Origin of the sequence: Methylobacterium terricola, from assembly GCF_006151805.1 — a bacterium.
Lineage (GTDB): Bacteria > Pseudomonadota > Alphaproteobacteria > Rhizobiales > Beijerinckiaceae > Methylobacterium > Methylobacterium terricola.
Window position 1 is genome coordinate 57008 of record NZ_VDDA01000012.1, and the last position, 56648, is coordinate 113655.

Consider the following 56648-nt stretch of genomic DNA (forward strand, 5'->3'; position numbering starts at 1 on the left):
GGCCGGGGCCTTCGCGCGGGCCCTGCCGGTCGTGCGCCTGCCGGACGGCCTGACCGTGACGGCGGAGCCGGGCCGACCCGACCCGGCGAGCGCCGCCGGCACGATCGCCTCGATCGACGAGGCGGTGCGGCTGGTGCGGGCCGGGCGCGCGCCCGCCCTCGTCACCAACCCGATCGCCAAGCACGTGCTGTACGAGGCGGGCTTCCGCCATCCCGGCCATACCGAGTACCTGGCGGCTCTGGCCATCGAACCCGGCGCGGAACCCCCTACGCCGGTGATGCTGCTGTGGTCCGAGGACCTGGCGGTGGTGCCGGTGACGATCCACGTGCCCTTGCGCCGGGTGCCCGACCTCCTCACCACGGATCTCGTGGTCGAGACCGCCCGCATCGTCGACCGCGACATGCGGACCCGATTCGGCCTCGCGCACCCGCGCCTCGTGCTCGCCGGGCTCAACCCGCATGCCGGCGAGGCCGGCACGATGGGCACCGAGGACCGCGACGTGCTGGCTCCGGCGGTGGAGCGTCTGCGGGCCGAGGGCATCGCCATCACCGGGCCGCACCCGGCCGACACGCTGTTCCACGCCCGCGCCCGGGCCACCTACGACGTGGCTCTGGCCCCGACCCACGACCAGGCGTTGATCCCGATCAAGACGCTCGCCTTCGACGAGGGCGTGAACGTCACCCTCGGGCTGCCCTTCCTGCGCACCTCGCCGGATCACGGCACCGCCTTCGACATCGCCGGCCAGGGTCTGGCAAAGCCCGACAGCCTGGTAGCGGCCCTCAAGCTCGCGGGCCGGCTGACCCACTCCGCGGACGGAGCCTCGGCGTGAGCGCCCCGGATGGATTGCCGCCTTTGCGGGAGGTCGTGCAGGCGCACGACCTGATGCCGCGCCGGTCGCTCGGCCAGAACTTCCTGTTCGACCTCAACCTCACCGGGCGGATCGCCCGTTCGGCCGGGCCACTCGAGGGCGTGACGGTGGTCGAGGTCGGACCCGGCCCCGGCGGCCTGACCCGGGCCCTGCTGATGCACGGAGCGGCACGGGTGATCGCGGTCGAGCGCGACCCCCGCGCGCTGCCGGCCCTGGCCGAGATCGCGGCGCATTATCCCGGCCGGCTGGAGGTGGTGGAGGCCGACGCGCTCGCCTTCGACCCGCGGCCGCTGATCGGCGAAGGGCCGGCCCGCATCGTCGCGAACCTGCCCTACAATGTCGGGACCCAGCTCCTCACCGGCTGGCTCACCGCGGAGGCCTGGCCGCCGTGGTGGGATTCGCTGACCCTGATGTTCCAGCGCGAGGTCGCCGAGCGCATCGTCGCCGACGAGAGCGACCGGGCGAATTACGGCCGGCTCGGCGTCTTGTGCGGCTGGCGCACGGAGGCGAAGCTGCTGTTCGACGTGCCGCCCTCCGCCTTCGTGCCGCCACCGAAGGTGACGTCGAGCGTGGTGCGGCTGGTGCCGCGGCCCGAGCCCCTGCCCTGCCGGGTCAGGGCGCTGGAAGCCGTGACCGGCGCCGCCTTCGGCCAGCGCCGCAAGATGCTGCGCCAGAGCCTGAAGGGCGCGACGCCCGACCCCGCCCGCCTGCTCGCCGCCGCCGGGATCGTCGAGACCGCGCGGGCGGAAGAGGTGCCGGTGGCGGGGTTCGTGGCGATGGCGCGGGTGCTCTAAACCCGCTTCGGCAACGAGGGCTGCCGGTCGCGCGCCGCATCGACACCGCATCGCGTCGTTCCGGGCCTCATCGCATGACCCCGGGACGACGCGGGTGGGTGGCGCCTTCGCTGCCTCTGGGCGGCCAACGACCGGGATGCGTCGCAGGCACAAAAAAACCCCCGATCTGCACGAGACCGAGGGCTTCGGGATGAAAGCGGGGAGCGACGCTCCCCGCATCGACGCCGTTATCGCGTCTGCTGGATGGCCGAGACCACCCACTGGCCGCCGCGCTCGCGCAGGAAGGTCCAGACCTCCGTCGCCTCGGGCGGGTTGGTCTCGACGACCTTGCCGCTGGCGCGCTCGATCACCGCATCGCGCAGGGTGTAGCGCATCGCGACGGTGGCGTAATCGACCGGGCCCTCGCGCCAGGACTCGGCGAGATCGCCCTGCTGCAGCTTCACGTCGGCGATCTTGTTGACGACGCCGCGGGCGGCGTTGGCGCGGATCTCCTCGGCGAAGTAGCCGAACATCTCGGGGGTCGTGAGGCGACGCAGGGTAGGGGCGTCCTCGGCGCCGTAGGCGAGCTGGACCTGGCCCAGGGTGCGCTCGAAGGCGTCGAAATCCTGCGGGCCGATGCCGACCTCGTCGCGCTGGGGCGGACGCGCCTGCGGGGCGGCAGCGCCGCCGCCGAGGCCGGCCCCGAGACCGCCGAGACCCCCACCGAGGCCGCCGAGCGGACCGCCCGGACCGGCCGCCGGGCCGCTGCGCTGATAGGCACCCGCCATGGCGGGCTCGGCCCGACGACGGCGGAAGAAGCGCAGGGCCAGGATCACCACGCCGACCAGGAGGCCGACCTGGAGCAGCAGGCCGAGGAACGAGGCGATGCCGCCGAGGCCGCCGAAGAAGCCGCCGCCGATCAGCGCGCCGAGCAGGCCCGCGCCGAGCAGGCCGGCGAAGAAGCCGCCGCCGAAGCGCCGCTGCGGCGCGGCCGGGGCCCCCATCGGCGAGCCGGGCTGGGTCATCGAGCGCTGCATCGGCGCCGGGGCGCCGGGGGCGGTCGCGGTCGAGGGCGGCGCCGAATAGGTCTTGGAGCCGCGCGAACCCATGGAAGATCCGCTGCCGGGACGCGCCTCGCCGGGCGTCGCCGCCACGGCCATGAGGGCCGCCAGGCCGAAGGCCAGAGCCGTCCGGCGGCCGCGGGTGAAGGGGGTCATCATCGGTTCGTCTCAGCCTCGTGCGATCACCAGTCCGGGGCGTCGATGCCCCCAATCGCACATATGGGGGCGCGGGTGGCGCAGTAGAAGGGAGGCATCGCACCGGATGCCATCGCGGTCGTAACTACACCCGATGAAGATTCGCCGATCGCCGCCAGATCTGCCAAGCGATAAATTTTTGTATCGACCGGGATTATTCCACGGCAGCACTCCGTTGCGGGCGCAACCGGGGTGCCTCCGCGGCCGGGAAGGTCATGCGCACGCAGGTGCCCTCGCCGGGCTGGCTGCGCAGGGCGACGGCCCCGTTCTGGCGCTTGACCACGGCGTTGAGGATGGCGAGCCCGGTGCCGCGGCCGGGCTCGCGGGTGGTGAAGAACGGCTCCAGCGCCCGGCCCAGCACCTCCGGCGCCATGCCGGGGCCGGTATCGGTGAGGCTGAGCGCGACGTGGCGCCCCGCCGCCCCGTCGGCGGCCACGCCGTCGCCGCCGTGGTTGCGGGTCTGGACCGTGACGCACCCACCCGCCGGCATCGCCTCGGCGGCGTTGCTGAGCAGGATCTGCAGGATCAGCTCGGTTTGGACCGGATCGACGCAGGCGACCCACAGGTCCTCGGCGAGGTCGAGTTCGAGGCGGCATCGGGCCCCGAGCAGGCCGGCGGCCCGCTCGCAGCCCTCGCGCAGCAGCCGGTTGAGGTCGACCGCCCGCGGCTCCGGCCGGTGCCGGCGCGAGAAGGCCAGGAGGTGGCGGGTGAGCGACGAGGCACGCTCGGCGGCGTCGGTCGAGCGCGTCAGCGCACGCTGCACGAAGGCGTCCGGATGCTCGCCGAGGCGCCGGCGCAGGCCGTCGATGTAGCCGACCAGGATCTGGAGCAGGTTGTTGAACTCGTGCGCGACGCCGTTGGTGAGCTGGCCGAGCGCCTCCCGCTTCTGCGCCAAGGCGAGGGCCGCCTCGAGATCGCGGCTGCGCGAAGTCTCGACGAGCTGAATCAGCCCGGTCCCGGCCGGATCCCGCACCGGCGAGAGGTGGAGCATCGCCCAGACCAGCGCACCGTCGGGGCGACGCAGGGGCAGTTCGGCGCTGGCCGGGCCGCCGGCGGCGAGGAACGCGCGCAGGGCCGCCTCCCCCTCCGCGCCGGCGCCCAGATCCGCGAGGCACGCCGCCGCGACACCGTCGCCCCTCTGCCCGAGCAGGGTGCAGGCGGCCGGGTTGGCGAACAGCACGGCCCCATCGGGCCCGGGCGCGACCAGGAGGGACGGCAGGGGTGCGGCCGCCAGCACGGCGCGCAATCGCCCGGCCTCCCCCCGCATCTCAGCGGCCGGCACTGGCGCGGGCACATCCGGCACGGGCAGACCTCCGTGGTGGCGCGGGCCGGGGCCGCGCTTCTCGCGGCGAGCGGATCGTCGCCGCTGTCCGGCCCGGTACTGTAGAGCAAGTCCGGGCGGCCTGGAAACCGCGCGCCCCGATGCCGCGAGGCCTAACCCCTCGCATCGTCGTCCACCCAGACCGTCGGCCCGAAGATGTCCTCGAAGCGGCCCCGCAGCACCGCGTCGACCTCCGGCAGGGTGACCGGCCGGCCGAGATCGACCAGGCTGGTGACGCCGTGCTGGCGCACGCCGCACGGCACGATGCCGGAGAAGTGCGACAGGTCCGGCTCGACGTTCAGGCTGATGCCGTGGAAGGTCACCCAGCGCCGCACCCGGATGCCGATCGCCGCGATCTTGTCCTCGACGCCCGGCCCCTTCTCCGGCCGGCGCACCCAGACGCCGACCCGGTCCTCCCGCCGCTCGCCCCGCACCGTGAAGGCGTCGAGGCTGGCGATCAGCCAGGCCTCGAGGGCGGCCACGTAGGCGCGCAGGTCCGGCCGCCGCCGATTGAGGTCGAGCATCACGTAGGCCACCCGCTGCCCGGGGCCGTGATAGGTGTACTGCCCGCCCCGCCCGGTGCGGTGGACCGGAAAGCGCTCCGGCGCGACGAGGTCCTCGGGCTTCGCCGAGGTGCCGGCGGTGTAGAGCGGCGGGTGCTCGACGAGCCAAACGCGCTCGAGGGCGCGACCGTCGGCGATCGCGGCGGCGCGCTCCTCCATCGCCGCCTCGGCCGCGCGGTAATCGAGCAGGGGATCGCGCACCACCCATTCGACGGGGGGGCTGCCGGGGGCGGGCAGGAGGCTGCCGGGGGCGGTTCCGAGCCGGTCGTTTACCAAGGCTTCACCATAAGATCGGATTGTTGGCGCATCGTCTCGTGTCAGGGTGGGTGCGTCCGTTGGCGGTACTGGACATTCTCAAGGTGGACCTCGCGGTCGTGCTCGGGCGGACCCGGATGCCGATCCACATGCTGCTGCGGATGGGCCGCGGCGCGGTGATCGAGCTCGATTCCACCGACAGCGATATGGTCGAGATCCTCGCCAACAACCACCCGATCGCCCGCGGCCAGATCGTGGTCACGGGCAACCGCATCTCCGTGGAGGTGACCGAGCTCATCCGCAAGGCCGAGGTGGTGCAGGAACCCGGCATCCGCATCGGCGACGGCGCCGCCTCGCTGCTGGGTGCCCTGTCGGACGCCCTCTAGGCGAGAATGTTCGCCGGATCCGCATCCGGGCGCTTGCGTCCCCGGGAGGGGACTGGTATTCGCAGCCTCGCTTCGGACGGGTCTCACCCCCGCCCCGCCGCTTTCGGCGAGATGAAGCAATCCGCGGCCGTGGCGGAATTGGTAGACGCGCTAGCTTGAGGTGCTAGTTGGGCAACCAGTGGAGGTTCGAGTCCTCTCGGCCGCACCATTCCTTCCCCTAGGGATCGAATGGAACCTGAATTCGGTGCGATCGGCTCGATCCTCAGCGAGCCGCCCCACTGGATGAGGTTGCCGATGCATGGTACCGCCCAGCGGGTCATGCGGTCGATATTGGTACGCTTGTTTTACAATGACCGGATCGTTTTGACATCCGGAACTCTCCGCGGCCGTGGCGGAATTGGTAGACGCGCTAGCTTGAGGTGCTAGTTGGGCAACCAGTGGAGGTTCGAGTCCTCTCGGCCGCACCATCCCGTCATCGTACGGGATCCCTGTGTCTTCATCTGAAAGGCACAGATTCAGCAATGGTTGTGAGACGAGGCGTTTTATTCGGCTTGTCTGACGGTTGCGAGAGCCGATACACCGCCCCAATCCTATCGTTTTCTTCAAAGCTCTCGACCGTGCCGGCATTCCGCCCGCGATCGCGTTCCACTTCCTAAAAGGCCCTCTCTGTAGAGGCTCAGGGGGCGGCATCCCGTGCGGTATCCCCACTTGTCTGGGATACTGAGGCCCAGGAGCCAAGCTGGATGGTGCCCTGCGGTGACGGATTACGGCTGGCGCATCCCCGCGGCTCTCCGGGATGCGAGTGGAGTCGCTGTTGCCGCTCCGACCGCACCATCCGCAGGACTGCACAATCGGCAGGTGCCCGACCAGGCGGCGCTGGACGTGATCTCCTTCGTGCTCCACGCCGGCTATCCGTGAAATGCCCTCGACAGAGACAGGATCGCACCTCGTTCTCAGCTCATCGCCGCCTCCAGGAGGGGCGAGGGCCGGCAAATTTGCGGTGTTCTGACGTGATGGGCTTTTCGGCCCGATGGTCGTTGGGGATCAACGGCGAGTGGCCGTCTCTCGCAAGGGCGCGAAGCAGTGCACTGCTGGGTGGAGAAGACAACCGGATGGCGGCGCGGAGAAGAGTTCGTCAGAAAAGCGCGATCACGGCAAACGGGCATGGCGAGGCGTCGTAGAGCGCTGCCATTCCTGGGCTCAACCTCATTCGCGCCCTGCTGATCCACCGGTCCACGACGTCAGAGAACACTCTGGCATTCCTTCAACACCCCGTCATCATCGCCTGCCGACAGGCTTCGGTAGGAGATCCTCCAAGCCGCATCATGATTCGCGCTCGACCTGTCGATGTTCCTCTACTCCTGCCGCGCCGGATGAGCGCAGCCCTATTGTCGCATTTTACATGCGAGCCATTCGCACAGCCGAGCGATGCCAGCCAAGGACGCGCCGTACCAGCGCGACCTTGAACATCATTGCGAGGCGGGATGCGACCCACCTGCATCAGTTGAGGAAGCGCGGCACCACGAAGCGGATGCCCAGAAGACCGATCAGTGCCATCGCGCCACTGACCATGAGCACGAACAGGATGTCGGCATCCGCCCCGTAACCCGGGTAGAACGCCGACCGGCACACCTTGACGATGTGCATGAGCGGGTTCCACTGCACGTAATTATAAATGACTGCCGGCATCGACTCGACCACGATGACCGTTCCACTGGTAAAATATATTATGAGTATAGGAACGATGACAATCATTATCCACTGCGGGAGCATTTGCGAGATAAAGACATTAAAAAACCCTGCCCCCATCGCGAAAAACAGCGCAAGCAGCATCGATTCACAAAACGCAAAGGGATCCCTAGGAATGATTTGAGCGCCACAACACGCTGCGATGAAAAATACTATGAAAATACTCAGGCTGCTGGTGCAAATTTCGACGATCGCGCGCGACATCACAACGTCGAAGAATTTGACTTGAGGAAAATAAATGAGCTGCTTGTTTGCCAGCGGCCCCTCCATCATCTTTCTAGACATATAGTTGAGAATGATGTAGGGGGATAGACCGGAGACGGCGAACAGCACGATGCTGTCACCAATCGGCGTCGGCTTTTTCATGACGACGTAGATGGCGGTAATCACGAGGATGTGGGCGCAGGGCCACAAGACCGCGACGGCGTAGCCCCACATCGTGCCGCCGAAGCGGGTGCGGATGTCGCGCAACATGAGCGCGCCGAGGACGTCCAGCTGGATCTCGATCGCCGATTTTGCCTGATACGCCATCCACCGCTCCCGTCGGGCGACCCGCGTGCCTGTCTCGTGGAGGCCTTAGGCCGCCATTGCGGCAACCGGGTGACCGGCCGCGGTCACGCCTCGTCCGGTGCGGGCAGGATCCGGGCCTCGCCGTGGTAGGCACGGTTCGGGCGCATGTCGACGGCCGAGGCCATGCGGTTCGACATGTTGAAGAAGCTCGCCACCGCCGAGATGTCCCACAGGTCGCGCTCCGAGAAGCCGGCATCGCGCAAGGCGTCGCGATCCTCCTCCTCGATCGTCCAGGGCGCCTCGGTGAGGGCGACCGCGAAATCGAGCATGGCACGGTGGCGGGGCGAGAGGTCGGCGGCGCGGTAGTTCATCACCAGCATCTCGGCGAGCACCGGATCGCCCGAGAGGCTGCGCACTGCGGCGCCATGCGCCGTAAGGCAGTAATAGCAGCGGTTCACGCTCGAGACCACGACGGCGATCATCTCGCGCTCCAGCTTCGACAGGCCGGAGGGCGCCAGCATCAGGTCGTTGTAGAGGGCGGCGAAGGCCTCGAGCTTGGCGTTGTCGTGGGCATAGGCGAGCAGCACGTTCGGCACGTAGCCGATCTTCTCGCGGCACTTGTCGAAATAGGCCCGCATCTCCGGCGACAGGTCCGGCGAGGGGGTCAGGTCGAGGGCCATCACGGTGCCCTCCCTCTCCTGCGGCACCGGCCGCTCGCCGATCTCGGGCTTCGCCCCGGCCTTCCTCCTGCCGCCTGTCATGCCCCTGCCCTCCCGGTCATCATGCACGAGCTATAGGCAGTTTGCCCTTGGAGTGCGAGGCCGGGGTTGCGGGGGTCGGTGGGCTGTGCCACCGCTCCGGTCATCAACCTCGGCAGAGGACGTGCAGACGTGGAACCCTCGACCGCGACCGCGACCGCCGAAGCGAAGGCCAGCCGCACCGACCTGATCGCCGCCGCGGCGGCGGTCGCCGAGGACATCGGCGGCCCCGGCGGCTTCGTCCGCGACCTCTTCGGCCGCGTCGCGCCCGAGGATCTGACCGGCTACGCCCCCGAGACTTTGGCCGAGCTGGCCCTCGCCGCCCGCGCCCACCTCGCCGCCGCCCGCCCCCGCCGCACGATCAGCGCCGTGCGCCTCTCCGACATCGAGGCCGACCAGGGCGGGCGCCGTCGCGACCTGACGGTGCTGGAGGCGGTCAACGCCAACCGGCCGTTCCTGCTCGAGTCGACGCTCGCCGAGCTGGTCGGGCGCGGGTACCAACCCCGCCTCGTCGCCCATCCGATCCTCGGGGTCGAGCGCGACGCCGAGGGCACCCTGGTGCGGGTGGTCGGCGAGACCACGGCGCAGGAAGCCGGCGAGACCGACGGCCTCGCCCGCGAGAGCTTCATCCACGTCCATCTCGACCGCATCGACGACGAGGCGGCCCGCGCCGCCCTCGCCGCCAGCCTGGCCCGGGTCTATGCCGACGTCGCGGCCGCCGCAGCCGACCACGCGGCGATGACCGGGCGTTTGGCCGAGGCGGCGGCGTCCTGCGCCGAGGCGCCCTCGTCCCTTGCCCCGGACGAGCGGATGGAGGCCCGGGCCTTCCTCGACTGGCTGCGCGACGGGCATTTCGTGCTGCTGGGCCTGCGCGAGTACCGGACGGAGGGCCACGCCGATCATGCCGGCGTGCCGGGAAGCGGGCTCGGCCTCCTGCGGGACCCCGCCGTCGAGGTCCTGCGCCGGGGCGACGCCATGGTGGCGGTGACGCCGGAGATCCGCGCCTTCCTGGAGGGGCCGGAGGCCCTTCTCGTGACCAAGGCCAGCCTGCGCGCGCGGGTGCGCCGGCAGGCCCATCTCGACATGGTGGCGATCAAGCTGTTCCCGCGGGACGGCGGGCTTCCGGACGAATTGCGCCTCGTCGGCCTGTTCACCGGCAGCGCCTATGCGAGCCGGGCCGAGGAGGTGCCGTATCTGCGCCGCAAGGTGGCGTCCGTGCTGAGCAAAGCCGGCCTCGATCCGACGAGCCATGCCGGGCGCTCCCTCGTCCACGTGCTCGAGACCTATCCGCGCGACGACCTGTTCCAGATCGACGCCGACCTGCTCCTGCGCTTCGCGCTCGCCATCGTGTCGCTCGCCGACCGGCCGCGGGTGCGGGTGCTGGCCCGGCCCGACAAGTTCGGCCGCTTCGTCTCGTTGCTCGCCTACCTGCCGAAGGACCGCACCGACGCTCGCCTCCAGGCCCGGATCGGCGCCTATCTCGCCGAGGAGCTCGGCGGGCGCCTCTCGACCATCGTGCCCGATTATCCCGAGGGGCCGCTCGCCCGCCTCCACGTCATCGTGGCGACGCCGGACGCGCCGCCCGAGGAGATCGATGCCGGCCGGCTCGAGGCCGGCATCGCCGATCTGTCCCGCACCTGGGCCGATGCGCTGCGCGAGGCCTTGGGTCGGGCCCGCGGCGGCGACGCGCGCGGGTTGGCCTCGGTCTATGCCGACGCCTTCCCGGCGGGCTACCGCGAGATGTATGCCGGCGCCCAGGCGCTGCCCGACATCGCCATCCTGGAGCGGATCTCGGAAGGCCAGCCCCGGGCGGTCGACCTGTTTCGCCGGCCCGGCGATCCCGATACCCGGATCGGCCTCAAGGTCTTCTCCCGCGGCGCCGCCCTGCCCTTGTCCGAGCGGGTGCCGGTGCTGGAGAATCTGGGGTTCCGGGTGATCGAGGAGCGCTCGTACCGCCTCAAGCCCGAAGGCGCCGGTGCCCGGGTCTGGCTGCACGACATGGTGCTCGAGCGCGCCGGCGGCGGCGCCATCGACGTCGCGGCGGTCGAGGGCCCGGTCGAGGCGGCCCTGCTGGCGCTGGCCCGCGACCTCGCCGAGTCGGACGCCTATAACCGCCTGGTGCTGGAGGCCGGGCTCGGCTGGCGCGACGTCGCCCTGGTGCGGGCGCTCGGGCGCTACCTGCGCCAGCTACGGATCCGCTACGGCCAGGACTACCTCGCGGCGACGCTGTCGCGCCATCCCGCTCTCGCGCGCCGGCTGGTCGCCCTGTTCTACGCCCGCTTCGACCCCCGCCTCGCCGGAGATCGTGCCGAGCGCCAAGAGACGGTGCGCGCCGAGATCGAGGCGGATCTCGCCGGCGTCACCAGCCTCGACGAGGACCGGATCCTGCGCCGCTTCGTCAACCTGGTCGAGTCGGCGCAGCGCACGAACTTCTTCCAGATCGGCCGCAACGGCCTGCCGCCCGAGACCATCGCGTTCAAGTTCCGCTGCGCCAGGGTCGAGGGCATGCCGCTGCCCCGGCCGCTCTTCGAGATCTTCGTCTACAGCCCCCGCGTCGAGGGCGTGCACCTGCGCTTCGGCTACATCGCCCGGGGCGGCTTGCGCTGGTCGGACAGGCCGGAGGATTTCCGCACCGAGGTGCTGGGCCTCGTCAAGGCGCAGCAGGTCAAGAACGCGGTGATCGTGCCGGTCGGCGCCAAGGGCGGGTTCTTCCCCAAGCGCCTGCCGCCCGCCACCGACCGTCAGGCCTGGATGCAGGAGGGCACCGAGAGCTACCGGATCTTCATCCGCACGCTCCTCTCGCTCACCGACAACATCGTCGACGGCGCCATCGTACCGCCGCCGGAGACGGTGCGGCACGACGAGGACGACGCCTACCTGGTCGTCGCCGCCGACAAGGGCACCGCCACCTTCTCGGACGTCGCCAACGCCCTGTCGCTGGAGGCGCATCACTGGCTCGGCGACGCCTTCGCGTCGGGCGGCAGCCAGGGCTACGACCACAAGCAGATGGGCATCACCGCCCGGGGCGCCTGGGAGGCGGTCAAGCGCCATTTCCGCGAGGTCGACATCGACATCCAGGCCGAGCCGGTGACGGTCGCGGGCGTCGGCGACATGTCGGGCGACGTGTTCGGCAACGGCATGCTGCTGTCGCGCAGCCTGAAGCTAGTGGCGGCCTTCGACCACCGCGACATCTTCCTCGACCCCGATCCCGACCCGGGCCTGGCCTTCGCCGAGCGCCGGCGGCTGTTCGATCTGCCGCGCTCGTCCTGGGCCGATTACGACCGCCAAGCGATCTCGGCCGGCGGCGGGGTCTTCTCGCGGCAGGCCAAGAGCGTGCCGCTGTCCCCGCAGGTCCGTGCCCGCCTCGGGCTCGACCGCGACGAGGCGACCCCGGCCGAGGTGATGCAGGCGATCCTGCGCGCGCCCGTCGACCTGCTGTGGTTCGGCGGCATCGGCACCTACGTGCGCGCGGGTTCCGAGAGCGACGACGAGGCCGGCGACCGGGCGAACGACGCGATCCGCATCACCGGCGCGGAGCTGCGCGCCCGGGTGGTCGGCGAGGGCGCGAATCTCGGCCTCACCCAGCGCGGCCGGATCGAGGCCGCGCGCCGCGGGGTCCGCCTCAACACCGACGCCATCGACAACTCGGCCGGGGTCAACACCTCGGACGTCGAGGTCAACATCAAGATCGCCCTGGCGACGCCGGAGCGCGACGGCCGTCTCAGCCCGGAGAGCCGCAACGCGCTGCTCTCCGGCATGACCGAGGCGGTGGCCGACCTCGTCCTGCGGAACAACCAGCTCCAGACCCTCGCCCTGTCGCTCGCCCAGCGCTCGGCCGCGGCGGAGACGGGCTTCGCCGCGCGGCTGATGCAGACGCTCGAAGGGGATGGCCGCCTCGACCGCAGCGTCGAGTTCCTGCCCTCCGACGCGACCCTCTCCGAGCGGGCGCAAGGGGGCGAGGGCCTGACCCGGCCGGAACTGGCGGTGCTGCTCGCCTACGCCAAGCTCGCCCTCAAGGACGCGCTCCTCGACTCCGCGGTGCCGGACGATCCGTACCTCGCCCGGGAGCTGGAACGCTCGTTCCCACCGGTGCTGGTGGCGCGCTACCCCGACGCGGTGCAGGGCCACCGCCTGCGCCGGGAGATCATCGCCACGAGCCTCGCCAACGCCATCGTCAACCGCGGCGGGCCGACCATCGTCAGCCGGCTCGCCGACGAGACCGGCGCCGAGGCCCCCGCCATCGCCGCCGCCTACGCGGTCACCCGCGACGCCTTCGGGCTGATCGACCTCAACAAGGCGGTGGACGGCCTCGACGGTACGATTTCCGGCGACCAGCAGCTCGCCCTCTATGCCGACTTGCAGGACCTGCTGCGCCAGCGCATGGTCTGGTTCATCCGCAACGGCGAGGCGGCGCCGGGCGGCATCGCGGCGGCGGTCACGCGCTACCGCGACGGCATCGCGGCGGTTGCCCGGGCCTTGCCGGGCGCCCTGCCGCCGGCGGCGGCCGAGGCCCTGGCCCGGCGCATCCGGGCGCTCGCCGATCACGGCGTGCCGGAGGCCCTGGCCTCCCGCCTCGCGTCCTTGGGCGAGCTCGGCGCCGCCCCCGACATCGTCCAGGTCGCCGAGGCGACCGGGCGTCCGCCGGCGGCGATCGCCGCGACCCACTTCGCGCTCGCCGACCTCTTCCGCCTCAACGCGCTCGCGACCGCTGCCCGGGCGGTGCCGGTGACCGACACCTTCGACCGCATCGCGCTGGAACGCGCGGTGGCGGGCATCGCCGCGTCCCACCGGGCGCTCACCGCCGAGGCCGCGGCCTTCAAGTCGCAGGGCGCCGCCGCGGTCGAGGCCTGGAGCGCCGCCCGCGGCGCCTCGCTCGCCCGCATCCGCACCGCGATCGCGGCGATCGCGGCCTCGGGCCTCACGGTGTCGAAGGTCTCGGTCGCGGCGAGCCTGCTCGGGGATCTGGCGCGGCAGGATCCTGCCCGGCCGGATCCGGCGCACTCGTGACCGAGGCGGCCGCCGGCGCGCCGGAATTCGGGCAGGCGTTCCGGGCCCGCTTCGCGGAGCTTCTCGCCTGGCGCCGCGACGTGCGGCGCTTTCGCCCCGATCCGGTGCCGGAGGAGGCGGTGCGGGCCTGCCTCGCCCTCGCCTGCCTCAGCCCGTCGGTCGGCAACAGCCAGCCTTGGCGCTTCGTGCGCGTGACGGATCCTGGCCGGCGTGCGGCGGTGGCGGCGAGCTTCGTCCGCTGCAACGACGCGGCCGCCGCCACTTACGACGACGAGCGTGCCGCCGCCTATCGCCGCCTCAAGCTCGCGGGCCTGCGCGAGGCGCCGGTACACCTGGCGGTGTTCTGCGACGAGGGTACGGCGGCCGGCCACGGCCTCGGCCGCGGCACCATGCCGGAGATGTTGCGCTACTCCGCCGTGACGGCGGTGCACACCTTCTGGCTCGCGGCCCGGGCCCATGGCCTCGGGGTCGGCTGGGTGTCGATCCTGTGCCCCGAGGAGGTGACCGGGGCCCTCGACGTGCCGCAGGCCTGGAGGCTGGTCGCCTATCTCTGCATCGGCTACCCGGCGGAGGAGCATGCCGACCCGGAACTCGTGCGCCATGGCTGGCAGGGGCGGCAGGCGATGGACGCGATGATCCTCGAGCGATGATCCGGGAGCCGTGATCCCGGCGCAGGCCTGGAATGTCCGCGCCACCGTTACGTACATACCAGTAGGTACAGTAAAAGGATCGAGGCTGCTGTCGCAGCCCGGGAGATCCCTCCATGCCCCTGGTGACCATCACCCTGAAGCGCGACCGTTCGCCCGGCGAGCGCCGCGCCATCGCCGACGCCGTCCACGACGCCCTGGTCGACAGCATCGGCATCCCGGCCGACGACCGGTTCCAGGTCGTGTCGAGCCAGTTCGACGACGTGATCTACGATCCCGCCTATCTCGGCATCGCCCGTACCGACGCCCTGGTGATGATCCAGGTCCATCTCTCGACCGGGCGCAGCGTGGCGCAGAAGAAGGCTCTGTTCGCCGGCATCGCCGCCAATCTCGGTGCCCTCGGCATCCGGCCGGAGGACGTGCTGGTCACCCTGGTCGAGATCGCCCGCGAGAACTGGTCCTTCGGCCACGGCCTCGCGACCTACGCCGACGCTGCGCCGCCCCATCTGACCGGGACGGCCTGAGGCCCTGGCCCGCCGGGCCGCGGCGCGGCATACCCGCGTCGACGATGCGAAGCCGTCCGAGGACGAGGATGGCGCGGGAATCCTTTTCTCCCGGCGGGCGGGGAGCGGGCCGTGTCGCCGTTCGGGGGTGGCGGAGGCGGAAGCCGGGGCGGGGGTGAAGGGCTGCCTGTGGATTGAGGCTTCTCCGGCAGCCCCCCTCATCCTCAACCCTCGCCCTGCCGGCTTGCTGGGCTCCGCGAACGGGACCACAGCCCTCTCCCCGCCCCGCGGGGAGAAGAGATGTCTCGCGCCGTCCTGTCCCCGGACAGCTCTGCCGGGAGCAGGAGGGACGGCATTGGCACGGCCGGGATCATCGAAACGCGAGGCGATCGTCGCGGCGGCGAAGACGCTCTTGTGGGAGCGCGGCTACGAGGCGACGAGCCCGCGCGACGTGATGGCGCTGAGCGGGGCCGGCCAGGGCAGCCTCTACCACCACTTCCCCGGGAAAAGAGAGGTGGCGGCGACGGCGCTCGCCGAGATGGCCGCCGAGGAGATCGGGGTCATCGACGCGCTGTTCACGCCCGGCACCCCGCCCCTCGACCGCGTGAGGGCCTATCTCACCCGGGAGCGGCAAGCCCTGCGCGGCTGCCGCCTCGCCCGCCTCGCCAACGAGGCGGCGATGGAGGAGCCGGCCCTGCGGGAGCCGGTCGCGGCCTATCTCGGGCACATCGAGACCTCCTTGCGCGCGAGCCTGGCGGAGGCGAGGGAGGCGGGCCAGCTGGCGCCCGGCCTCGCGCCCGCCGCCCTGGCGGCCGCGCTGCTGGCGATCGTCGAGGGCGGCTACGTGCTCGCCCGGGTGCACTGGGACGAGGCGGCGATGCGGGCGGCGATCGACGGCGGCGTGCAGCTGCTCGCCGCAGCCATGCGTCCTCAGGCGTGAGCCTGCGCCGCCGCCAGAATGCCAACGCCGAGCGCGATCACCCCGATGCCGAGGATCATCAGCGGGCTCACCGGCTCGCCGAACAGAACCGCACCGCCGAGCGCCGCGCCGACCATGCCCACCCCGGCCCAGATCGCGTAGACGATTCCGATCGGCAGCATGTCCATGCTGGTCGACATCAGCCACAGGGCGGTGCCGTAGCCGAGGGCGACGAGGAGCGTCGGACCCGGGCGGGTGAAGCCGTCCGCGGCCTTGAGGGCGAGCGTCGCGGTGATCTCGGCGCCGATCGCCACCGCCAGGGTGAGGAACGGGTTCATGCGCTCGCCGTCCGCGGGAGGGCCGGGCCCGGGGCGGAACTCGGGGCCGGCGCCACGAACATGTCGAGGTCGTCGGCGAACTGCTCGGCGATGTCGGGGGCGTTGGCGAGGCAGACCTTGAGGTAATCGGTGAAAGGCGGCGGCGGCGCCAGCCCCTCGGCGAGGAGCCGGGCGTTCGAGAAGGTCAGGTCGAGGGAGCAGAAGGCGTAGTAGGCCCGCACCGCCCGCAGCATCGCCTGCTTCAGCGACCCGTCGAGGCCGAAGGTCTCGGCGAAACGCCGGCGCAGCAGCACCCGGTCGGCGGCGAGGTCGAAGCGGGCGAAGTCGTCGCGCGGGCCGCCGGCCGGATCGGCGGCCGCGAAGGCCCGCATCAGGTCGGCCCAGCGGGCGCGGGCGCCCTCGCCCGCCGAGAGGTGGTAGAGAGTGTGGGCGAGACTCGGCTTGCGCAGCAGGCCGAGCAGGCTGTCGGCGACCCAGTCGACCGGGACGATGTCGACCGCGCTCTCGGGCGCGCACGGGACCAGCCGCAGGCGGTCGGCGGCACGGATCACCCACAGGATGCTCGAACTCGGCGCCGCGCCGAGCATCGAGTGCCCGACCACGATCGACGGGCGGGCGACCACGATCGGCAGGTCGGCGAAGCTGCCGGCGAGCGAGGTCTCGGCCGCCGCCTTCGAGACCGTGTAGGCGACGAGGTGGCGGGCCTCCCGCGACGGATAGGCCGCCTCCTCGACGAGGGACGGCGCCTCGGCGCCGCAGATCATCGCGGTGCTGACGTGCAGGAAGCGCACGAGGCCCGGCATGCCCCGCGCCCGGCGGGCGAGGGCCAGCGTGCCGTCGTGGTTGGTGCGGCTGACCCGCTCCTCGCCCCACCACGAGGTGTCGGCGGCGAGATGCAGCACGTGGGTGACCGAATCGAGCCGCGGGTCGGCGTCGAGATCGGCGCGGGTGAAATCCCCCGGCACCACCTCGACCGTGCGGGCGAGGCGCTGGGCGGTGAAGGGATCGGTGAAGCGCGACAGCCGGGCGGCGATCCGCTGCCGGCCCTGCTCGGCGGTGGCGCAGCGCACGAGGCAGACCCATTCGGTGCCGTCGCGACGGCTCAGAGCCTGATGCAGGACGGCGCCGCCGAGGAACCCGGTCGCGCCGGTCAGAAGTACTCGTACCACTCGGACCTCCCCACACGCGGAGAGGTGCCATGACAATTCGGCATTTGGTCCGCGCCACTCACCCAACTTGTTGACGGCAAGTATTATGTTGCGCGTGAGTGACCGTCTATTTCCAAGAACGGTTAGGCCATTCTAACAAGATTACAATCAGAAACATTGTACATGCCGAGCGGTATAGGTCGGACGTAGTAAGACCTTGATCGCGCCGGGGTGTCGGGAGAGCCCGGATCGGAGGCGAGCGGTGGTCGGGGTTCCGAGGTCCCGGCGTGCCGTGCTCCAGGCTCACAGGGTCGGGCGCCGCCTCTCCGGCGGAGAAAGCGGCAGCGCTCGTCCGTGTCCCGGAACGCCGTCGCGGCGGGAATCAGCCTCGGGTCAGCAGATGCGCGAGCAAAGCCCGCAGCTGCGCCGGCTTGAGCGGCTTGTGGACGAGCTCGCAGCGGGCCGCCCGCACCCGGGCCTCGACCTCGGAGGAGTGATCGGCGGTGGTGATCACCGCCGGGATGTCGTGGCCATGGACCGAGCGCAGCCAGGCCACGGTGTCGAGGCCGCAGGCGCCGCCGTCGAGGTGGAAATCGGCCACGATCACGTCGGGGCTCCAGGTGGTGCCCAGCAGCCGCACCAGGCTGAGGTGGTCGCGGGCCGCGAAGGCATTGGCATCCCAGCCGTGGAACAGCCGCGCCAGGGCTTCGAGCGCCGCCTTGTCGTTCTCGATCAAGGCGATGCGGGCGCCGGTGAGGCTCGTCGGCGGCACCAGCGAGGGGGCGGGCCGGGGTGCCTCGGGGGCGCAGGGCGGCAGGTGCAGGCTGAAGCGCGAGCCGTGGCCGACCCGGGATTCGAGGCTCAAGGGGTGGCCGAGCGCCTGGGCCGAGCGGCGCACGATCGACAGCCCGAGGCCGAGGGCGATCTCGCCGTCGACGCTCTCGCGCCCGCCGCGGTGGAACTCCTCGAAGATCAGCTCCCGTTCGTCCTCCGGGATGCCGGCGCCGGAATCGACCACGTCGATGCGGATCTCGGGCCCGCGCCGGCGCGCCGCCACCAGCACGCCGCCGGCAGCGGTGTAGCGGATCGCGTTCGAGACCAGGTTCTGCAGGATGCGCTGGAGCAGCACCAGATCGCTCGACACCCAAGAGCGGCCGCCGCGCACCGAGAGGCGCAGGCCCTTGCGGGCGGCGAGCGGCCCGAAGCTCGCCTCGACGCTCTCGAGCACGTCGGCGACGCGCACCGGCCGAACCACCGGCTGGATCAGCCCGGCATCGAGCTTCGAGATGTCGAGCAGCGTCTTGATCAGGTCCTCGATGGTCTGCAGGCCGCGCTCGACCTGGCCGACCACGACGCGGGGCTCCGGCCCCATCCGCATCTCGGCGAGCGCCGAGATCGACAGCCGGGCGGCGTTGAGGGGCTGGAGCAGGTCGTGGCTCGCCGCGGCGAGGAAGCGGGTCTTCGAGCGGTTGGCGCGCTCGGCCTCCTCCTTGGCGGCGGTGAGGGCCTGGTTCGAGCGCTCCAGGCTGCGCATCAGGGCCGTCAGCTCCTCGGTGCGGGCGCGGACCTGGCCTTCGAGGGTGATGGCGGTCTGGAACAGCGAGTAGGCGCTGCCGCGCTGGTCCATCGTGCGCTCGACCTGGGACATCAGGGCGGCGTTGATGCGCTCCAGCTTGGCGATGCGGCGATGCAGGGCGGCGACGTCGTTCTCGGCCGCGCCGCTCTGGCCGGCCGGCGGTTCCTGCGTGCTCACGGGCCGGCGGGCCGGCCGATGGCGATGCCCGTGAAGGTCTGGTTCAGGTGCATCGAGCGGTACTGCTCGCCATAGGTCTCGAAGCCGACGACGTTGTAGTGCCGGTAGAGCTCGGCGATGCTGTGGCGGGCCTGGTGGATCTCGGCATCGAGGCGGCGCAGCACGCATTCGAAGCCGATCACCAGGTCGACGCCGCCGAGCCGGGCGTCGAGCCGGGCCAGCTCCTCGCGGGTCGCCTCGACCAGGTCCTTCTGGCGCGCCAGCGTCAGCACGACGCCGCTCTCGATGGCGCAATGGAAGCTCAGCGACTGGTCCGGGTTGAGGTGGCGGATCGAGCGGCAGAAATAGTCGCCGCCGACCCGCACCACCAGCGGATGTGCCGCGAAGCTCGTCGGGGTGAGCGCGTCGGGCTCGATGCCGAGCGCATTGGCGTACTCGACCGCCGCCGGCTCGGCGTTGAGCTCGCGCACCGTGCGCTGCTCGTCATCGGTGTCGGTGACGACGAACTTGACCCCGGTCGGCTCGAAATTGTCGTTCTTGAAGATCTCGACCGGGAAATCGGATTCGATCAGCAGCAGGATCGCCGCCCGGCGGTGGACCTGCCCGTCATGGATCAGGGCGGTCTCCGAGAAGGTCAGCTCGTCCCCGGCCGAGCCGCCGACGAGGGGCACCCCGTCGAGGCCGTAGCCGATCGCGGCGATCACCGTCTCCTCGGCATTGGCGAGCCCGTCGATGAGCGAGATCGCGAAACGCTGGCCGCCGCGGCCGATCTTCTCCATGGCGCAGCGCAGGGACCGGATCGAGGCCGAGGCGCGCTCGGCGTCGAGGTTGTCGACCGCCTCCAGCACCGTCGAGGCGATGCGGAAGCCGTCATGCGGGAAGGCGATCGCGACGAGGCCGCGGTCGAGCCCGGCCATCGGGCTGATCTCGCCGGAGGAGGTGCAGCCGGCGACCCGCACGCCCGGAAAGGCGCGGCCGAGGGCGGCGTTCAGCGCCTCGACGCCGTAGACCGGCGAGAAGAAGATGACGAGATGGGCGATGCGGGCCACGTCGAGGGAGGCGGCGAGCGCCGCCACGGCGGCCTCCGCCCCGGCCGCCTCGGTCCAGGCCGTCTGTATTCCGCAGCGATGCGAACGCGTGCGCGTGCCCTGCGCCACAGGTCGTCTCCCCCTCGTTGCCGTGTTTGGGCCGCCGTCTCGGTCGCGGCCTTCACCGCATTATGCGGTGGGCAGGAGGGACTGGCAACGCGGCAATCATCCGTCAAGGGCGCGGGTGACCGGGCGCGGGTGACCGCAAGGCACGCAGGCGCGGCCGGTGCGGCGGCCGCGCCTGCGCTTGGAGGACCGGAGGGGCGATCGCCCCCGCGATCGGCCGCCGGCGACGCCCCACGCGCCGCTGACGTCCAGATGCCACGCTCCGCTCCCGCCCGCTCCGCGGCCGGAGGGTCCTTGGAGGAGATCCTTCGCCGCCGAGGTCGCACGACGATAGGACCGGCTCGTCGCCGCCCACCATTGGACCAAGGTGCAGAACGCGGACTCGTCGTCGGGGCTCCATACCAAAGCACTGTGGCTGCTGCCGGCCCCGCATGGTAACTCTTACCTCGACTTTAAGGGTACGGCGGCTCTGCTGCCCCCGATCTACCCGTGCGCTTGCCGTCAGGCTGGCGCGTCTGCCCACTCGCGCGTCGCCCGGCGGCGCGCGGTTGATGAGGATGATCCGCTGCGATGGTGGGATTGACCAGCCCGGCCCCTGGAGTATCTCTTCCGCGGCCGGACGGGACGCCGACGCCCGTCGCGGAGGGGTCGGACATGCACCTGATCATCGTCGACGACCACCCGCTGTTCCGCGATGCCCTGAGCAGCGCGGTGCGCCTCGCCTTCCCGGCCGCCGAGATCGAGGAGGCGGACGGGATCGAGAGCGCCTGCGCGGCCCTGTCCCGCGGCCGCTCGATCGACCTGACCCTGCTCGACCTGACGATGCAGGGCGTCAACGGGTTCGACGGGCTGATCGCGATCCGCACCCGCTTCCCGCGCATCCCGGTGCTGGTCGTCTCGGGGCTCGACGATCCCCGCATCATGCGCGAGGCGCTGGCCCACGGCGCCGCCGGCTTCGTGCCCAAGGCCGCCGGCAAGCCGGTGCTGATCCGCGCCATCACCGACGTGCTCAACGGCGCCGTATTCGTGCCCGAGGGCGTGGCCGGTCCGGCCGAGGCCCCCGGCCGCAAGGCCGGCAAGGCCCCGATCGCCGAGCGCATCGCCGAGCTGACGCCGCAGCAGGTGCGGGTGCTGCTGATGATCCGCCAGGGCAAGCTCAACAAGCAGATCGCCCACGAGCTCGGCGTCGGCGACTCGACCGTCAAGGCCCACGTCTCGGAGATCCTGCGCAAGCTCGGGGTGATCAGCCGGACGCAGATCGTGATCGAGACCGCGAACCTGGACTACGACCACATCCTGGCGGGCCTGCCGTCGAACTGACCGGTCGTCCGCTCGGAGAGGCGCGCCGGCATCGACACCGCTCGACGTCGTCCTTAGGGTCCGGCATGGCCGGGATCCCGGGATCGGTGACCGTCGGGCGTTCAGGAGGGGGCAGGACGCGGCCCGCACCGTAGTTCCGGGTCGGCGGCGATGGATCCCGGGTCGCGCTCGGCGGCCCCAGGATGACCCCGGACGGGGTCGGGTCCTGCCCGCACGATCCTGCGGCGCCGGTCATCCATCCGTACGACGAAAGTCTCATTCTGAGACGATATTCCCGGCTCGCCGCTGCATTGGCAGGCCCCGGCATTTCCATTACCCGAAGGTCGAAGACGCCGCCGAAGCCTTGTCCCGCCCGGCGGCACAGCCGGGAGGAAATGCCCCATGACTGCCGTCCGGAAGCACGGACCCTGGGCCCTCGTGGGCGCGCTCGGAGCCGCCGCCCTCGCCGTGGTGGCGACGCAGCGCGGCGAGAGCGTCAACGCCCTGTGGATCGTCGTTGCGGCGGTGTCGGTCTACCTGATCGCCTACCGCTACTATTCGCTGTTCATCGCCGACCGCATCATGCGGCTCGACCCGACCCGCCAGACCCCGGCTTTGCGCCACAACGACGGGCTCGATTACGTCCCGACCGACAAGTACGTCCTGTTCGGCCACCACTTCGCGGCGATCGCGGGCGCCGGCCCGCTGGTCGGCCCGGTGCTCGCCGCCCAGATGGGCTACCTGCCGGGCCTGCTCTGGATCCTCGCCGGCGTCGTGCTGGCCGGCGCCGTGCAGGACTTCATGGTGCTGTTCGTCTCGATGCGCCGCGACGGCCGCTCGCTCGGCGAGCTGATCCGCTCGGAGCTCGGCACGATTCCCGGCATCGTCGCCTTGTTCGGCGCCTTCCTGATCATGGTCATCATCCTGGCGGTGCTGGCGCTGATCGTCGTCAAGGCTCTGGCCGAGAGCCCGTGGGGCACCTTCACGGTGATGGCGACGATCCCGATCGCGCTGCTGATGGGCGTCTATTCGCGCTGGATCCGCCCGGGCCGCATCGGCGAGGTCTCGATCCTCGGCTTCGTATTGCTGATGGCCGCGATCATCTACGGCCAGACCGTCGCCAACGACCCGACCCTCGCGGCCCTGTTCACCTTCACCGGCACGCAGCTGTGCTGGATGCTGATCGGGTACGGCTTCGTCGCCTCGATCCTGCCGGTCTGGCTGCTGCTGGCGCCGCGCGACTACCTCTCCACCTTCCTCAAGATCGGCACCATCGTCGGCCTGGCGCTCGGCATCCTGGTGCTGGCGCCGCATCTCCAGATGCCGGCGGTGACGAAGTTCGTCGACGGCACCGGGCCGGTCTGGTCCGGCTCGCTGTTCCCGTTCCTGTTCATCACCATCGCCTGCGGCGCGGTATCGGGCTTCCACAGCCTGATCTCGTCCGGCACGACCCCGAAGCTGATCGACAACGAGGTCAATGCCCGCTTCATCGGCTATGGCGGGATGCTGATGGAATCGTTCGTCGCCGTGATGGCGCTGGTCGCCGCCAGCGTCATCGATCCGGGCGTGTACTTCACCATGAACTCGCCCGGCGCCGTGATCGGCACGACGCCCGAGAGCGCGTCGGCGGCGGTCACCGCCATGGGCTTCCCGATCAGCCCTGAGACCATCAAGCAGACGGCGGCGGATGTCGGGGAGCACACCGTGATCTCCCGGGCCGGCGGCGCGCCGACGCTGGCGGTCGGCATGGCCCACATCATCTCGAACGTCATCGGCGGCAAGGCGATGATGGCGTTCTGGTACCACTTCGCCATCCTGTTCGAGGCCCTGTTCATCCTCACCGCCGTCGATGCCGGCACGCGGGCCGGGCGCTTCATGCTCCAGGACCTGATCGGCGTCGCGGTGCCGGCCTTCAAGGACACGTCGTCCTGGGGCCCGAGCATCGTGGCGACGGGCCTGTGCGTCGCGTTCTGGGGCTTCTTCCTGTACCAGGGCGTCACCGATCCGCTGGGCGGCGTGAACACCCTGTGGCCGCTCTTCGGAATCTCGAACCAGATGCTGGCGGCGATCGCGCTCACGCTCTGCACCGTCGTCATCTTCAAGATGAAGCGGGAGCGCTACGCCCTCGTCACCATCGTGCCGACGTTGTGGCTCGTCGCCTGCACCCTCACCGCCGGCCTGCAGAAGGTCTTCTCCGCCGATCCGCGGGTGGGCTTCCTGGCGCATGCCGAGCGCTACGCGACCGCGCTCGCCGAGGGCAAGGTGCTGGCGCCGGCCAAGAGCGCCGACCAGATGCGCCAGATCGTGTTCAACGACCGCATCGACGCGGTGCTGGCGCTGCTCTTCGTCGGCGTCGTGGTGGCGATCATCGCCTTCGGCGTGAAGGCCTGCCTCAAGGCCTACCGCGCCGACCGTTGGACGGCTCTCGAGGCCGATCCGCGGGCGCTGCCGGCGGCGGCGGAGTGAGCTGATGAAGGCTGAATCCCTCCGGGAGCGCTGGACGACCCTGACGCGCTGCGTCTGCGACGGGGCGCGCCTGATGGTCGGCCAGGGCAACTACGACACCTACGTCGCCCATATCCGCAAGACCCACCCCGACCAGCAACCGATGACCGCGACGGAGTTCTTCCGCGAGCGGCAGAACGCCCGGTTCGGCGTCGGCGGCCGCGGCGGCTTCCGCTGCTGCTGACCGCCTCGCCCGCGCAGGATCCTTCACCCTGCGCGGGCAAAACAACACGCAATGCTGAATCTGGTTCCGACAAAGACGACATCTCTTCACGAGTCTTTCAGGAGACAGGTTTAAGGCTTGCGGCAGGATGATGGCGCAGCCACGTGAAGTCGCCGCCGGCCGAACACGATCGGGTAAAGCGTGCCTTAACTAGGGCTGATCCCGCAGCATGGCCGTAGCGCGCAATCGGCACGGCTTCGCCGGCTGGGGCGGTGGTAGGACAGAGGCCCCTCATCCACACCCGCCGTGACACCCGTGGCCTCCCTGACGCTTCCCCTCGCCGCCGCCCCCTCCGCCCGCCCGGCCCTGCCGGCCGTGCTCGGCGACCAGCCCCTGCGCGGCATCGTGCTGGTGGTGATCTCGACCGTCTTCCTGTCGAGTTCCGATGCCACCGCCAAGTTCCTCACCGGGCAGCTCTCCGGCATCGAGGTGGCGTGGCTGCGCTACACCGGCTTCCTGGCGGTGATGCTGATGGCGGCCGTGGTGCGGGCGCAGTTCAAGCGCGGCGCCTCGCCGTTCCGCTCGGCCCGGCCGGGCCTGCAGGTGGTGCGCGGCATCGCGCTCGTCGGCTCCGCCCTGCTGTTCCTCGCCGGCCTGCGCTCCCTGCCGGTGGCCGAGATCACCGCGATCGCGTTCGTGTCGCCGATCTTCGTCACCGCCCTGTCGATCCCGGTCCTCGGCGAGAAGGTCGGCGCCCGGCGCTGGGCCGCCGCGTTCGTGGGCCTCCTCGGCGTCCTCATCATCGTGCGGCCGGGCACCAGCGCCTTCCAGGTCGCCGCCCTGCTCCCGATCGTGTCGGCGTTGTTCTGGGCCGCCGCCCTGGTCACGACCCGCAAGATCAACGGCTACGACGCGCCGCAGACCACCATGACCTGGTCGGCCATCGTCGGCTTCCTGATCCTGTCGGCGATCGTGCCCTTCGTCTGGGAGACCCCGAACCTGACCCAGGTGGCGATCGGCGCCGCGATCGGCTTCATCTCGACCGCCGGGCACTGGATCGTCACCATCGCCTACCGTCACGCCCCGGCCTCGACCCTGGTGCCGTTCTCCTACAGCCAGATCATCTGGGCCGGCCTCCTCGGCTTCCTGTTCTTCGGCACGGTGCCGGACGCGGTGATGGGCCTCGGCGTCCTGGTGATCTGCGGCAGCGGCCTCTACACCGCCCACCGCGAGCGGATGCGCCGGGTCCCGGCCCCGACCGGGGTGCTGCCGGCGGGTGGGGTGCGCTGAGGGGTCTTTCCCGAAGCGGCGACGACATGCGAAGGGGCGGCCGTTCCGCGACGGTCGCCCCTTCCCATGTCCAAACCTCCGGCCCGCCGCCCCTCCTTGACGCAGGGGGAGCGCGGAGTGACACTGGGCGGAAACAAGGGCGATATGCCTGCCGGGGAGCCTGGGATGCCCCGTTTCCTCTCTCTGCTCGCCATGGCCGGCATGTGTGCCGCGCTCTACCACATCATGCGCCTCGCGCTGGTGGGGACGTTGGCTCCGGCCATCGTGCCTCTGGTCGCCGGGCTGGCGGGGTGGTCCCTGGTGGTGGTCGTCATGACGCTACCCTGGGCCGAGCGGCGCTTGCCCGGCGGTCATCGCTTCGGCTGGCTGACAAGCGCACAATTGAGCTTGGTTCTCGGAATCCTCGAAGGCGTGCCCCTCTGGAGCCTGCCCGGAGGGCACAGCCACCTGCTCCTCGGCTTCATCCTGCTTCTTCCGACCATCGCCTTGACCCAGGTCACGTCCCACGCGGTGCTGAGCCAAGCGGAACGCGACGCTTGGTCGAGGCCCTGGCGCGGACTGGCCCCGAAGGCACCCGGCACCCCGCCCGCCTGATCCCTCGCGGCTTCCCCACCCTTCCAACGCGCCCCCAACCCCTCTAAGGACACGCCTCCCCGCCGCGCCGGAATCACGGAGTCGTCATGTCCAGCATCACCCAGCGCATCGCCACGGAGCTCGGCGCGCAGGAATGGCAGGTCAAGGCGGCGGTGGATCTGCTCGACGGCGGGTCGACGGTCCCGTTCATCGCCCGCTACCGCAAGGAGGTGACCGGCACCCTCGACGACGCGCAGTTGCGCAATCTGGAGGAGCGCCTGCGCTACCTGCGCGAGTTGGAGGCCCGCCGCGCCGCGATCCTCGAGAGCGTGCAAAGTCAGGGCAAGCTCGACGACGCCCTGAGGGGCCAGCTCCTCGCCGCCGACACCAAGGCGCGGCTCGAAGACCTCTACCTGCCGTTCAAGCCCAAGCGCCGCACCAAGGCGCAGATCGCCCGCGAGGCCGGCCTGGGACCGCTCGCCGAAGCGCTGCTGACCCGGCCGGAGCAGGTACCGCTGAACGCTGCCGCTCCCTTCGTCGACGAGGCCAAGGGCGTGGCAACGCCGGAAGCCGCGCTGGAAGGGGCCCGTGCCATCCTGGTCGAGCGCTTCGCCGAGAATGCCGAGCTGGTCGGCCAGTTGCGCGAGGCGTTCTGGACCCGCGGCCGGCTCGTCTCCAAGCTGCGCGAGGGCAAGGCGCAGGCCGGCGCCAAGTTCTCCGACTATTTCGACTTCTCCGAGCCTCTGACCCGCCTCCCCTCGCACCGGGTGCTGGCCCTGTTCCGCGGCGAGAAGGAGGAGGCCCTGGACCTGCGCCTCGACGAGGCGCCCGAGGGGGTCGACGCGCAGAGCCTCTATGACGGCCGCATCGCCCTCTCGGTCGGCATCCAGGATCGCGGCCGGCCCGGCGACCGCTGGCTGATGGAGGCGGTACGCTGGGCCTGGCGCACCAAGCTCCGGCTGTCGATCGAGCTCGATCTGCGCGCCCGCCTCTGGGAGGCGGCGGAAGTCGAGGCGGTGCGGGTCTTCGCCGGCAACCTGCGCGACCTGCTGCTGGCCGCCCCCGCCGGTGCGCGGCCGACGCTCGGCCTCGATCCGGGCTACCGCACCGGCGTGAAGGTCGCGGTGGTCGATGCCACCGGCAAGGTCGTGGCGACCGACACGATCTATCCGCACGAGCCGCGGCGCGACTGGAACGGCTCGCTGATGACGCTCGCCAAGCTCTGCCGGGCGCACGGGGTCGAGCTGGTGGCGATCGGCAACGGCACCGCCTCGCGGGAGACCGACAAGCTCGCCGTCGAGCTGATCGCCAAGCAGCCGGAACTGAAGCTCACCAAGGTGATGGTGTCGGAGGCCGGCGCCTCGGTCTACTCGGCCTCGGCCTATGCGAGCGCGGAGCTGCCGGGGCTCGACGTGTCCTTGCGCGGCGCGGTCTCGATCGCCCGGCGTCTCCAGGACCCGCTGGCGGAACTGGTGAAGATCGAGCCGAAGGCGATCGGCGTCGGCCAGTACCAGCACGATCTCGCGGAAGGAAAGCTGTCGCGCTCCCTCGACGCGGTGGTGGAGGATTGCGTGAACGGCGTCGGGGTCGACGTCAACACCGCGTCGGGCCCGCTGCTCGCCCGGGTCTCGGGCCTCACCGAGCGGGTGGCGCAGAACATCGTCACCCACCGCGACACCAACGGGCCGTTCCGCAGCCGCTCGGGCCTGAAGAAGGTCGCGGGGCTCGGGCCGAAGGCGTTCGAATTGTCGGCGGGCTTCCTCCGGATCCAGAACGGCGACGATCCGCTCGACGCGTCTGGCGTCCATCCGGAGGCCTATCCGGTGGTGCGCCGCATCCTCCAGGCGACGAAGAGCGACATCAAGGCGGTGATCGGCAACGGCACGGTGCTCAAGGGCCTCAATCCGAAGACCTTCACCGACGAGACCTTCGGCCTGCCGACCGTCACCGACATCATCGCCGAGTTGGAGAAGCCCGGCCGCGACCCGCGCCCGAGCTTCAAGACCGCGACCTTCCAGGAGGGCGTCGAGAGCATCGGCGATCTCAGGCCCGGCATGGTGCTGGAGGGCGTGGTGACCAACGTCGCGGCCTTCGGCGCCTTCGTCGATATCGGCGTGCACCAGGACGGGCTCGTCCACATCTCGGCTTTGTCGAAGACCTTCGTGAAGGACCCGCGGGCGGTGGTGAAGCCCGGCGACGTGGTGCGGGCGAAGGTGCTGGAGGTCGATGTGCCGCGCAAGCGCATCTCCCTGACCCTGCGCCTCGACGACGAGGTCGGCGCCCGGCCGCCGCGGGAGCAAGGCAACCAGCACCGCGACGCCCCCCGCCGCGACGCGCCGCGCCCGCAAGGGCGCCGGGAGGAGCCGGCCGGCGGCGGAGCGCTGGCGGACGCGTTGCGCAAGGCGGGCCTCGATCGCGGGTCGCGGCGGTGACGGCCCCGCGGCCTGCCGGCACCCGGACGTCGTCAAGAACCCCGCAACCATGGCGAGGCGGGGCTCGGAACGGAACGGCGGAGCCTTGAGTTAAGGCCCGCTGATCCGGGAGCCATCCTTGAGACGACCCTTCCTCGCCCTGCTCGGTCTGCTGCTCGCGGCGTGCCCACACCCGATCCTGGCACAGGACGTCCAGGACGGGCCCGCGGCGTCCCCCGCGGGGAGCGAGACCCGCCGAGGACCAGTTCCGCCCCTCCCGGATGCCTTAGGTCCGGAGGAGCGCACCGGCGAAGCCCCGACCAGGCCCGGCGGGCGATCCGCCATCCCGAAGGCCCTGCGGTCCTCCGGATCGAGGGCCGGCGGACCGGCCAACGACCTCAATCCCGGCGGCCGCGCCGAGGAAGCGGCGCCGCCGCGGGGCGACCTCGGCCGGGTCGTCGCCGGGCAGGAGCTGTTTCACGGCAATTACTGCGGGAAGGGCCAGCGTGGCCAAGGCCTGCCTCCGACCGACGACCTCGATGCCGACTGCATGCGTCACGACGCCTGCTACGATGCGGCCGGCTACAGCTCGTGCGCCTGCGACGCGGCGCTGAAGCGCGAGGCATCGACGGTCTCGGACAGCGAGAGCGCCTCGCTGGAGGTGCGACGCAGGGCCCTGAGCGTGATCGAGGCCACCGCGGCGATGGAGTGCCGCGCGCCTTGAAGGCCGGCCCGCCGGATGGCGGAGCCGCCCGGGCCGGACCTCGAAAGGTCTCTCCATCGGCGGCCTCACGCAGGCCGCCCTGTCCGGCGACTACCGGATCGAACCCGGCTCGACGGACGGTCCCGGGTCGATCCCCTGACCGAGGGCAAGACCGCTCCACCATCGTCCGGGACGCGGGGGCGGAAGCCCGGTCGAGGCTCAGCCCGGGCCAGGTGGCAGACCGGCCCTACTTCCCCGCCGCCGCGTCGCTCGCCGTCACGAACGTCCCCTCGAAGCGGCCGCGCTGGGTGTCGGCCGCGCAGGCGACCGTCGAGCGGCCGGGGGCGGAGGCCGGGAACCGGCAGGAGCCGACGGTCATCAGGGTGTCGCGGGTGATGCCGCCATCCGCCGCCTTGACGGTGAGGATCACGGCGCTGACCGGCTGGAGCGCGTCGACGCCGACCTCCTCCTGGCGGTCCTGCGGCATGCCGGTGCCGCTGAAACTGACCGTGGTGCCGTCGCTCGACGTGAAGTCGAACGACGTGCGCCGGCCCTGGACCATGTTGACGAGGCTGTCGCCGCAGGTCGGGCTGACGTCCTTGCCGGCGATGACGAGCTTCTCGCACGCGCCCTTAAGCACGTTGCGGGTGAGCGGCTGGGCGTGGGCCTCGACCGTGCAGGACAGGCCGAGGAGCAGGAGGACGGTGAGAATGCGCGTGAGCATGGCCGGAATGTAGGGATCCTCCGCGGCATTCCCACTCTGGATTTTAGTGGAGGGCGGCGGCGATCGCATCCGCCGCCCGCTCCCCCTCCGCGAAGGCGCCGCCGGCGGTGCCCCATTGCTCCCGCGACAGGGCCTCCCCCGCGAACCACACCCGGTCGCCCACCGCCTGCTTCAGGAGGTCGCGGGCGCCCGTATGGCCGGGCGGCACCACCGCCCAGGAGCCGCGCGACCAGGGATCGTGGCGCCACTCGGTGACCGCCGGCACGGCAAGGTCGCGCAAGGCGCCGCGGCCGACCTGCTCGGAAAGGGTCTCGCGCACCAGCCGCCGCGCGCCGTCGGCCCCGGCACGGGCCGCGTCGAGGCGCCCGGCCATCGGGACGTCGAGCTCGAAATAGTGGAACGGCGTATCGTCGACCCGGGTCAGCAGGCCCGGCGGCTGGAGCCGGCCGCCGATCAGGCTGGCCAGCCGGTCGCGGCCGTGGAACGGCGAGGACGGCCAGTGCACCACCACGTGCTCGTAGATGCCGGTCCGGAAACCGTCGATCGCGGCGCGGACCGGGTCCGGCAGGCCGGGGGCGAAGCGGAGCGCGGGCGCCGGCTCCTGCATCACCATCATCGGGGCGGTGACGAGGGCGGCGCGCGCGGTCAGGCTGCCCTGCTCCCCGAGATCGAGCCGCACCCCCTCCCCGGCCCAGTCGAGGGTCGTGACGGGCGTGCCGAGCGCCACCGGCAATCCGGCGGCGAGGCGGGCGAGATAGGCGCCGTAGCCGCCGGCGATGAAGAAGTTGTCGCCGTACTCCATGCTCGGGAAGTCGTGCAGGCTGACCTCGGTCAGCGGCCGGCCCGACACGAGGCCGTGAACCAGCGCGACCCGCCGGCCCCAGGGCCCAAGGCCCGGCGGCAGGGCGCTGGCGGCCGCCCTGTCCTCGCCGCGCAGGCGGGCGCCGTCGGTCATCGCCCGGTCGGCGACCGACCAGGCACGGCCGAAGGCGGCGGCTTCCGCCGGACGGCCGGGACGGCGCCCGACCCAGAGGTGGTTCTCCTGCGCCGCCCGGCGCAAGGGTTCGCCGCGCTCGAAGCCCAGGGCGACCAGCGGGTTGATCGGCCCGGCATGGAGCCAGTGGGCGCCGAGATCGACCGGGTGGCCGCGGAGACGCGTGGTGACGGTGCGGCCGCCGAGCCGCGGGCGGGCCTCCAGCACGGCCACCGACAGGCCGCGAGCGATGAGCCGGCGCGCCGCGCCGATCCCGGCGGCACCGGCGCCGATCACCGCGACGTCGGGATGCGGGGGCAGTTCCGCGAGGGGCGGGACGCCGGTGGGGGGCAAATGCTCGTGAGCGGCGCGTGGCATCGCGTTACCCTTGCTTCGCTTCGGTGCCGGCCGCCGCCGCGATCGCGTCGAGCCAGCGCGCCAGCCGCACGCGGCTCGTCGCCGGGACCGGGCAGCCGACCTGGCTGCGGATGTAGAGCGCGAGGCTGGACCGGCCCTCCCCGCGGCCGACGATCTCGACCGTGACGGTGTCCGGGCAGCGCAGCCACGCGGTCCGGGCGACGTAGCGGTCCTGCTCGCCCCAGGCGTCGGTGAACACCAGGGCGGTGCGCGGCTGGCGCTCCGCCACCGCGCGGACGATGTCGCGCAGGCGCGCGCCGGGAACCGGGTAAGTCGGCGGCACCGCATCGGCCTCGGCCCGAGGACAGATGTCGGCGGCGCAGGCAAGGGCGTCGGTGCGGGAGGGCGTGCGGCGCAAGGCGGCGAAATCGACCGGGCCGAGATCCGGCGCCCCGAGCAGGGCGATCCAGACCTCCTCGATGCCGCCGGGCTCCTCGCCGCGGGCGATCGCCAGGGCACCCGCGGCGGCGACGGCCAGGACCAGGCCGAGGAGGACGAGAGCCACGAGCCGCCCGATCACCTGTGCTCCTTCACGGCGCCGGCCGGACGCGCCAGACCCGCAACGGAGTCTCCCGCACCGGGACCGGCTCCAGCCCGGGCGGGGGCCCCTCGCCGCGGCCGAAGCGGAGCCCGGTACTCGGCGCGGGGCCCGGCGCCTCGCCCGCCTTCGCGGGCGGCACGCAGGCCACGATGTAGTCCGCCCCGACCCGCCGCGCCACCGCCGCCGTGGCCGCCTCGTCCCGGAATGCCTCGAGCGCCGCCGCGAGGCCGGGCAGCGCCCGGTGGTAGGGCGCCGCCACGACGGAATGGTGGCTGTGCAGGAGCAGGTCGGGACCGAGATCGATCTCGGCGAGGATCAGCCCCGGCGGTAGGGCGTCGAGTGCGGCGATCGCGCGGCGCTCGCTGCAATCGCGCCACGCGGCGTGCTCGGCCTCGAACGCCGCTCCGCTGCCGGCCGGGCCCGAAAAGGCCTGCGGGACCGAGGCGAGGAGGATCCACAGCTTGCCGCACAGGGCGAGGCTCAGGGCGAGCATGGCGAGGCGCCGCCGCGGCCCGGCCTCGGGCAGGCGCAGGAGCGCGACCGCCCGGTCGAGGACCGGGCCCGCCACCAGGGGCACGAAGGCACCGGCGACGTAGAGGCCCCGGAACTGCGTCGCACCGAGCGCGGTGCCGAGCCAGAGCGCGCCGGCGGTTGCGGCCATCAGGACCCGTTCGGCCGGCACGCGCCCGCGCCAGGCCCAGACGCTCGCCACGACGGCGCCGATCAGCACCGGCAGGTGGCCGGCGAGGACCGCCTCGGGGACCATCCACAGGAGCTGCCAGACCGGGCGCATCTCCCGCACCTTCACCAGCCACTCGTCGTGGACGAGGGCGGGCATGCCGGTGAACGGCCCGGCGGCGCAGGCCGGGAACAGGACGAGGAAGCCCGCGCCCGCGATGCCGCCGCCGGCGGCCAGCACGGCGAGGCGCGCCCGCCGCCCGCCGGTCACGAGGGCGGCGCTGCCGGCCGTGACGGCGGCGGCGGCCGCCAGCCACAACCAGGGCGGCGAGAGGGCGTCGCAGGCGGTGGCCGACCACAGGGCGGGTGCGGTCTGGACCGCGAACAGAACCGGGGCGACGAGGCCCAGGGCGAGGCCGAAGCCGAGGAAGGGCGGCAGAGCGGCGCGCCCGTCGCGCAGCCACCGCAGAGCGAGGACGAGGCCGGCCCCGGCGATGAGGGGCAAGGCCTCGAGCCCGACCGCCAGGGAGAACGCCGCCAGCGCCCCCGCGACGGCGCCGTCCCGCCGCGTCGGGGCCGGCCGGGCGAGGCGGAGGACGAGGGCGAGGACCGCGCAGATCTGGACGTTGTGGTGATCGATCCGCCCGGGGGCGAACAGGCCGGTGACGAACACCGCCTGCCCGACTGCGAACACCGTGAAGGCCGCAGGCCGCCAGCCGAAGGCGCGGCGGATGCCGCGGTACAGGATGGCGGCGTAGAGGCCGAGCAGCAGCAGCGGCCACAGCAGGGCGGCGATCCCCTCCGCCAGGACCGGCCCGGCGAACGGACGGGCCAGCAGGACGAGGCCGGCGATCGGCGCATCGACGAGGCGCGACCAGTGCATCGGCGGAGCGCCCGCGTGGCGATGCTGGGCGAGGTCGAACCAGGGCTGCCCGGCCAGCAGGTCGCGCACCTGCACCATCCGCATGGCGTCGTCGGTATCCGGCAGACGCAAGGACCGCAGCACCGCCAGAAGGTCGGGCCAGGACAGGATCCCGGCGACGCTCGCCAGCACGATGAGCCAGACGACCGCCGGCCGATCGAACGGCGAGCGCTCCGCCCCTCCGGCCTTCGCTCCGGAGCTGGCCTGGGGAAGCGGGGCGGCGAGCATGGTGTCGTCCTGGCTGGCCTCGATCGGCGATCCCGATTCGCATGCCGCCCTTACCCCCCGGTTAGCGCGGGCGGTTGAGCGGTTCTTTACCATCCGGCCGTTAAAGCTCGGGGAGAACCCCTTGTGCGTCGCGGCCGAGCCGCCCCCGGAGTAGCCCGAGCGATGAGCCTTCACACCGAGACGCTGGTGATCGGTGCCGGACCGGCGGGCCTGACCACCGGCTACATGCTGGCCAAGGCCGGCCGCGACGTCGTGGTGCTCGAGCGCGATCCGACCCAGGTCGGCGGCATCAGCCGCACGGTCGCGTACAAGGGCTTCCTGTTCGACATCGGCGGCCACCGCTTCTTCTCGAAGTCGAAGGAGGTGGTCGATCTCTGGAACGAGATCCTGCCCGACGACTTCATCGAGCGGCCGCGGCTGTCGCGGATCTACTACAAGGGCAAGACCTACGCCTACCCACTCAAGGCGTTCGAGGCCCTGCGCAACCTCGGCATCGTCGAGAGCGCGGCCTGCGTCGCCTCCTATCTCTGGGCCCGGGCGCGGCCGATCCGTGACCCGAAGAGCTTCCACGAGTGGGTCCGCAACCAGTTCGGCGAGCGGCTGTTCTCGATCTTCTTCAAGACCTACACCGAGAAGGTGTGGGGCATGTCCTGCGACGACATCTCGGCCGACTGGGCGGCGCAGCGCATCAAGGGGCTCGACCTCGGCGCGGCGATCCGCGACGGGGTCAAGCGCTCGCTCGGGCTGCACCGGCCGGCGACGGCCGGCGACGGCCCAGTCATCAAGACGCTGATCGAGTCGTTCCGCTATCCGCGCCGCGGGCCGGGCATGATGTGGGACGCCGCCGCCGGCGCGATCCGCCGCAACGGCGGCCGGGTCGTCCTCGACCGGCGGGTCGATAGCCTGTCGTACGACGCCGGCACCCAGCTGTGGACGGTGAGCGCCCGGCGCCAGGACGGCAGCCGCGAGACCTACACCGCCCGCAACGTCGTCTCCTCGGCGCCGATCCGCGAGCTCGTCGGGGCGATCCGCCCGGCGCCCCTGAGCACCTTCCAGGCCCGCTCCCTGCGCTACCGCGACTTCGTCACCGTGGCGCTGATCGCACGGGCCAAGGATAGCTTCCCGGACAACTGGATCTACGTCCACGACCCGGCGGTGAAGGTCGGGCGGGTGCAGAACTTCCGCTCGTGGTCGCCCGAGATGGTGCCGGACGAATCCTATACCTGCCTCGGCCTCGAGTATTTCTGCTTCGAGGGCGACGGGCTGTGGAACGCGCCGGATTCCGAGCTGATCGCGCTCGCCCGCCGCGAGATCGGCCAGATCGGCCTCGTCGACCCGGCCAGCGTGGTCGATGCCTGCGTGGTGCGCCAGCCCAAGGCCTACCCGGTCTACGACGACGCCTACCGCGCCCACGTCGCGACGATCCGCCGGGACCTCGAGGGCAGCTTCCCGACCCTCCACCTCGTCGGCCGCAACGGGATGCACAAGTACAACAACCAGGACCACGCGATGATGACCGCGATGCTGACCGCGCGGAACATCCTGCTCGGCGAGCGCCGCTACGACGTGTGGAACGTCAACGAGGACGCCGAATACGCCGAGGCCGGGTTGTCGGGCGTGCAGGAGGCGCTGGGCAGCGAGCGGATGGTGCCGCGCAAGGTGGCGTGACCGCTCACGAGACCGAGGGCCTGGGCCCGCAGCGCAGGCTCAGGAGCTCGTCCAGCGTCGGAGCGTCGCCGGTGAGGAGGCGCCCCCAGGCCGGTGCCGTCGCGGCGGCGAGGGCGAGGGCCAGGAGGACCCACGGCAGGGCGGCGCGGATCATCGCCGCGCCCGCAGCAGGAGGCCGCCCGCCAGCGCCATGGCGGCGCCCCAGGCGAGGAACCCGGCATCCCACCAGGCCCAGGCGGCGCGGGGCGCCGTCTCGTTGACGTGGTGCACGCCGAGAATCTGGTGGTCGATCGTGCCCTCGATCAGGTTGAACGCCGCCCAGCCGAGCAGCACGGCACCGACGAGCGCACGGCCGTCGTCAGGGCCACCGCGGCGCCAGAGCAGGAACACCCCGAACACCACGAAGACGTAAGTCGCGCTGTGGAAATAACCGTCCCAGCGGGTGTTCAGCGCGAGCGCCTCGAGCGACGTGACCGGATACCAGCTGCTCAGCATGTGGTGCCATTGCAGCAGCTGATGCAGCACGATCCCGTCGAAGAAGCCGCCGAGCCCGAGGCCGACCAGGAGGCCGGGCAGCAGACCATGCGAAAGGCCGTTCCTGGTTCGGGCATGTCGCGATCGGGCATGTCGGGATCGGGGGAGCGCCGTCATGCGGGGCGAACGGCACGCCACTGCATCCGTTCCGGCGCTGGATCGACGGGGGGCGCGGCCGGTCTCAGCGCGACGCGAGCGGCTGCTTGACCGGGACGCGCGGGATCAGCCGGTCGATCTGCGCCGGCGAGAGTCGGCCGGTCGCCTCGGCACCAAGGCTGCGCTGGAACTTCGCGATCGCCGCCCGGGTCTCATCCCCGGCCCTGCCGTCGGGTCGCCCGGCGTAATGCCCGGCCTTGGCCAGCGCCTGCTGGATCCGGCGCCACTCCTCCGGCTGCAGGGCCGCCACGGCGGGGCCGGCCGGCGTCCCGGTGCCCGGATGCTCTTGGGCTTGGGAGTTCTGGCCGTGCGAATCGTTGCCGCTCGTGCCCTGGCGGCCCGGTTCCTCGCCAGGCGTCCCGGCGAGGGACGCCTTGAGGACGGCGATCCGGCCCTTGATCTCGGACAAGGCCTGATCGGCCTCGCTGCCGCCGCCGGCGAGAGCGACGAGGTGCTCCCGCTGCCGGGACAGCTCATCGCGGGCAGCCGCGATGCCGCGGGAGGTCTCATCGAGGCCGTCGACCATGCCGGCGAGCCGCGCGACCGCCTCGTGGTTGGTCTGCGCCGTCCGGCCGAGTTCCGAGAGCCGATCGGCGATCTCGGCGCGCAGGGCGGCTCGGGCCGCTTCGCCCTCCGCCCGGGCCGCGCCCAGCGCCTCGCGCTGCTCCGCGATCTGGGACCGCAATGCCGCCATCTCGCGGATCGCCGCCTCGATGCCCGACCTGGCTTCGGCCGAGCCGGCCTCGGCCTCGGCCCTGGCCCCGTCTGCGAGACGCCGCTCCTCCTGCCCGGTCTCCGCCGCGCGGCGCAGGCCGTCGATCGAGGCCCCGACGAGGTCGAGCTCGCCCCGGCGCCGCAGGACGGTCAGGTCGAGCGCCTCCATCTCGGCGGTGAGCCGTTGCGACCGCGCCGCGAGATCGCGCGCCTGCCCCTCCCCCTCCCCCAGGGCGACGAGACGGACGCCGCCCGGGTCGTGCGCCTCGGCCGGGAGGCCCGCGGCCTCGCGCAGGCCCTTCCCCGCCTGGGCGAGGACCGCCTCGGCCGTGACCGCCGCATCGTCGCGCGACAGGAGCACCGCCGCTCCGGCGAGCAGGAGCAGGACCGCGGCAGCCAGGGCCGCGGGCAGGATGCGGGTCCGGTCCCGTTCCCCGGTCGGGGCGGCCGCCGGCACCGGAGGCGGGCCGCCGGTCCGGCCATCGTCCGGCCCGGCGGCCGTGAGGCAGCCCGCATCGCGCAGGTTGATCAGGATCTGCACGCATCCCTGGATCTCCCGGACCGTGACGAGCAGGCCTTCCTTGTCCTCCGGGCGCAGCATGCTGAGCGGGAGGGCGTGCGCGGCCCGCATCGCGGCCCCGAGATCGGGATCGATGTAGCGCGAATAGACCGGGTGCTGCAGCAGGCAGCGGGTGACAACGGAATATTTGCTCCGGATGGCGTAAAAATTGTCATCCTGGAAGCCGTTATTGATGAACCGAGCCACATCGACCAGCTCGGCCAATTCGGCAGCGAGGATCTCGAGTTCATCGCGCCGATCGGAGAAAGCAACGGGCCGCACCTTGGCGGTACGGCGCGCGATCCAGAAAGCAGCGATGAGCAAAAATGTGCCGGCAAAAAGCGCTATGGCGAGGATCCATACGTCCGGATGCATGCCTCGATCCCCCCACCTGTTTCACTCTGTCATCCGTGAGGTTAGATGACCCAAGGTCGTTTTCAAGGATATTTTTAGGAATGCATTGGGCCCCGTTGCGCCGACATCGCGAATGTGAGCCGGGCTGCCCGCGTGGCCCCCTGGCCGGGTCGCCCCGGGGCATGAGGCCGCAACGCCGCGCGGGCCGTGGGCGTCCCCGATCGGCGTCTCCGCGCCGCGATCGGGCGGCACGGCGCAAAGAGCTTCACAGGGCCCGCCCCCTCGACTAAGGAGCCGACAAGAGTTCCTGCTCAGACCGCTTCAGCCGAGACTCGCGGAAGGACCCCACGACCATGACCGGCTTCGACACCGTCGGACTGACCCGGCCCGCCTCGCAGCTCGTGACCGTGTTCGGGGGGTCGGGCTTCCTCGGCCGCCACGTCGTCCGGGCGCTGGCCAAGCGCGGGTACCGGATCCGGGTGGCGGTGCGCCGGCCGGACCTCGCCCAGTTCCTCCAGCCCCTCGGCCGCGTCGGCCAGATCGTCGGCGTGCAGGCCAACCTGCGCAACCCGGCCTCGATCGTGCGGGCGGCCGAGCACGCCGACATCGTGGTCAACCTCGTCGGCATCCTGCAGGAGAGCGGCAGCCAGAGCTTCCAGCGCCTGCAGGCCGACGGCGCTGCCGAGGTCGCCCGCGCCGCCGCCGCGGTGAACGCGCCGTTGGTGCATGTCTCGGCGCTCGGCGCCGACGCGGATTCGGCCTCGTCCTATGCCCGCTCGAAGGCGATCGGCGAGGCCCGGGTATTCGAGGCGCGGCCCGACGCGGTGGTGTTCCGTCCGTCGATCGTGTTCGGGCCGGGCGACAGCTTCTTCAACCGCTTCGCCGGCCTCGCCCGGATGCTGCCGGTGCTGCCCCTCGCCGGGGCCGGGGCGCGGATGCAGCCGGTCTTCGCCGGCGACGTCGCCGAGGCGATCGCCCGGGCGGTCGAGGGCCAGCTCCAGGGCGGCCGGGTCTACGAGCTCGGCGGGCCGGAGATCCTGACCCTGCAGCAGCTCGTCGAGTACACCCTGAAGGTGACGATGCGCAGCCGCGTGGTGCTGCCGCTGCCGGCCCCCGCCGCCCGGTTCCAGGCCCGGGTGATGGAGATCGTCGACACCGCGACGCTGGGCCTCCTCCCCGACACCCTCAAGCTCACCCGCGACCAGGTCACGCTGCTCCAGAGCGACAACATCGTGTCGGAGGCCGCCAGGGCGGAAGGCCGCACGATCGAGGGCATCGGCATCGCGCCGACCGCGATCGAGGCGGTGGTGCCGGGCTATCTCTGGCGCTTCCGCAAGGCCGGCCAGTTCGCCACCGGCCGCGGGACGCCCGAGATGGCCGCGACGCCGGACCTGATGGCGCCGGAGCCGATGGGCGCCGGCTCGCAGCACCACCCGCGCGATGCGAGCGGCCCGGCGGTCGGGTCCCTCGCGGCGGGTGCCGGCCCGGCGCCCGGGGTGCGGTGGGGCAAGCGGCAGTAAGAATTCAGGTCAGCACACAATCAGAAGGGCGGTCCCGCGGGACCGCCCTTTTTTCGTGACCAATCCCCTTTCCCGGACGACTGCAGCGACAGCGGAAGGAGATCCGGGACCCAGCACGAGAAGCCGCAAAGCGTCCGCTCGTGTGCAACGGTGCAGCGGACTGAGCCGCTTCGCGGCACATCTCCCCTGGATCCCGGATCTCCCTCCGCTTCGCTTCAGTCGTCCGGGAAAGGGTGGGAGGCAGGATGAATCACGATCCTGCTTCAAGAGCCTTTTTCAGATCGAACGCACCGCCCCGCCATCGACCCGGACCATGCTGCCGGTGACGTAGGAGGCCCGCTCGGAGGCCAGGAAGCACGCCACGTCGGCGAATTCCTGCACCCGGCCGTAGCGCTTGGCCGGAATCGCCGCCCGGGCGGCCTCGGCGATCTCGTCGCGCGACTTGCCCTGGGCCTTGGCGTTGGCGGTGTCGAGCTCGCCGGTGCGGTCGGTCTCGATGCGGCCGGGCAGGATCATGTTGACGGTGACGCCGTCGGCCGCGACCTCGGCCGACAGGGTCTTGGCCCAGCCGGCGATCGAGGCGCGCAGCGCGTTCGACATCACCAGGTTCGGGATCGGCTGCTCGACGCCGCTCGACGCCACCACCACGATGCGGCCGAAGCCGGCCTGGCGCATGCCCGGCAGGACGAGGCCGGCGAGGCGGAAGACCGGGGTCACCATCGCCTCGAACTGCGGCGTCCAGGCCTCGGGCTGCACGGTGAGCGCGGTGCCGGCCGGCGGGCCGCCGGTATTGGCGATCAGGATGTCGACCCCGCCGAGATGCTCCTGGGCGGCGGCAAAGATCGCCTCGACGTTCTCCTTCAGGCTGCCGACGAAGGCGTGGGCGCGGCCCTGGCCGCGGGCGTTGATCGCCGCCACCGCCTCGTCCAGGCGCTCGGCCGTGCGGGCGGTGAGCAGGACGTTCGCGCCCTCGGCCGCCAGGGCCTCGGCGATGCCGCGGCCGAGCCCGCGACTGGACGACAGGACGAGGGCGCGCTTGCCCGTGAGACCGAGATCCATGGTGGTTCCTCCCGTAAATGGCCGAGCTTGAGCGGTGCCGTCAGGCACTAACATACGCGTCTGTCCCCTCCCACCCGGAACCTCGGCCCGAGGTCGCGGGTGGGATCGTCCGTGAGGCGCTCAGGCCGTCTCGTCGGCGAGGCGCTTCAGCCAGCCTTCGGCTTGCGCCCGCACGTTGTCCGGCGCGGTGCCGCCGTAGCTGGTGCGGCTCGCCACCGAATTCTCGACGCCGAGCACGGCGAAGACCGCCTCGGTGATGCGCGGCTCCTCCGCCTGCATCACGGCGAGCGGCAGCGCCTCGAGGCCGATGCCGCGGGACGAGGCCTCGCCGACGAGGCGGCCGGTCACGTGGTGAGCATCCCGGAACGGCAGGCCGAGCTCACGCACCAGCCAGTCGGCGAGGTCGGTGGCGGTGGCGTAGCCGGAGCCGGCGGCCACCTTCAGCACCTCGGGCACGGGTTCGAGATCCCGCACCATGCCGGCCATGGCGGCGAGGCACAGCGACAGGGTCTGGAGCGCGTCGAAGGTGCCCTCCTTGTCCTCCTGCATGTCCTTCGAATAGGCGAGCGGCAGGCCCTTCATGACGATCAGCAGGCCCGACAGCGCGCCGATGATCCGGCCGGACTTCGCCCGGACCAGCTCGGCGGCGTCGGGGTTGCGCTTCTGCGGCATGATCGAGGAGCCGGTGGTGAACCGGTCCGACAGCTTGACGAAGCCGAACTGGGCCGAGGTCCAGACCACGATCTCTTCCGCGAACCGCGACAGGTGGACCGCCGCGATCGCCGCCGCCGAGAGCGCCTCGAGGGCGAAATCGCGGTCGGCGACCGAATCGAGCGAGTTCGCGGTCGGCCGGTCGAAGCCGAGGCTCGCCGCCGTGGCGTGCCGGTCGATCGGGAACGAGGTACCGGCGAGCGCGGCGGCGCCGAGCGGGCACTCGTTGAGGCGGGCGCGGGCGTCGCGGAACCGGCCGCGGTCGCGGTTCAGCATCTCGACATAGGCGAGGAGATGATGACCGAAGGTGACCGGCTGGGCCGATTGCAGATGGGTGAAGCCCGGCATCACCGTGCCGGCATGCGTGAGCGCCAGCTCGGCCATCGCCTGCTGCAGGTCGGCGGCCTGGCCGTCGAGGGCGTCGAGGGTGTCGCGCACCCACAGCCGCATGTCGGTGGCGACCTGATCGTTGCGCGAGCGCGCGGTGTGGAGCCGTCCGGCCGAGGGGCCGACGATCTCGCGCAACCGGCTCTCCACGCTCATGTGGATGTCCTCGAGCTCGCGGCGGAACTCGAACGACCCGGCCTCGATCTCGCCCTGGACGGTCTTGAGCCCGGCCTCGATCTTCGCCACATCCTCGGCCGGCAGGATCCCCGCCTGGCCCAGCATCGCGACATGGGCCAGCGAGCCCCGGATGTCCTGGGGGGCGAGGCGCTTGTCGAAGCCGATGGAGGCGTTGATCTCCTCCATGATCTCGGCGGGGCCGCTCGCGAAGCGCCCGCCCCACATCCGGTTGCTCATGTCCTCACCTCGCCTCGCATCCTCGCGGACCGCCCGCCTCGCCCTCGCAGGGGGGCTCGTCGCCGTCATCGCCCTCGGGGCTGCCCTATACGGGCTTGGCGACCGGGGCAACGGCGGCGCCTGCCCGCTCGGGGCCGCCACCGCCGCCCGCGTCGCGCCGCTTGCCCGCGGCGAGGTCGCGGCGCTCCAGGTCGCCACTGATCCGAAGCCCGCGCCGGCCTTCACCTTCACCGGGCCGGGCGGGCAGCCGCGGACGCTGGCCGACCTCAAGGGCCGGATGGTGCTGCTGAATTTGTGGGCGACCTGGTGCGCGCCGTGCAAGGCGGAGATGCCGGCCCTCGACCGGCTGCAGGGCGAGGTCGGGGGCAAGGACTTCGAGGTGGTGGCGCTCAACCTCGACACCCGCAATCCCGACCGGCCACCGCTCTGGATGAAGGAGAACGGGATCGCGCGGCTCGCCTACTATTCCGACCCGGCCGGGCGGGCGTTGCCGGTGCTGCAGACGCGCGGCGAGGTCGTCGGCCTGCCCACCACCTTCCTGATCGACCCGGCCGGCTGCGAGATCGGCGTGATGAAGGGCCCGGCGGAATGGGCGAGCGAGGACGCGGTGAGGCTGATTCGGGCGGCGCTCGGGCGGAGCTGACACCGTTGCGTTGATCCAGCTCGGGATTCCTGGCACGCCCGGGTTATGCAACCCGTCCCCTCCCCCCGGCGCCTGCCGCGCCCGCTCTCGGCCCTGCGCAGCCTGCTCGTCAGCAGCGCCGGCGGCGGCCTCGTCCTGATGGCGAGCGCGGTGCTCGCCCTCATCGTCGCCAACGGCCCCTATGGCGACGTCTACGCCCGGGCGCTACACGCCAAGATCGGACCCTTGAGCCTGCTGCACTGGATCAACGACGGCCTGATGGCCGTGTTCTTCCTGCTCGTCGGGCTCGAGATCAAGCGCGAGATCCTGGATGGGGGCCTGCGGACCTGGCCGGACCGGGCGCTGCCGGGCATCGCGGCTCTCGGCGGCATGGCGGTGCCGGCGCTGGTCTTTGCTGCCATCAACTGGTCGTCGCCGGCCACCTTGCGCGGCTGGGCGATCCCGGCCGCGACCGACATCGCCTTCGCCCTCGGCGTGCTGGCACTCTTGGGCTCACGGGCGCCGGTCTCGCTCAAGGTCTTCCTCACCGCGCTCGCCATCCTGGACGATCTCGGGGCGGTGGTGATCATCGCGCTGTTCTACACCGCCGACCTCGCTTGGCCGATGCTGGCGCTCGCCGGTGCCGTGACGGCGATGCTCGTGGTGCTCAACCGCGTCGGCTCACGCCGGCTCGGGCCCTACCTGATCCTCGGCGCCGTGCTGTGGCTGCTGGTTCTGCGCTCAGGGTTACACGCCACCGTGGCGGGCGTGGTGCTGGCCCTGGCGATCCCGCTGCGGGCGACCCCCGGCCGGCCGGAGGACGGGCATTCGCCGCTGCACACCCTCGAACACGCGCTCCAGCCCTGGGTCGCTTATCTGATCCTGCCGGTCTTCGGCTTCGCCAATGCGGGCGTGTCGCTGGCCGGGCTGACGCCTGCGGCCTTGCTCGCGCCGGTCACCCTCGGGGTGGCGGCGGGCCTGTTCGTCGGCAAGCAGATCGGGGTGTTCGGCGGGGTCTGGCTCGCGGTACGGACCGGGCTGGCCTTGAAGCCCGCCGGAGCCACCTGGCGCCACGTCTACGGCGTGGCCTTGCTCTGCGGCATCGGCTTCACCATGAGCCTGTTCATCGGAGGCCTCGCCTTCGCGCAGGCGCCCGAATTCGACACCGAGACGAAGCTCGGGGTGATCCTGGGCTCGGTGCTCTCGACTGCCGCCGGGGCGCTGGTGCTGTCGCTCGGGCCGAAGGCGGCAAGGCCGATGACGACGAGGTAGGACACTCGCGAAGTCGTCTATTTGCAGGCACGCGCGCCGGAGCGGCTCTCCCGCCGCCAACGCTCCACGTCATCCCGGGGCCGCGCAGCGGAACCCGGGATGGACGATGGCGGGATTCAATTCGCCGGCTGCGAGACGGCGACGCGGTTGCGGCTCGGGGCCTCGGTGCGCTTGCCGGTCTCCGCCGGCTTCGCCTCGCCGGCCTGGGCGGCGGGCTTGGTTTCGCCAGGCTTGGCTTCGGCCTTCTTCGCCGCCGGGTTGAGCCCGTCGACCTTGGCGCTGGTGGCGGCCGGATGGGCCACCGGGTGCAGGTGAGCGGTCACCTTCTTCGGCAGCGGTGCGGCCGGCGAGATCGCCGCGACCGGCGCGGTGTCGGCCGCCGGCGGGGCGGCCGGGGCAGTCGGAGGGGCCGCCGGAGCACCGCCGAACAGGTTGCCGAGAAGCTTGCGATAGGCCGCCGGATCGCCGTCGGCGCTCGCCACGGTGATCGGCGCCCCCGGGGCGGCAGCCTGCGCGGCCTCGCGGGTCGGGATCGGGGCCGGGTTCGCTGCGGGCGCCGCGAAGGCGAGCGCCGTCGGCTTGACCGCGCCGTGCTTGCCCTTGTCGTGCTTGGGATCGATCTTGGCGAGCAGGACCGGCTTCACCTTCGGCTCGATCGTGATCTCCTCCGGCGCCGCCGCCAGGGCCTCGGGCCGGCTGATGATGCCCATGTTGGGCCGCGGCTGCGCCTGCTCGGCGAAGAGCTGGGTGCTCGGCGCGGTCTCGCGGAAGGACGGGTGCTGGCCGCCATCCAGGTAGACGAGGCGCGTCGCCGCGGTGCCCTTGGCGATCAGCTCGGCCACCTCCTGCTCGTCCTTCTCGCGCTTGGCGACGACGACCGGATCGACCTTCGGGGTGCAGGCGCCCGACGCGGCGTCCTGGCCGCCGAAGACGTAGCGGGTGCCGCAGACACCGACCCGCGGCTCCTCGTGCAGGGCCTCGAAGTAGTCCGAGCCCTCCTTGAGGTTCTTCCAGAAGGCGATGTTGGGGTCGTTGCGGAACTTGGCGAGGTTCTGCGCCGTCATCCGGAACGGGTAGGACTGGAACTGGAACGCCCGCTGCCCGCCGGCGAAGGCCTCGCGGGCGATGGCGTAGATCTCGGCGATCGCCTCGTCGGTCATCGCGAAGCAGCCGGCCGACGAGCAGGTGCCGTGCACCATCAGATAGCTGCCGGTGCGGCCGTTGGCGCGGTCGAAGGCGTTGGGATAGCCGGTGTCGAAGGAGAGGTAATAGGACGAGTTCGGGTTCATCTGGCCCATGGCGATGGGGTAGAACCCCTCGGGCGCCTGGCGGTCGCCCTCCCGCACCTTCGGCCCGAGCTGGCCCGACCAGCGGCAGATCGGGAAGGTCTTGAGCAGCGCGTACTGGCCATCAGGCCCGCGCTTCCAGACCTCCATCTCCGATTCCTTCTTGAAGGCGCGGATCAGGATCGGGTCGCGGGGCGACATGTTCTTCGACGCCATCAGGGCGACGGTCTTCTGGGGGATCGGCTCGCGGGCTCGTGCCGAGCCGGCGGCCGAGAACCCGGCATCCTGGCACGCCCCGAGGGACAACGCCGCGACAAGGCCGCTCGCCGCCAGCACCGGACGCAACGCCATACGCCTCGCCAGACGCACCATGGGAACCCCGCCTTCTCACCCGTCGGACCGCCGGCACCCTGACGCCTCGGCCCGGTCTCCCCAACCCCATAGCTTCGTTAAACTTACCCGCCTCTTACCGCAAGAACGGTTAAGTTTGCGGGGATCGGTTCAACAGGCGCGTCGGCCAAGAAAGCCGATGCACGGCGTCATGGGGTTCACCCGCGAAGACATCCGCCCGGTCTTCGGCGAAACCAAGGCCGGGTTGTGTCTGGCGCATGGGGGTTGTGCGGGGCTGTGGATGATGGGGATGGCAAGGCCTCGGCGAGACCGGAGGACCATCCCTGACGGGCGCGCTCACCGGTATGACGTCGAGGGTGTCACCACGGCCGCGTGGCAAGTCATGGCGCGAGGCGCGCCCTACAGGCTCCGCCCGATCTCCAGGAACTTCTGCGCCCGCCGGTCGCGCAGCGTCTCCGCATCGAGCGCCGAGAGCGGCTCCAGGGCGGCCGCGATCGCCTCGCCGGTGGCCCGGATCGCCGCCTGCCCGTCGCGATGGGCGCCGCCGGTCGGCTCGGCCACGATGCCGTCGATCACGCCGAGGCGCAGCAGGTCCTGGGCGGTGATCTTCATCGCGGTGGCGGCGTCCTGGGCCCGGCCGGCATCGCGCCACAGGATCGAGGCGGCGCCTTCCGGCGAGATCACGCTGTAGATGGAATGCTCCAGCATCAGCACCGTGTTGGCGGTGGCGAGCGCGATGGCGCCGCCCGAGCCTCCCTCCCCGATCACCACCGTGACGTTCGGGGTCGGCAGGCCGAGGCAGGCCTCGGTCGAGCGGGCGATGGCCTCGGCCTGGCCGCGCTCCTCGGCCTCGATGCCCGGATAGGCGCCCGCCGTGTCGACGAAGGTCAGCACCGGCAGGCCGAAGCGGCCGGCGAGCCCCATCAGGCGCACCGCCTTGCGGTAGCCCTCGGGCTTGGCCATGCCGAAATTGTGCCGGATCCGGGCCTCGGTGGTGGCGCCCTTCTCCTGGCCGATGACGCAGACCGGCCGGCCGCGGAACCGGCCGAAGCCGCCGACCACCGCCTCGTCCTCGCCGAAGGCACGGTCGCCGGCCAGCGGCTGGAACTCCTCGATCAGCCCGGCGCAGTAATCGATGAAGTGCGGCCGCTGGGGATGGCGGGCGACCTGGGTCTTCTGCCAGGGCGTGAGGCCGGCATAAAGCTCGACGAGGGCCGCCGCGGCCTTGGCCTCGAGCCGCGTCACGTCCTCGCTGATCGCCACCGCGCCGTCCCGATCGCCGAGGGCCCTCAGCTCCTCGAGCTTCGCCTCGAGCTCGGCGACGGGCTTTTCGAAGTCGAGGTAGGAGCGCATCGGGACCTGTGCTGTGTCGGGCCGGCTTCGCAGGGGGCCTTGAAACAAAAGCCTTGCGGTGATGGGAAAGGCCTGTTCGCCGCGGCGGCCCGGGTCGGGGACCGGGCGGCGCGGAGGCTTGGCGAAGGGGCCGTCCCATGTCAACCCGGTGGCCGGATCCGGTCCCGATCCGAAATCGGTCCGGCTCCGGGCCGCGAGCCTTGCTTTGCGGCAGTGCAGCATCATCTAACGGCCGAGATTCGTGCGCGGGGGCCCCATGGAAGAGCCGGACCGGTCGCAGCGGGACGAGTGCCGGGTGCTGGTGCTGCAGGGCGGCGGGGCGCTCGGGTCCTACCAGGCCGGCATCGCCGAGGCGATGCAGGAGGCCGGCCTGTCGCCCGACTGGGTCGCCGGCATCTCGATCGGAGCGATCAACGCGGCGCTCATCGCCGGCAACCCGCCCGAGCGCCGGGTCGCGCGGCTGCGGGCCTTCTGGGAGACGGTGTCCTCCGCCATCACGGTCTCGCCGTGGTGGCCCGGCGAGCAGGCGCGCGAGGTGTTCAACGCCTGGAGCGCCGCCTTCGGGGCGACGGTGGGGGTGCCGGGCTTCTTCGTCCCACGCGTGCCCCCGGCGGCCCTCTACCCGGCCGGCGCCCCGCAGGCGTTGAGCTACTACGACACCGCCCCCCTGCGGCAGACGCTCCTGAAGCTGATCGACTTCGACCGCATCAACCGGCGCGAGACCCGGCTGAGCGTCGGCGCGGTCAATATCCGCACCGGCAACTTCGTCTACTTCGACAACCACCGCGACCGGATCGGCCCTGAGCACGTCATGGCCTCGGGCGCGCTGCCGCCGGGCTTCCCGCCGGTCGAGATCGACGGCGAGCTCTATTGGGACGGCGGCATCGTCTCGAACACGCCGCTGCAATACGTCCTCGACGAGGAGCGCTTACGCGACCTCGCGGTGTTCCAGGTCGACCTGTTCAGCGCCCGCGGGCCCCTCCCCCGCACCCTGTCGGAGGCCGCCGAGCGCGAGAAGGACATCCGCTTCTCGAGCCGCACCCGGCTGAACACCGACGACCAGATCGAGATCCACAAGGCCAAGACCGCGTTCCGGCGCCTGTTCGACAAGCTGCCGCCGGAGCTGCACCAGGATCCCGACGTCGCCTTCCTGTCGGAGGTCAGCCACCAGAACGCCGTGACGATCCTGCAGCTGATCTACCGGGCGAAGAACTACGAGAGCGACGCCAAGGATTACGAGTTCTCGCGCACGACCATGCTGGAGCACTGGAAGGCCGGGCGCAACGACGTGCGCCGCTCCCTGCGCCATCGCCGCTGGATCGAGCGCTGCCGGCCCGACGAGGGCGTGACGGTGTTCGACCTCACCCGCGACGCGCGGGATTAGCTCATCTCCAACCACGGAGTCCCGCATGACCCGCGACGAGATCCTGAAGGCGCCCTCGATGCCGGCCTTCAGCCCGAGCTACCCGCACGGGCCGTACCGGTTCATCCGGCGCGAATACCTCATCATCACCTACGAGACCGATCCGGAGGCGCTCCGCGCCGCCCTGCCCGAGCCGCTCGAGCCCGCGCCCGGCAACCTCGCCTATTACGAGTGGATGAAGATGCCGGATTCCTCCGGCTTCGGCGATTACGAGGAGAGCGGATCGGCCATCGTCGCGACCTGGAACGGCGAGCCCTGCAACTACTCGGTCCAGATGTATCTCGACGACGAGCCGCCGATCACCGCCGGCCGCGAGATCTGGGGTTTTCCGAAGAAGTACGGCGTGCCCCGGCTCAAGCTGACGAAGGACACGCTGACCGGCACCCTGCACTACGACGAGGAGCGGGTGGCGATGGGCACGATGACCTACAAGCACCACAGCCTGGAGGACCGGCTCGACAGGGTTCGCGACGGGATCGGCCAGCTCAACGTCAACCTGAAGCTGATCCCCGACGTCGATGGCGGCGTGAAGGTGGCGCAGCTCGTCGGCTACCGCCTGCAGGACATCGAGGTCCACGGCGCCTGGGAGGGCGAGGCCCGGCTTCACCTGATCCCGCACGTCAATTGCCGCGTCGCCGACCTGCCGGTGCGCCGCATCGTCGGCGGCCGGCATCAGATCGTCGATTTCACCCTGCCATACGGTCACGTGCTGCACGATTATCTCGCGTGAGAAACCTGGCCTGAGGAGACGATTCATGTCGCTGCAAAACAAGACCGCCCTCGTCACCGGCTCGACGAGCGGCATCGGCCTCGCCATCGCGCGGGCGCTGGCGCAACATGGCGCCAACGTGGTGCTCAACGGCTTCGGCAAGCCGGACGCGATCGAGACGGAGCGGGCCGGCATCGAAACCGATTTCCACGTGCGGGCGCATTACTCGGCCGCCGACATGACCAAGCCCGACGAGATCGCCGCGATGGTGGCGGAGGCCGAGCAGGCGTTCGGCTCGGTCGACATCCTCGTCAACAATGCCGGCATCCAGTACGTCTCGGCGATCGACGAGTTCCCGGTCGAGAAATGGGACCAGATCATCGCGATCAACCTGTCCTCGGCGTTCCACACCATGCGGGCGGCGATCCCCGGCATGAAGGCGAAGGGCTGGGGCCGGATCATCAACACGGCGTCGGCCCATTCCCTCGTCGCCTCGCCGTACAAGTCGGCCTACGTGGCGGCCAAGCACGGCATTGCCGGCCTGACCAAGACCGCGGCGCTTGAACTCGCCACCCACAAGATCACCGTGAACTGCATCTCGCCGGGCTACGTCTGGACTCCGCTGGTCGAGGCGCAGATCCCCGACACCATGAAGGCGCGCGGCCTGACCAAGGAGCAGGTGATCGACGAGGTGCTGCTGAAGGCCCAGCCGACCAAGGAATTCGTCACCGTCGAGCAGGTCGCGGCGATCGCGGCGTTCCTGTGCACGGACGCCGCGAGCCAGATCACCGGCACCAACCTGTCGGTGGATGGCGGCTGGACGGCGCAGTAACGGGGCGCCGCGGGAGGGCGGGATCGTCCGGCCCTCCCGGATTCGTCATGCGACGCGGGCTTCACGCTCTCCACGTCCTGACTTCTTGATATCGTCCCAGTCTCGACTGCGACGTGTCGATCGCAATTTCGTCGATTGCTATTTGACTTGATACTTATTTCATAGGCATCCCAGGCTTTTGCGAAATTGAGCGTTTCTCTTCGCTCTGAATACTCCAATCTTGCAGCCCCACTCCCGACCCGACTGCCGCGAGGAGATTCCGGCCCGCCCCGGGATGACCAAAAGTTGCCGGCAGCCCGAGATTGCGACATGCCGTTGAGTTACCAGCTTTTAATGAAACGGTGAGGCAACTGCCCTCCTGCCTCTGTGTTATTCGAATGTCACCGACGCAGCGATGCCTTCCAAACAAACTGGCATCGATTTCAAGAGGAGGCAAAATCATGTCCTACCGGAAATCCCTGGTTGCTGCCCTCGTTGCTACCACGGTCATCGGCGGCGGCGCCTACGCGGCCGAGCAAGCCGCCAAGCCGATGGTGACCCAGGAGAGCGCGGCGCAACGCGCGGTCGACCAGGATGTCGGCAAGCTGTCGAAGGACGGGGCCCAGGCGTTCCGCGACATGCATCTGGCCCGGATCGCGATCTTCGACGCCGATCCCGCTCAGGCCAAGGCTCTCATCGGCAAGGCCCAGGCCGCTCTGGCGAAGGCGAAGTCGGACGACGCCGTGTTCACCAAGGCGGAGGCCGAGCTGAAGACGCCGGCCCAGATCGCCGCTACCAAGGACAAGGCGGCGGTGGACAAGACGGGCAGCACGCAAGCCGCCCCCAGCGATACCAAGTCGACGGACAAGGTCGCCTGGGTGCCGGTCGATTCCCAGCTGACCCTCGGCGAGGATTTCCTCGCGACGCCCGAGAAGGCCACCGCGGTGAACGAGGCGAACAAGCACCTCGCCAAGGGTGACCAGAAGGGCGCCATCGAGCAGCTGAAGCTCGCCCATGTCGACGTGAACTTCACGATGGCGGTGCTGCCCCTCGACAAGACCACCGCGGACGTGAACCAGGCGGCCACGCTCATCAACCAGGGCAAGTACTACGAGGCGAACGCGGCCCTGAAGACCGCCGAGGACGGGATGCGCTTCGACGTGATCGACGCGATCGGCCTGCCTCAGGCGAGTGCCGCGAAGGCGGCCGCCAAGCCGGCCCCGCACAGCGCGGCGGACAGCAAGGCGGCGAAGTAAGCCGGCTCTGTAAGCGCGTCATCATTGGCCCGGGGCGGCTGTCCCGGGCCTACCGCGTGCGGGGGGAAGCCGTCGTGAGACCAGCGTGGCTGTCGATTCCGGTGACGATCGGGCTGGTCCTGTCCGGCCCCGCCCTCGCGCGGGGTTCGGCCTTCCCGACCTACTCCACCCCCAAGACCTGCGCGCTCGAACGCCGGCCCGGACCGGACGCTTCCGCGGCGAGCTACCGCGGCTGCATCTCCGACGAGCACGCGGCGCGGCGCTCCTTGCGGCGACGCTGGGCGACCTTCCCGGCCTCCGACCGGCAGGAGTGCCGGCAGGAGAGCGACATCGGCGGCACGCCGTCCTACGTCGCCCTGCTCACCTGCCTGCAACTCGCCGACGGCACCCTGCCGACCGAGCCGCCGCCTTTGCCGGCGGCGCGCTGAGACCGGCTCAGCGACGCCCGTGCAGCAGCAGGGCGAGACCGTACCCGGCGGCGCCGGCGAGGAGCAGGGCCAGGAGCGGCGTCTCCTCGACGGCGTGGGTCACCGTGCGGGCCCCATGGCGGGCCGCGTGGCGGCCGCGCTCGTACGCGTCCTCGGCGTAGTCGATGGCGGTGTCGGCGGCCTCGCGCAGGCCGTCGCGCGCCTCGCCGGCCAGGCCCTCGGCCCGCCCCTGCGCCTCGCGGAAACGGCCCTCGACCTGCGAGCGGTGATCGCCCGCGAGATCGCCGAGGGCGGCCTGCGCCTTGCCGCCGAGTTCGCGCGCCGCGCCGGTGATGCGATCGGTGTCGACCATCTGTCTCTCCTTCACCCGATGAGGGCGCGCCGGAAGGGTGCACCACGGGAGGTCAGGTGGGACGCCGCGGCATCGCGGCAATGGCCGCGGGGCACATTCGGCGGGCCGGACCGCATGGCGGGTCGGCGGGATGGCGGGTCAGGCGGGAACGAACCGCCGCAGCATGGCGAGGCCGCAGGACTGGCACGCCTCCTGGAACTTCAGCAGGCGCTCGGCCGGGACGAGGGCGTGGTTCCAGGCGAGCGGATCGTACAGGATCTCGCCCCCGTCATGGATGGCGAGGTCCGGCCGGAGCCGGAAGTCCACGTAGCCCATCTCACGCACGAAATGGCGGATGCGGTGGCTCGGCGCGCCTTGCAGCAGCTCGATGAAGACGATCGGCCGCTCGCGGGCGATGGTGGCCCTGGCGCCCTCCAGGAACGCGTGCTCGTGCCCCTCGATATCGACCTTGATCACGCCGATCGGGCCCGGAATATCGACGCTGTCGAGGGTCGCGACCGTCACCTCCAGGAGGGTGGTGGCGCGGTTGCGCGGCTTGAAATCGGCCTCGAGCGAGGCGCTGGTCTCGATCAGGCCATGGCTCGGATCGGGAATGTGCAGCGTGGCCTTGCCGGAATGGTCGCTGAGCGCCGATTCGTGGACCGCGATCGCGTGCCGGATGTCGTTCGCCGCGATGTTGCGCCGGAGGGCCGCGAGCGCCAGGGGCAGCGGCTCGAAGGCCAGGATCGGCCGGCCCGGAGCGATCACGGCCGCCATCACCGAGTACAATCCGGTATTGGCGCCGACATCGACGAAAGCCCCGTCGATGCGGACGAGGCTCGCCATCATCAGCATCGGCAGCGGCGCCTCGTAGGTGCCCGTCATGATGTCGCGGGCGACCTGGTCGGCGCCGTCGGCCGGATCGAGCTTGAAGGTGCGCCCGGCGAAGGTGACCTCGACGCAGGTCCCGTCGTCATCGGCCAGGTCTTGCGGCGCGGCACCGGCCCGGATGGCCGGGCGGCCGGACAGTCGATTCAGCACATGCTCGAGACCGCGCCGGACCAAAGCGGATGCTCCTTCGCCAAGGAGGGCGCCGAGAACGAGCGCGGCACTGTCGTATCGACGGGCCGTGCGGCTCACCGCATTCGAAAATGTTAATGAATGCGATCGAGATCGGTCCAGTCCGACGTCAGTGCCGGCGGGACAGCCGGATGCGGGAGCCCCTCCCCCGATCGGATGAGGGGAGCCCGCATCCGGGGGAACGGTCCTCGTTCGGATCCGGCCCGGCGACGACGTCGGCGCGCGGGCCGGGCCGCTGCTCAGTCGCGGTCGAGGATCTCCTTCGTGGCGACCGTGGTGTCGTCCTTCAGGCGGTAGACCAGCGGCACGCCGGTATGGAGCTCGAGGCCGGGGATCGTCTCGGTGGTGAGGCCGTCGAGCACCATCACCAGGGCGCGCAGCGAGTTGCCGTGGGCGGCGACCAGCACGCGCTCGCCCCGCATCACGCGCGGCAGGATCTCCCGCATCGTATAGGGCAGCACCCGGGCCACGGTGTCCTTCAGGCTCTCGCCGCCGGGCGGGGGCACGTCGTAGGAGCGGCGCCAGACATGGACCTGCTCCTCGCCCCACTTGGCGCGGGCATCGTCCTTGTTGAGGCCCGACAGGTCGCCGTAATCGCGCTCGTTGAGGGCGGCGTCGGCGATGGTCGGCAGGTCGGACTGGCCGAGCTCCTCCAGGATCAGCGCGCAGGTGCGCTGGGCCCGGGTGAGCGCGGAGGTGAAGGCGACGTCGAACCGCACGCCCTTCGCCTTGAGCCGCCGCCCGGCCGCCCGCGCCTCCTCGACGCCGAGATCGGTCAGGCCCGGGTCCTTCCAGCCCGTGAACAGGTTCTGCAGGTTCCACTCGCTCTGGCCGTGGCGCGCGAGGACGAGAAGACGCTCCATGATGCGTGTCGCTCCGTTGTCAAAGGAAAGAGGTGGGAAGCCGAGGGATCAGAGGCCGAGCACGTCGTCCATGCCGTAGAAGCCCGGCTCGCGGGGCTGTGCCCAGAGGGCGGCCTTGACGGCACCGGCGGCGAACAGGCCGCGGTCACTGGCGCGATGCGTGAGTTCGATGCGCTCGCCGGCCCCGGCGAAGATCACGCTGTGCTCGCCGACCACGCTGCCGCCGCGCAGGGTGGCAAAGCCGATGGTGCCGGGCTCGCGCGGGCCGGTCTGGCCGTCGCGCACCGCCACCTTGCGCTGCTCGAGCGCCACGCCCCGGCCTTCCGCCGCCGCCTCGCCGAGCAGCAGCGCGGTGCCGGACGGCGCATCGACCTTGTGGCGGTGGTGCATCTCCAGGATCTCGATGTCGAACTCGTCGCCCAGCGTCGCCGCGACCTTGCGCACGAGGCCGGCCAGCAGGTTGACGCCGAGCGACATGTTGCCGGACTGCACGATGCGGGCGTGGAAGGCGGCGGCCTTCAGCTTGGTCAGATCGTCCGGCGACAGGCCGGTGGTGCCGACGACGTGGACGATGCGGGCCTGGGCGGCGAGCTCGGCGTAGAACACGGTGGCGGCCGGCGCCGTGAAATCGAGGACGCCGTCCGCCTCGGCGAAGGCCGGCAGCGGATCGTCGGTGACCGGGACGCCGAGCGGCGCGAGCCCGGCGAGCATGCCCGCATCCTGGCCCACGACCGGCGAGCCCTCGCGCTCGATCGCGCCCGAGAGCGTGCAGCCCTCGGTCCCGGCCACGGCCTGGATCAGCATCCGCCCCATGCGCCCGGAGGCGCCGACGACGACGAGACGCATGGCAGATTGGCTCCCCAAACCAGCGGCTCCCGACCGCCCATCCGGCGGGTCCTACAGGGGTGGGCGGGTGCTGCCAAGGCGGGACGGGAAAAGGCGGTCCGGGACGGACCGGGCGGGGATAGGCGCCGGGCCCGCGACGCGCCATCTTCTCCCGCAGTGCAGCATCGCGCCGGAGATCCCATGGCCTTTCGGTTCGTTCCAGGGCGCGGCACTCGCCGGGCCGCCAGCGGCGCCGTCCGGATCCTGCGCGCCACCGCCAAGGCGAACGCCGCCGCCGCCCGCCGGACCGGCGCCCTGATGCGGCAGGGCGCGGCCGCGCTGAAGGCCGAGGCGCCGGCGCACCGGCTGCCCGGCCGCTTCGTCGAGGTCGACGGCGTGCGCCTCCACTACATCGCCCGCGGCCGGGGCCGGCCGGTGGTGCTGATCCACGGCAACGGCACGATGGCGGAGGATTTCGTCATCTGCGGCCTGGTGGAGCAGCTGGCCAAGCATTACCGCGTCGTCGCGGTCGACCGGCCCGGCTTCGGCCATACCGAGCGGCCGCGGCACCGGGTCTGGACCGCGGCCGCCCAGGCGCGGCTGATCCGGCACGCGCTCGCGGCGCTGAACGTCGAGCGGCCGGTGGTGATCGGGCATTCCTGGGGCACCATCGTGGCGCTGGCGCTGGCGATCCAGGACGACATCGACCTGCGCGGCCTGGTGCTGCTCTCCGGCTACTACTATCCGGGGCGGCGGACCGACGTGGCGCTGATCGCGCCGCTCGCCGTGCCCGGCCTCGGCGACGCCGCCCGCGCCCTGGTGCCGGGGGCCATCGGGCAGATGCTGGCGCCGCAGGTCTTCCGCCACGTGTTCAATCCGCAACCGGTGCCGGCGCGGTTCACCGCGCGGTTTCCGGTCGCGCTGTCGCTCTCGGCGACGCAAGCCCGGGCGAGCGCCGAGGACACCGCGGGCATGAACGCGGCGGTCGCCCTGATGCAGGCGCGCTACGCGTCCCTGCGCCTGCCGGTGGCGATCCTGTCGGGCGACGCCGACGCCGTCGTGGATCCGACCGAGCAATCCTGCCGCCTGCACCGGGAGGTCGCGGGCAGCACCCTGACCCTGCTGCCGGGGCAGGGCCACATGATCCACTACTCGGCCAAGGCCCGGATCCTGCGGGCGGTCGAGGCGCAGATGGCGCTTACGGGACGGACCCTGGCCTGGCGCTCGCAATGAGCGGGCCGAGCACGTCGGTGACGCCGGTGAGGGTGATCTGGGTGCCGACGCAGAGCAGCAGGAAGGCGGCGAGCCGACCGAGCACCCGGGCCCGGGCATGGCCGAGCCGCGCCACCAGCCGGTCGGCCGACGCGTAGGCGAGCAGGATCAGCACCGCGATGGCCAGGGAGGCCGCCGAAGCCCCGGCGAGGTAGGCGAGCCGGTCGGCGCCGGCATCCGGCCGGCCGGCGCCGAGCGCGATCGCCACCGCGATGGTGCCGGGCCCGGTGGTGAAGGGCAGCGTCAGCGGGAAGAACGCGATCTCGGCGAGCGCGGCCGGCTCCGGATCGTCCTCGCTGCCCTGCACCGGCTCGGCCTGCGCGGTCTTGCGCGCCTCGCGCTGCTCGGGCGCCGAGAGCAGGGTCCAGGCCTGCGCCGCCACCACGAGGCCGCCGGCGATACGCAGGGCCGAGAGCGAGATGCCGAAGAAGCTCAGCACCCAGGCGCCGGCCCAGAGCGAGACCAGCATCACGGCGGCGGCGTAGGCGCCGATGCGGCGGGCAAGCCAGGTGCGCTCGGCATGGGTCCGGCCGGCGGTGACCTGCGCGAAGATCAGCGCCGAGCCCGGCGGGTTGACGATCGAGAACAGCGCCGAGAAGGCGAGGAGGAAGCTCTGCAACGCGGCATCCGCGCCCGGGAAGGGCATCGTCTACGCGCCTCCCGGCACGGGGGCCGGCACCGGCACCGGCGCCAGCACCCGGGCGCGCAGCCGCGCCTTCTTGCGGGCCTGGACGGCGACGACCGGGCGGTGGAGCTGCTTGGTCGCCTCGACCACGTGCAGCCCGGCGAAGGGCAGCGACAGGCCGGTGCCGACCCGCTCCCAGGCGCTCGCGGTGCGCAGGGTCAACCAGCCCTCCACCGGGGGCACGTACAGGGTCTCGGCCCAGTCCTCGGGGGCAAACAGCGTCTCGCGCATCAGCCGGCCGAGCTGCGAGCGGCTGTAGGGCTGGCCGTGGCCGAAGGGCGTGGCGTCGCGACGCGCCCACAGGCCGCGGCGGTTCGGCACCGCCATGATCAGCCGGCCGCCGGGGGTCAGCACCCGCCAGACCTCCTGCATCAGCTCGGCCGGGCTCTCCACCGCCTCGATGGCGTGGATCAGCAGCACCCGGTCGAGGGCCGAATCGGGCAGCGGCATCATGGTGGGATCGACGAGGCAGGAGGCCGAGCGGCCGGAACCCGGCCAGTTCGTCACCCCCTGCGTCGCCGGCATGAAGGCGAGCGTCCGCTCGGCGGCGTGCCGCACCGGGCCGAGATACGGCACCGCGTAGCCGAGCCCCATGACCCGCAGACCCGAGACCGAGCCGAGCATGCGGTGGACCGTGCGGCCGACCAGCCGCTGCGCCACCGCCCCGAGG

At 71.5% G+C, this 56648-nt stretch carries 51 protein-coding genes and 2 tRNA genes (2 of these 53 running past the window's edge); 27 read left to right on the plus strand and 26 right to left on the minus strand.

Annotated elements, in window-relative coordinates:
* Both pdxA and rsmA read left to right on the plus strand, forming a co-directional pair.
* On the plus strand, nucleotides 1-829 hold the 3' portion of the coding sequence (gene pdxA / locus FF100_RS22560) for a 4-hydroxythreonine-4-phosphate dehydrogenase PdxA (RefSeq protein WP_139038012.1). It extends 194 nt beyond the left edge of the window; 829 of the gene's 1023 nt are visible here — the last part of the coding sequence; its start codon lies off the left edge, out of view; it ends in the stop codon at nucleotides 827-829.
* A gap of 53 nt (nucleotides 830-882) precedes the next feature.
* Complete coding sequence (gene rsmA, locus FF100_RS22565; RefSeq protein ID WP_246102266.1) at nucleotides 883-1662, plus strand: 16S rRNA (adenine(1518)-N(6)/adenine(1519)-N(6))-dimethyltransferase RsmA; 780 nt, start codon at nucleotides 883-885, stop codon at nucleotides 1660-1662.
* A gap of 227 nt (nucleotides 1663-1889) precedes the next feature.
* Here rsmA and FF100_RS22570 read toward each other — a convergent pair whose 3' ends face one another.
* From FF100_RS22570 to lipB, 3 genes are all read right to left on the minus strand, one after another.
* A complete protein-coding gene (locus FF100_RS22570; protein WP_139038014.1) occupies nucleotides 1890-2861 on the minus strand; it encodes a TIM44-like domain-containing protein in 972 nt (323 codons plus the stop codon).
* Between the two features lie 190 nt (nucleotides 2862-3051).
* Nucleotides 3052-4200 carry an ATP-binding protein gene (locus FF100_RS22575; RefSeq protein ID WP_246102235.1) on the minus strand — a complete coding sequence of 383 codons (1149 nt, stop codon included), beginning with the start codon at nucleotides 4198-4200 and terminating at the stop codon, nucleotides 3052-3054.
* Nucleotides 4201-4331: 131 nt separating this feature from the next.
* The gene (lipB, locus tag FF100_RS22580) at nucleotides 4332-5057 is read right to left on the minus strand and encodes a lipoyl(octanoyl) transferase LipB (protein ID WP_139038015.1); all 726 of its coding nucleotides are present in this window, start codon (nucleotides 5055-5057) and stop codon (nucleotides 4332-4334) included.
* A 59-nt stretch (nucleotides 5058-5116) separates the two neighbouring features.
* Between lipB and FF100_RS22585 the strand changes: the two genes are divergently transcribed.
* From FF100_RS22585 to FF100_RS22595, 3 genes are all read left to right on the plus strand, one after another.
* Nucleotides 5117-5422, plus strand: coding sequence for a FliM/FliN family flagellar motor switch protein (locus tag FF100_RS22585; RefSeq protein WP_139038016.1), 306 nt, complete (start codon nucleotides 5117-5119; stop codon nucleotides 5420-5422).
* Nucleotides 5423-5545: 123 nt separating this feature from the next.
* Nucleotides 5546-5630 (plus strand) — tRNA-Leu (locus FF100_RS22590).
* Between the two features lie 174 nt (nucleotides 5631-5804).
* Nucleotides 5805-5889 (plus strand) — tRNA-Leu (locus FF100_RS22595).
* Nucleotides 5890-6922: 1033 nt separating this feature from the next.
* Here FF100_RS22595 and FF100_RS22600 read toward each other — a convergent pair.
* Complete coding sequence (locus FF100_RS22600; protein WP_139038017.1) at nucleotides 6923-7702, minus strand: ABC transporter permease; 780 nt, start codon at nucleotides 7700-7702, stop codon at nucleotides 6923-6925.
* Nucleotides 7703-7785: 83 nt separating this feature from the next.
* Complete coding sequence (locus FF100_RS22605; protein WP_425463343.1) at nucleotides 7786-8361, minus strand: peroxidase-related enzyme; 576 nt, start codon at nucleotides 8359-8361, stop codon at nucleotides 7786-7788.
* Nucleotides 8362-8571: 210 nt separating this feature from the next.
* Here FF100_RS22605 and FF100_RS22610 point away from each other — a divergent pair, with 210 nt between their 5' ends.
* The 4 genes from FF100_RS22610 to FF100_RS22625 all read left to right on the plus strand — a co-directional run bounded on the left by FF100_RS22610 (nucleotide 8572) and on the right by FF100_RS22625 (nucleotide 15536).
* Complete coding sequence (locus FF100_RS22610; protein ID WP_139038019.1) at nucleotides 8572-13446, plus strand: NAD-glutamate dehydrogenase; 4875 nt, start codon at nucleotides 8572-8574, stop codon at nucleotides 13444-13446.
* Nucleotides 13443-14096 (plus strand): 5,6-dimethylbenzimidazole synthase, encoded by a 654-nt coding sequence (bluB, locus tag FF100_RS22615; RefSeq protein ID WP_139038020.1) that lies wholly within the window; start codon nucleotides 13443-13445, stop codon nucleotides 14094-14096. The genes FF100_RS22610 and bluB overlap by 4 nt, the downstream gene beginning before the upstream one ends.
* Before the next feature lie 113 nt (nucleotides 14097-14209).
* Nucleotides 14210-14617, plus strand: coding sequence for a tautomerase family protein (locus FF100_RS22620; protein WP_139038021.1), 408 nt, complete (start codon nucleotides 14210-14212; stop codon nucleotides 14615-14617).
* A 334-nt stretch (nucleotides 14618-14951) separates the two neighbouring features.
* Nucleotides 14952-15536, plus strand: coding sequence for a TetR/AcrR family transcriptional regulator (locus tag FF100_RS22625; RefSeq protein WP_139038022.1), 585 nt, complete (start codon nucleotides 14952-14954; stop codon nucleotides 15534-15536).
* Here the strand turns inward: FF100_RS22625 and FF100_RS22630 are convergent.
* From FF100_RS22630 to FF100_RS22645, 4 genes are all read right to left on the minus strand, one after another.
* A complete protein-coding gene (locus FF100_RS22630) occupies nucleotides 15527-15853 on the minus strand; it encodes a DMT family transporter (protein ID WP_139038023.1) in 327 nt (108 codons plus the stop codon). The two genes, FF100_RS22625 and FF100_RS22630, sit on opposite strands and share 10 nt — an antisense overlap.
* A complete protein-coding gene (locus FF100_RS22635; protein ID WP_246102237.1) occupies nucleotides 15850-17022 on the minus strand; it encodes an SDR family oxidoreductase in 1173 nt (390 codons plus the stop codon). The genes FF100_RS22630 and FF100_RS22635 overlap by 4 nt, the downstream gene beginning before the upstream one ends.
* 361 nt (nucleotides 17023-17383) lie before the next feature.
* On the minus strand, nucleotides 17384-18649 hold the full coding sequence (locus FF100_RS22640) for an ATP-binding response regulator (RefSeq protein WP_139038122.1): 1266 nt from the start codon (nucleotides 18647-18649) through the stop codon (nucleotides 17384-17386).
* A 101-nt stretch (nucleotides 18650-18750) separates the two neighbouring features.
* Nucleotides 18751-19911: an FIST N-terminal domain-containing protein gene (locus tag FF100_RS22645; RefSeq protein ID WP_139038024.1), complete on the minus strand. Its 1161-nt coding sequence runs from the start codon at nucleotides 19909-19911 to the stop codon at nucleotides 18751-18753.
* Between the two features lie 651 nt (nucleotides 19912-20562).
* Between FF100_RS22645 and FF100_RS22650 the strand changes: the two genes are divergently transcribed.
* From FF100_RS22650 to FF100_RS22680, 7 genes are all read left to right on the plus strand, one after another.
* Nucleotides 20563-21228, plus strand: coding sequence for a response regulator (locus FF100_RS22650; protein ID WP_139038025.1), 666 nt, complete (start codon nucleotides 20563-20565; stop codon nucleotides 21226-21228).
* A 381-nt stretch (nucleotides 21229-21609) separates the two neighbouring features.
* Entirely contained in the window at nucleotides 21610-23673 is a 2064-nt protein-coding gene (locus FF100_RS22655) for a carbon starvation CstA family protein (RefSeq protein ID WP_139038026.1), read from the plus strand.
* Between the two features lie 4 nt (nucleotides 23674-23677).
* Nucleotides 23678-23896 (plus strand): YbdD/YjiX family protein, encoded by a 219-nt coding sequence (locus FF100_RS22660; protein WP_139038027.1) that lies wholly within the window; start codon nucleotides 23678-23680, stop codon nucleotides 23894-23896.
* Nucleotides 23897-24199: 303 nt separating this feature from the next.
* Nucleotides 24200-25165 carry a DMT family transporter gene (locus tag FF100_RS22665; protein ID WP_171070300.1) on the plus strand — a complete coding sequence of 322 codons (966 nt, stop codon included), beginning with the start codon at nucleotides 24200-24202 and terminating at the stop codon, nucleotides 25163-25165.
* Between the two features lie 165 nt (nucleotides 25166-25330).
* Nucleotides 25331-25759: a hypothetical protein gene (locus tag FF100_RS22670; protein WP_139038029.1), complete on the plus strand. Its 429-nt coding sequence runs from the start codon at nucleotides 25331-25333 to the stop codon at nucleotides 25757-25759.
* A gap of 86 nt (nucleotides 25760-25845) precedes the next feature.
* Nucleotides 25846-28170, plus strand: a complete 2325-nt coding sequence (locus FF100_RS22675) for a Tex family protein (protein WP_139038030.1) — start codon at nucleotides 25846-25848, stop codon at nucleotides 28168-28170.
* A gap of 118 nt (nucleotides 28171-28288) precedes the next feature.
* A complete protein-coding gene (locus tag FF100_RS22680) occupies nucleotides 28289-28873 on the plus strand; it encodes a phospholipase A2 family protein (protein WP_139038031.1) in 585 nt (194 codons plus the stop codon).
* A 226-nt stretch (nucleotides 28874-29099) separates the two neighbouring features.
* Here the strand turns inward: FF100_RS22680 and FF100_RS22685 are convergent, their stop codons facing one another.
* From FF100_RS22685 to FF100_RS22700, 4 genes are read right to left on the minus strand one after another with little or no spacing between them, the layout of a single operon-like run.
* The gene (locus tag FF100_RS22685; RefSeq protein WP_139038032.1) at nucleotides 29100-29576 is read right to left on the minus strand and encodes a hypothetical protein; all 477 of its coding nucleotides are present in this window, start codon (nucleotides 29574-29576) and stop codon (nucleotides 29100-29102) included.
* A 43-nt stretch (nucleotides 29577-29619) separates the two neighbouring features.
* Complete coding sequence (locus FF100_RS22690) at nucleotides 29620-30927, minus strand: flavin monoamine oxidase family protein (RefSeq protein ID WP_139038033.1); 1308 nt, start codon at nucleotides 30925-30927, stop codon at nucleotides 29620-29622.
* Between the two features lie 4 nt (nucleotides 30928-30931).
* Entirely contained in the window at nucleotides 30932-31486 is a 555-nt protein-coding gene (locus tag FF100_RS22695) for a hypothetical protein (RefSeq protein ID WP_246102238.1), read from the minus strand.
* 10 nt (nucleotides 31487-31496) lie between these two features.
* A complete protein-coding gene (locus tag FF100_RS22700) occupies nucleotides 31497-33335 on the minus strand; it encodes a hypothetical protein (RefSeq protein WP_139038034.1) in 1839 nt (612 codons plus the stop codon).
* A 162-nt stretch (nucleotides 33336-33497) separates the two neighbouring features.
* Here FF100_RS22700 and FF100_RS22705 point away from each other — a divergent pair, with 162 nt between their 5' ends.
* On the plus strand, nucleotides 33498-35003 hold the full coding sequence (locus FF100_RS22705) for an NAD(P)/FAD-dependent oxidoreductase (RefSeq protein WP_139038035.1): 1506 nt from the start codon (nucleotides 33498-33500) through the stop codon (nucleotides 35001-35003).
* A 4-nt stretch (nucleotides 35004-35007) separates the two neighbouring features.
* Here the strand turns inward: FF100_RS22705 and FF100_RS37230 are convergent, their stop codons facing one another.
* The 3 genes from FF100_RS37230 to FF100_RS22715 all read right to left on the minus strand — a co-directional run bounded on the left by FF100_RS37230 (nucleotide 35008) and on the right by FF100_RS22715 (nucleotide 37038).
* On the minus strand, nucleotides 35008-35157 hold the full coding sequence (locus tag FF100_RS37230) for a hypothetical protein (RefSeq protein ID WP_171070292.1): 150 nt from the start codon (nucleotides 35155-35157) through the stop codon (nucleotides 35008-35010).
* Entirely contained in the window at nucleotides 35154-35582 is a 429-nt protein-coding gene (locus FF100_RS22710) for a DUF2243 domain-containing protein (RefSeq protein ID WP_246102268.1), read from the minus strand. Before FF100_RS22710 ends, FF100_RS37230 begins: the two co-directional genes overlap by 4 nt.
* A gap of 136 nt (nucleotides 35583-35718) precedes the next feature.
* Nucleotides 35719-37038, minus strand: a complete 1320-nt coding sequence (locus FF100_RS22715; protein WP_139038037.1) for a peptidoglycan-binding domain-containing protein — start codon at nucleotides 37036-37038, stop codon at nucleotides 35719-35721.
* Here FF100_RS22715 and FF100_RS22720 point away from each other — a divergent pair.
* Entirely contained in the window at nucleotides 37024-37380 is a 357-nt protein-coding gene (locus FF100_RS22720) for a hypothetical protein (protein WP_139038038.1), read from the plus strand. The two genes, FF100_RS22715 and FF100_RS22720, sit on opposite strands and share 15 nt — an antisense overlap.
* Nucleotides 37381-37673: 293 nt before the next feature.
* Entirely contained in the window at nucleotides 37674-38840 is a 1167-nt protein-coding gene (locus tag FF100_RS22725) for a complex I NDUFA9 subunit family protein (RefSeq protein ID WP_139038039.1), read from the plus strand.
* 276 nt (nucleotides 38841-39116) lie between these two features.
* Here the strand turns inward: FF100_RS22725 and FF100_RS22730 are convergent, their stop codons facing one another.
* Both FF100_RS22730 and argH read right to left on the minus strand, forming a co-directional pair.
* Nucleotides 39117-39899 (minus strand): SDR family oxidoreductase, encoded by a 783-nt coding sequence (locus tag FF100_RS22730; protein WP_139038040.1) that lies wholly within the window; start codon nucleotides 39897-39899, stop codon nucleotides 39117-39119.
* Between the two features lie 120 nt (nucleotides 39900-40019).
* Entirely contained in the window at nucleotides 40020-41411 is a 1392-nt protein-coding gene (gene argH, locus FF100_RS22735) for an argininosuccinate lyase (protein ID WP_139038041.1), read from the minus strand.
* Between argH and tlpA the strand changes: the two genes are divergently transcribed.
* Complete coding sequence (tlpA, locus tag FF100_RS22740; protein WP_139038042.1) at nucleotides 41410-42054, plus strand: thiol:disulfide interchange protein TlpA; 645 nt, start codon at nucleotides 41410-41412, stop codon at nucleotides 42052-42054. The genes argH and tlpA overlap by 2 nt on opposite strands.
* Nucleotides 42055-42099: 45 nt before the next feature.
* On the plus strand, nucleotides 42100-43305 hold the full coding sequence (nhaA, locus tag FF100_RS22745; RefSeq protein WP_139038043.1) for a Na+/H+ antiporter NhaA: 1206 nt from the start codon (nucleotides 42100-42102) through the stop codon (nucleotides 43303-43305).
* Between the two features lie 116 nt (nucleotides 43306-43421).
* Here the strand turns inward: nhaA and FF100_RS22750 are convergent, their stop codons facing one another.
* Together FF100_RS22750 and FF100_RS22755 are read right to left on the minus strand one after the other, a co-directional pair.
* Complete coding sequence (locus FF100_RS22750; RefSeq protein WP_246102240.1) at nucleotides 43422-44942, minus strand: L,D-transpeptidase family protein; 1521 nt, start codon at nucleotides 44940-44942, stop codon at nucleotides 43422-43424.
* Between the two features lie 399 nt (nucleotides 44943-45341).
* Entirely contained in the window at nucleotides 45342-46295 is a 954-nt protein-coding gene (locus FF100_RS22755) for an acetyl-CoA carboxylase carboxyltransferase subunit alpha (RefSeq protein ID WP_139038044.1), read from the minus strand.
* 256 nt (nucleotides 46296-46551) lie between these two features.
* On the opposite strand from FF100_RS22755, the gene FF100_RS22760 reads away from it, so the two are divergent.
* From FF100_RS22760 to FF100_RS22780, 5 genes are all read left to right on the plus strand, one after another.
* Nucleotides 46552-47679, plus strand: coding sequence for a patatin-like phospholipase family protein (locus FF100_RS22760; RefSeq protein ID WP_139038045.1), 1128 nt, complete (start codon nucleotides 46552-46554; stop codon nucleotides 47677-47679).
* Between the two features lie 25 nt (nucleotides 47680-47704).
* Nucleotides 47705-48448 (plus strand): acetoacetate decarboxylase, encoded by a 744-nt coding sequence (locus FF100_RS22765; RefSeq protein WP_139038046.1) that lies wholly within the window; start codon nucleotides 47705-47707, stop codon nucleotides 48446-48448.
* Between the two features lie 25 nt (nucleotides 48449-48473).
* Entirely contained in the window at nucleotides 48474-49259 is a 786-nt protein-coding gene (locus FF100_RS22770) for a 3-hydroxybutyrate dehydrogenase (RefSeq protein ID WP_139038047.1), read from the plus strand.
* A gap of 440 nt (nucleotides 49260-49699) precedes the next feature.
* Nucleotides 49700-50494 (plus strand): YfdX family protein, encoded by a 795-nt coding sequence (locus FF100_RS22775; protein ID WP_139038048.1) that lies wholly within the window; start codon nucleotides 49700-49702, stop codon nucleotides 50492-50494.
* A gap of 74 nt (nucleotides 50495-50568) precedes the next feature.
* Nucleotides 50569-50922 carry a hypothetical protein gene (locus FF100_RS22780; RefSeq protein ID WP_139038049.1) on the plus strand — a complete coding sequence of 118 codons (354 nt, stop codon included), beginning with the start codon at nucleotides 50569-50571 and terminating at the stop codon, nucleotides 50920-50922.
* 7 nt (nucleotides 50923-50929) lie between these two features.
* On the opposite strand, the gene FF100_RS22785 is transcribed toward FF100_RS22780, so the two are convergent.
* The 4 genes from FF100_RS22785 to dapB all read right to left on the minus strand — a co-directional run bounded on the left by FF100_RS22785 (nucleotide 50930) and on the right by dapB (nucleotide 54042).
* Complete coding sequence (locus FF100_RS22785; protein ID WP_139038050.1) at nucleotides 50930-51274, minus strand: CsbD family protein; 345 nt, start codon at nucleotides 51272-51274, stop codon at nucleotides 50930-50932.
* Between the two features lie 138 nt (nucleotides 51275-51412).
* Entirely contained in the window at nucleotides 51413-52294 is an 882-nt protein-coding gene (locus tag FF100_RS22790) for an FkbM family methyltransferase (RefSeq protein WP_246102242.1), read from the minus strand.
* Nucleotides 52295-52572: 278 nt separating this feature from the next.
* Nucleotides 52573-53196 (minus strand): 2,3-bisphosphoglycerate-dependent phosphoglycerate mutase, encoded by a 624-nt coding sequence (locus tag FF100_RS22795; protein WP_139038051.1) that lies wholly within the window; start codon nucleotides 53194-53196, stop codon nucleotides 52573-52575.
* Nucleotides 53197-53244: 48 nt separating this feature from the next.
* Nucleotides 53245-54042: a 4-hydroxy-tetrahydrodipicolinate reductase gene (dapB, locus tag FF100_RS22800; RefSeq protein WP_139038052.1), complete on the minus strand. Its 798-nt coding sequence runs from the start codon at nucleotides 54040-54042 to the stop codon at nucleotides 53245-53247.
* A gap of 180 nt (nucleotides 54043-54222) precedes the next feature.
* On the opposite strand from dapB, the gene FF100_RS22805 reads away from it, so the two are divergent.
* Nucleotides 54223-55254, plus strand: a complete 1032-nt coding sequence (locus tag FF100_RS22805; protein ID WP_139038053.1) for an alpha/beta fold hydrolase — start codon at nucleotides 54223-54225, stop codon at nucleotides 55252-55254.
* Here the strand turns inward: FF100_RS22805 and FF100_RS22810 are convergent.
* Both FF100_RS22810 and FF100_RS22815 read right to left on the minus strand, forming a co-directional pair.
* On the minus strand, nucleotides 55220-55939 hold the full coding sequence (locus FF100_RS22810; RefSeq protein ID WP_139038054.1) for a MarC family protein: 720 nt from the start codon (nucleotides 55937-55939) through the stop codon (nucleotides 55220-55222). The two genes, FF100_RS22805 and FF100_RS22810, sit on opposite strands and share 35 nt — an antisense overlap.
* Nucleotides 55940-55942: 3 nt before the next feature.
* On the minus strand, nucleotides 55943-56648 hold the 3' portion of the coding sequence (locus tag FF100_RS22815) for a class I SAM-dependent methyltransferase (protein ID WP_139038055.1). The gene runs 44 nt beyond the window's last position; only the last 706 of its 750 coding nucleotides appear in the window; its start codon lies beyond the right edge, outside the window — the gene reads right to left on this strand; the stop codon is at nucleotides 55943-55945.

Excerpts from the sequence above, each read along its gene's own strand:
- rsmA (WP_246102266.1), top strand. The coding sequence starts at position 883 with ATGCCGCGCCGGTCGCTCGGCCAGAACTTCCTGTTCGACCTCAACCTC.
- FF100_RS22570 (WP_139038014.1), bottom strand. The coding sequence starts at position 2,861 with ATGATGACCCCCTTCACCCGCGGCCGCCGGACGGCTCTGGCCTTCGGC.
- FF100_RS22600 (WP_139038017.1), bottom strand. The coding sequence starts at position 7,702 with ATGGCGTATCAGGCAAAATCGGCGATCGAGATCCAGCTGGACGTCCTC.
- FF100_RS22605 (WP_425463343.1), bottom strand. The coding sequence starts at position 8,361 with ATGGCCCTCGACCTGACCCCCTCGCCGGACCTGTCGCCGGAGATGCGG.
- FF100_RS22620 (WP_139038021.1), top strand. The coding sequence starts at position 14,210 with ATGCCCCTGGTGACCATCACCCTGAAGCGCGACCGTTCGCCCGGCGAG.
- FF100_RS22630 (WP_139038023.1), bottom strand. The coding sequence starts at position 15,853 with ATGAACCCGTTCCTCACCCTGGCGGTGGCGATCGGCGCCGAGATCACC.
- FF100_RS22640 (WP_139038122.1), bottom strand. The coding sequence starts at position 18,649 with ATGTCCCAGGTCGAGCGCACGATGGACCAGCGCGGCAGCGCCTACTCG.
- FF100_RS22650 (WP_139038025.1), top strand. The coding sequence starts at position 20,563 with ATGCACCTGATCATCGTCGACGACCACCCGCTGTTCCGCGATGCCCTG.
- FF100_RS22655 (WP_139038026.1), top strand. The coding sequence starts at position 21,610 with ATGACTGCCGTCCGGAAGCACGGACCCTGGGCCCTCGTGGGCGCGCTC.
- FF100_RS22660 (WP_139038027.1), top strand. The coding sequence starts at position 23,678 with ATGAAGGCTGAATCCCTCCGGGAGCGCTGGACGACCCTGACGCGCTGC.
- FF100_RS22670 (WP_139038029.1), top strand. The coding sequence starts at position 25,331 with ATGCCCCGTTTCCTCTCTCTGCTCGCCATGGCCGGCATGTGTGCCGCG.
- FF100_RS22675 (WP_139038030.1), top strand. The coding sequence starts at position 25,846 with ATGTCCAGCATCACCCAGCGCATCGCCACGGAGCTCGGCGCGCAGGAA.
- FF100_RS22685 (WP_139038032.1), bottom strand. The coding sequence starts at position 29,576 with ATGCTCACGCGCATTCTCACCGTCCTCCTGCTCCTCGGCCTGTCCTGC.
- FF100_RS22690 (WP_139038033.1), bottom strand. The coding sequence starts at position 30,927 with ATGCCACGCGCCGCTCACGAGCATTTGCCCCCCACCGGCGTCCCGCCC.
- FF100_RS22700 (WP_139038034.1), bottom strand. The coding sequence starts at position 33,335 with ATGCTCGCCGCCCCGCTTCCCCAGGCCAGCTCCGGAGCGAAGGCCGGA.
- FF100_RS22705 (WP_139038035.1), top strand. The coding sequence starts at position 33,498 with ATGAGCCTTCACACCGAGACGCTGGTGATCGGTGCCGGACCGGCGGGC.
- FF100_RS37230 (WP_171070292.1), bottom strand. The coding sequence starts at position 35,157 with ATGATCCGCGCCGCCCTGCCGTGGGTCCTCCTGGCCCTCGCCCTCGCC.
- FF100_RS22715 (WP_139038037.1), bottom strand. The coding sequence starts at position 37,038 with ATGCGGGCCGCGCACGCCCTCCCGCTCAGCATGCTGCGCCCGGAGGAC.
- FF100_RS22725 (WP_139038039.1), top strand. The coding sequence starts at position 37,674 with ATGACCGGCTTCGACACCGTCGGACTGACCCGGCCCGCCTCGCAGCTC.
- FF100_RS22730 (WP_139038040.1), bottom strand. The coding sequence starts at position 39,899 with ATGGATCTCGGTCTCACGGGCAAGCGCGCCCTCGTCCTGTCGTCCAGT.
- tlpA (WP_139038042.1), top strand. The coding sequence starts at position 41,410 with ATGTCCTCACCTCGCCTCGCATCCTCGCGGACCGCCCGCCTCGCCCTC.
- argH (WP_139038041.1), bottom strand. The coding sequence starts at position 41,411 with ATGAGCAACCGGATGTGGGGCGGGCGCTTCGCGAGCGGCCCCGCCGAG.
- nhaA (WP_139038043.1), top strand. The coding sequence starts at position 42,100 with ATGCAACCCGTCCCCTCCCCCCGGCGCCTGCCGCGCCCGCTCTCGGCC.
- FF100_RS22750 (WP_246102240.1), bottom strand. The coding sequence starts at position 44,942 with ATGGCGTTGCGTCCGGTGCTGGCGGCGAGCGGCCTTGTCGCGGCGTTG.
- FF100_RS22755 (WP_139038044.1), bottom strand. The coding sequence starts at position 46,295 with ATGCGCTCCTACCTCGACTTCGAAAAGCCCGTCGCCGAGCTCGAGGCG.
- FF100_RS22760 (WP_139038045.1), top strand. The coding sequence starts at position 46,552 with ATGGAAGAGCCGGACCGGTCGCAGCGGGACGAGTGCCGGGTGCTGGTG.
- FF100_RS22765 (WP_139038046.1), top strand. The coding sequence starts at position 47,705 with ATGACCCGCGACGAGATCCTGAAGGCGCCCTCGATGCCGGCCTTCAGC.
- FF100_RS22770 (WP_139038047.1), top strand. The coding sequence starts at position 48,474 with ATGTCGCTGCAAAACAAGACCGCCCTCGTCACCGGCTCGACGAGCGGC.
- FF100_RS22775 (WP_139038048.1), top strand. The coding sequence starts at position 49,700 with ATGTCCTACCGGAAATCCCTGGTTGCTGCCCTCGTTGCTACCACGGTC.
- FF100_RS22785 (WP_139038050.1), bottom strand. The coding sequence starts at position 51,274 with ATGGTCGACACCGATCGCATCACCGGCGCGGCGCGCGAACTCGGCGGC.
- FF100_RS22795 (WP_139038051.1), bottom strand. The coding sequence starts at position 53,196 with ATGGAGCGTCTTCTCGTCCTCGCGCGCCACGGCCAGAGCGAGTGGAAC.
- dapB (WP_139038052.1), bottom strand. The coding sequence starts at position 54,042 with ATGCGTCTCGTCGTCGTCGGCGCCTCCGGGCGCATGGGGCGGATGCTG.
- FF100_RS22805 (WP_139038053.1), top strand. The coding sequence starts at position 54,223 with ATGGCCTTTCGGTTCGTTCCAGGGCGCGGCACTCGCCGGGCCGCCAGC.
- FF100_RS22810 (WP_139038054.1), bottom strand. The coding sequence starts at position 55,939 with ATGCCCTTCCCGGGCGCGGATGCCGCGTTGCAGAGCTTCCTCCTCGCC.